Annotated in this window: 49 protein-coding genes (1 of these 49 cut by a window edge); 29 read left to right on the top strand and 20 right to left on the bottom strand. The window is 71.2% G+C overall.

Going from position 1 to position 57,145, the window contains the following annotated elements; all coding sequences use genetic code 11:
• A protein-coding gene (locus tag ACMXN5_RS12565; protein WP_439675330.1) for an enoyl-CoA hydratase/isomerase family protein crosses the window boundary here: on the bottom strand, positions 1 to 548 show its 5' portion. The gene continues 250 nt to the left of window position 1, outside the view; 548 of the gene's 798 nt are visible here — the first part of the coding sequence; the start codon lies at positions 546 to 548; its stop codon lies beyond the left edge, outside the window.
• A 282-nt stretch (positions 549 to 830) separates the two neighbouring features.
• On the opposite strand from ACMXN5_RS12565, the gene ACMXN5_RS12560 reads away from it, so the two are divergent.
• Entirely contained in the window at positions 831 to 998 is a 168-nt protein-coding gene (locus ACMXN5_RS12560; RefSeq protein WP_078976897.1) for a DUF3117 domain-containing protein, read from the top strand.
• A 125-nt stretch (positions 999 to 1,123) separates the two neighbouring features.
• Here ACMXN5_RS12560 and ACMXN5_RS12555 read toward each other — a convergent pair whose 3' ends face one another.
• The gene (locus tag ACMXN5_RS12555) at positions 1,124 to 1,810 is read right to left on the bottom strand and encodes an O-methyltransferase (protein ID WP_395794428.1); all 687 of its coding nucleotides are present in this window, start codon (positions 1,808 to 1,810) and stop codon (positions 1,124 to 1,126) included.
• A gap of 686 nt (positions 1,811 to 2,496) precedes the next feature.
• Between ACMXN5_RS12555 and sigE the strand changes: the two genes are divergently transcribed.
• From sigE to ACMXN5_RS12530, 5 genes are all read left to right on the top strand, one after another.
• Entirely contained in the window at positions 2,497 to 3,114 is a 618-nt protein-coding gene (sigE, locus tag ACMXN5_RS12550; protein WP_101897113.1) for an RNA polymerase sigma factor SigE, read from the top strand.
• Positions 3,115 to 3,218: 104 nt separating this feature from the next.
• Positions 3,219 to 3,839: an anti-sigma factor family protein gene (locus ACMXN5_RS12545; protein WP_439675329.1), complete on the top strand. Its 621-nt coding sequence runs from the start codon at positions 3,219 to 3,221 to the stop codon at positions 3,837 to 3,839.
• Positions 3,840 to 4,068: 229 nt separating this feature from the next.
• A complete protein-coding gene (locus ACMXN5_RS12540) occupies positions 4,069 to 6,000 on the top strand; it encodes a trypsin-like peptidase domain-containing protein (protein WP_439675328.1) in 1,932 nt (643 codons plus the stop codon).
• A gap of 237 nt (positions 6,001 to 6,237) precedes the next feature.
• A complete protein-coding gene (locus tag ACMXN5_RS12535; RefSeq protein WP_380000034.1) occupies positions 6,238 to 6,678 on the top strand; it encodes a Sec-independent protein translocase subunit TatB in 441 nt (146 codons plus the stop codon).
• Positions 6,679 to 6,938: 260 nt separating this feature from the next.
• On the top strand, positions 6,939 to 7,583 hold the full coding sequence (locus tag ACMXN5_RS12530) for a hypothetical protein (protein ID WP_439675327.1): 645 nt from the start codon (positions 6,939 to 6,941) through the stop codon (positions 7,581 to 7,583).
• 102 nt (positions 7,584 to 7,685) lie between these two features.
• Here the strand turns inward: ACMXN5_RS12530 and ACMXN5_RS12525 are convergent, their stop codons facing one another.
• Positions 7,686 to 8,834, bottom strand: a complete 1,149-nt coding sequence (locus tag ACMXN5_RS12525; protein ID WP_439675326.1) for an Mrp/NBP35 family ATP-binding protein — start codon at positions 8,832 to 8,834, stop codon at positions 7,686 to 7,688.
• A gap of 92 nt (positions 8,835 to 8,926) precedes the next feature.
• On the opposite strand from ACMXN5_RS12525, the gene ACMXN5_RS12520 reads away from it, so the two are divergent.
• From ACMXN5_RS12520 to ACMXN5_RS12510, 3 genes are all read left to right on the top strand, one after another.
• Positions 8,927 to 9,811 carry an amidohydrolase family protein gene (locus ACMXN5_RS12520; protein ID WP_439675325.1) on the top strand — a complete coding sequence of 295 codons (885 nt, stop codon included), beginning with the start codon at positions 8,927 to 8,929 and terminating at the stop codon, positions 9,809 to 9,811.
• A gap of 64 nt (positions 9,812 to 9,875) precedes the next feature.
• The gene (locus ACMXN5_RS12515; RefSeq protein WP_439675324.1) at positions 9,876 to 10,352 is read left to right on the top strand and encodes a macro domain-containing protein; all 477 of its coding nucleotides are present in this window, start codon (positions 9,876 to 9,878) and stop codon (positions 10,350 to 10,352) included.
• 24 nt (positions 10,353 to 10,376) lie between these two features.
• Positions 10,377 to 11,621, top strand: coding sequence for a benzoate/H(+) symporter BenE family transporter (locus ACMXN5_RS12510; RefSeq protein WP_439677995.1), 1,245 nt, complete (start codon positions 10,377 to 10,379; stop codon positions 11,619 to 11,621).
• Here the strand turns inward: ACMXN5_RS12510 and ACMXN5_RS12505 are convergent.
• The 3 genes from ACMXN5_RS12505 to ACMXN5_RS12495 all read right to left on the bottom strand — a co-directional run bounded on the left by ACMXN5_RS12505 (position 11,596) and on the right by ACMXN5_RS12495 (position 14,094).
• Complete coding sequence (locus ACMXN5_RS12505; protein WP_439675323.1) at positions 11,596 to 12,177, bottom strand: TetR/AcrR family transcriptional regulator; 582 nt, start codon at positions 12,175 to 12,177, stop codon at positions 11,596 to 11,598. The two genes, ACMXN5_RS12510 and ACMXN5_RS12505, sit on opposite strands and share 26 nt — an antisense overlap.
• Before the next feature lie 74 nt (positions 12,178 to 12,251).
• Complete coding sequence (locus ACMXN5_RS12500) at positions 12,252 to 12,830, bottom strand: DUF1003 domain-containing protein (RefSeq protein ID WP_395799952.1); 579 nt, start codon at positions 12,828 to 12,830, stop codon at positions 12,252 to 12,254.
• The gene (locus ACMXN5_RS12495) at positions 12,820 to 14,094 is read right to left on the bottom strand and encodes a magnesium transporter MgtE N-terminal domain-containing protein (protein WP_379999795.1); all 1,275 of its coding nucleotides are present in this window, start codon (positions 14,092 to 14,094) and stop codon (positions 12,820 to 12,822) included. The genes ACMXN5_RS12500 and ACMXN5_RS12495 overlap by 11 nt, the downstream gene beginning before the upstream one ends.
• A 153-nt stretch (positions 14,095 to 14,247) precedes the next feature.
• On the opposite strand from ACMXN5_RS12495, the gene ACMXN5_RS12490 reads away from it, so the two are divergent.
• Entirely contained in the window at positions 14,248 to 15,027 is a 780-nt protein-coding gene (locus ACMXN5_RS12490) for a hypothetical protein (RefSeq protein WP_439675322.1), read from the top strand.
• 123 nt (positions 15,028 to 15,150) lie between these two features.
• Positions 15,151 to 16,107 (top strand): hypothetical protein, encoded by a 957-nt coding sequence (locus tag ACMXN5_RS12485; RefSeq protein WP_439675321.1) that lies wholly within the window; start codon positions 15,151 to 15,153, stop codon positions 16,105 to 16,107.
• Between the two features lie 51 nt (positions 16,108 to 16,158).
• Here the strand turns inward: ACMXN5_RS12485 and ACMXN5_RS12480 are convergent, their stop codons facing one another.
• Complete coding sequence (locus ACMXN5_RS12480) at positions 16,159 to 16,734, bottom strand: hypothetical protein (protein ID WP_439675320.1); 576 nt, start codon at positions 16,732 to 16,734, stop codon at positions 16,159 to 16,161.
• A gap of 115 nt (positions 16,735 to 16,849) precedes the next feature.
• On the opposite strand from ACMXN5_RS12480, the gene ACMXN5_RS12475 reads away from it, so the two are divergent.
• The 4 genes from ACMXN5_RS12475 (at position 16,850) to gltX (ending at position 20,404) form a co-directional block, all read left to right on the top strand.
• Positions 16,850 to 17,818, top strand: coding sequence for an HpcH/HpaI aldolase/citrate lyase family protein (locus ACMXN5_RS12475; protein WP_380041104.1), 969 nt, complete (start codon positions 16,850 to 16,852; stop codon positions 17,816 to 17,818).
• Between the two features lie 213 nt (positions 17,819 to 18,031).
• A complete protein-coding gene (locus tag ACMXN5_RS12470; protein WP_395799944.1) occupies positions 18,032 to 18,373 on the top strand; it encodes an STAS domain-containing protein in 342 nt (113 codons plus the stop codon).
• A gap of 86 nt (positions 18,374 to 18,459) precedes the next feature.
• Positions 18,460 to 18,927, top strand: coding sequence for an ATP-binding protein (locus ACMXN5_RS12465; RefSeq protein ID WP_439675319.1), 468 nt, complete (start codon positions 18,460 to 18,462; stop codon positions 18,925 to 18,927).
• Positions 18,928 to 19,036: 109 nt separating this feature from the next.
• Positions 19,037 to 20,404 (top strand): glutamate--tRNA ligase, encoded by a 1,368-nt coding sequence (gene gltX, locus ACMXN5_RS12460; RefSeq protein ID WP_439677994.1) that lies wholly within the window; start codon positions 19,037 to 19,039, stop codon positions 20,402 to 20,404.
• Positions 20,405 to 20,481: 77 nt separating this feature from the next.
• On the opposite strand, the gene ACMXN5_RS12455 is transcribed toward gltX, so the two are convergent.
• The 3 genes from ACMXN5_RS12455 to ACMXN5_RS12445 form a co-directional block, all read right to left on the bottom strand.
• Positions 20,482 to 20,727 (bottom strand): hypothetical protein, encoded by a 246-nt coding sequence (locus ACMXN5_RS12455; protein WP_439675318.1) that lies wholly within the window; start codon positions 20,725 to 20,727, stop codon positions 20,482 to 20,484.
• A gap of 73 nt (positions 20,728 to 20,800) precedes the next feature.
• On the bottom strand, positions 20,801 to 22,399 hold the full coding sequence (locus tag ACMXN5_RS12450; RefSeq protein WP_439675317.1) for a hypothetical protein: 1,599 nt from the start codon (positions 22,397 to 22,399) through the stop codon (positions 20,801 to 20,803).
• A 375-nt stretch (positions 22,400 to 22,774) separates the two neighbouring features.
• Entirely contained in the window at positions 22,775 to 24,469 is a 1,695-nt protein-coding gene (locus ACMXN5_RS12445) for a hypothetical protein (RefSeq protein WP_439675316.1), read from the bottom strand.
• A 596-nt stretch (positions 24,470 to 25,065) separates the two neighbouring features.
• On the opposite strand from ACMXN5_RS12445, the gene ACMXN5_RS12440 reads away from it, so the two are divergent.
• The gene (locus ACMXN5_RS12440) at positions 25,066 to 25,614 is read left to right on the top strand and encodes a hypothetical protein (protein ID WP_439675315.1); all 549 of its coding nucleotides are present in this window, start codon (positions 25,066 to 25,068) and stop codon (positions 25,612 to 25,614) included.
• Positions 25,615 to 26,518: 904 nt separating this feature from the next.
• Positions 26,519 to 27,061, top strand: coding sequence for a hypothetical protein (locus tag ACMXN5_RS12435; RefSeq protein WP_439675314.1), 543 nt, complete (start codon positions 26,519 to 26,521; stop codon positions 27,059 to 27,061).
• Positions 27,062 to 27,272: 211 nt separating this feature from the next.
• On the opposite strand, the gene ACMXN5_RS12430 is transcribed toward ACMXN5_RS12435, so the two are convergent.
• The 4 genes from ACMXN5_RS12430 to ACMXN5_RS12415 all read right to left on the bottom strand — a co-directional run bounded on the left by ACMXN5_RS12430 (position 27,273) and on the right by ACMXN5_RS12415 (position 34,435).
• The gene (locus tag ACMXN5_RS12430; protein ID WP_439675313.1) at positions 27,273 to 28,400 is read right to left on the bottom strand and encodes a hypothetical protein; all 1,128 of its coding nucleotides are present in this window, start codon (positions 28,398 to 28,400) and stop codon (positions 27,273 to 27,275) included.
• Positions 28,401 to 28,741: 341 nt separating this feature from the next.
• Entirely contained in the window at positions 28,742 to 31,102 is a 2,361-nt protein-coding gene (locus ACMXN5_RS12425) for a hypothetical protein (RefSeq protein WP_439675312.1), read from the bottom strand.
• Positions 31,103 to 31,537: 435 nt separating this feature from the next.
• Entirely contained in the window at positions 31,538 to 32,860 is a 1,323-nt protein-coding gene (locus ACMXN5_RS12420; protein ID WP_439675311.1) for a WxL domain-containing protein, read from the bottom strand.
• A 306-nt stretch (positions 32,861 to 33,166) separates the two neighbouring features.
• Entirely contained in the window at positions 33,167 to 34,435 is a 1,269-nt protein-coding gene (locus ACMXN5_RS12415) for a hypothetical protein (RefSeq protein ID WP_439675310.1), read from the bottom strand.
• A 734-nt stretch (positions 34,436 to 35,169) separates the two neighbouring features.
• Here ACMXN5_RS12415 and ACMXN5_RS12410 point away from each other — a divergent pair.
• The 9 genes from ACMXN5_RS12410 (at position 35,170) to ACMXN5_RS12370 (ending at position 46,539) form a co-directional block, all read left to right on the top strand.
• Complete coding sequence (locus ACMXN5_RS12410; RefSeq protein WP_439675309.1) at positions 35,170 to 36,018, top strand: hypothetical protein; 849 nt, start codon at positions 35,170 to 35,172, stop codon at positions 36,016 to 36,018.
• Positions 36,019 to 36,355: 337 nt separating this feature from the next.
• The gene (locus tag ACMXN5_RS12405) at positions 36,356 to 37,954 is read left to right on the top strand and encodes a hypothetical protein (protein WP_439675308.1); all 1,599 of its coding nucleotides are present in this window, start codon (positions 36,356 to 36,358) and stop codon (positions 37,952 to 37,954) included.
• 281 nt (positions 37,955 to 38,235) lie between these two features.
• On the top strand, positions 38,236 to 39,972 hold the full coding sequence (locus tag ACMXN5_RS12400) for a WxL protein peptidoglycan domain-containing protein (protein WP_439675307.1): 1,737 nt from the start codon (positions 38,236 to 38,238) through the stop codon (positions 39,970 to 39,972).
• A gap of 23 nt (positions 39,973 to 39,995) precedes the next feature.
• Positions 39,996 to 41,183, top strand: a complete 1,188-nt coding sequence (locus tag ACMXN5_RS12395; RefSeq protein ID WP_439675306.1) for a hypothetical protein — start codon at positions 39,996 to 39,998, stop codon at positions 41,181 to 41,183.
• Entirely contained in the window at positions 41,180 to 41,974 is a 795-nt protein-coding gene (locus tag ACMXN5_RS12390) for a hypothetical protein (protein ID WP_439675305.1), read from the top strand. Before ACMXN5_RS12395 ends, ACMXN5_RS12390 begins: the two co-directional genes overlap by 4 nt.
• A gap of 47 nt (positions 41,975 to 42,021) precedes the next feature.
• A complete protein-coding gene (locus ACMXN5_RS12385; protein ID WP_439675304.1) occupies positions 42,022 to 43,398 on the top strand; it encodes a hypothetical protein in 1,377 nt (458 codons plus the stop codon).
• Between the two features lie 183 nt (positions 43,399 to 43,581).
• A complete protein-coding gene (locus ACMXN5_RS12380) occupies positions 43,582 to 44,412 on the top strand; it encodes a hypothetical protein (protein WP_439675303.1) in 831 nt (276 codons plus the stop codon).
• A 133-nt stretch (positions 44,413 to 44,545) separates the two neighbouring features.
• On the top strand, positions 44,546 to 45,217 hold the full coding sequence (locus tag ACMXN5_RS12375; RefSeq protein ID WP_020556678.1) for a response regulator transcription factor: 672 nt from the start codon (positions 44,546 to 44,548) through the stop codon (positions 45,215 to 45,217).
• Between the two features lie 56 nt (positions 45,218 to 45,273).
• Entirely contained in the window at positions 45,274 to 46,539 is a 1,266-nt protein-coding gene (locus tag ACMXN5_RS12370) for an ATP-binding protein (protein WP_395799913.1), read from the top strand.
• A gap of 52 nt (positions 46,540 to 46,591) precedes the next feature.
• Here the strand turns inward: ACMXN5_RS12370 and ACMXN5_RS12365 are convergent, their stop codons facing one another.
• Both ACMXN5_RS12365 and ACMXN5_RS12360 read right to left on the bottom strand, forming a co-directional pair.
• The gene (locus ACMXN5_RS12365; protein ID WP_439675302.1) at positions 46,592 to 47,170 is read right to left on the bottom strand and encodes a GtrA family protein; all 579 of its coding nucleotides are present in this window, start codon (positions 47,168 to 47,170) and stop codon (positions 46,592 to 46,594) included.
• Positions 47,167 to 47,664 carry a GtrA family protein gene (locus tag ACMXN5_RS12360; protein ID WP_439675301.1) on the bottom strand — a complete coding sequence of 166 codons (498 nt, stop codon included), beginning with the start codon at positions 47,662 to 47,664 and terminating at the stop codon, positions 47,167 to 47,169. Before ACMXN5_RS12360 ends, ACMXN5_RS12365 begins: the two co-directional genes overlap by 4 nt.
• Before the next feature lie 276 nt (positions 47,665 to 47,940).
• Here ACMXN5_RS12360 and ACMXN5_RS12355 point away from each other — a divergent pair, with 276 nt between their 5' ends.
• A complete protein-coding gene (locus tag ACMXN5_RS12355) occupies positions 47,941 to 49,080 on the top strand; it encodes a 5-(carboxyamino)imidazole ribonucleotide synthase (RefSeq protein WP_379999852.1) in 1,140 nt (379 codons plus the stop codon).
• Positions 49,077 to 49,580 carry a 5-(carboxyamino)imidazole ribonucleotide mutase gene (purE, locus tag ACMXN5_RS12350; RefSeq protein ID WP_439675300.1) on the top strand — a complete coding sequence of 168 codons (504 nt, stop codon included), beginning with the start codon at positions 49,077 to 49,079 and terminating at the stop codon, positions 49,578 to 49,580. Before ACMXN5_RS12355 ends, purE begins: the two co-directional genes overlap by 4 nt.
• 88 nt (positions 49,581 to 49,668) lie before the next feature.
• On the opposite strand, the gene ACMXN5_RS12345 is transcribed toward purE, so the two are convergent.
• Positions 49,669 to 50,136 carry a CoA-binding protein gene (locus ACMXN5_RS12345; RefSeq protein ID WP_439675299.1) on the bottom strand — a complete coding sequence of 156 codons (468 nt, stop codon included), beginning with the start codon at positions 50,134 to 50,136 and terminating at the stop codon, positions 49,669 to 49,671.
• Positions 50,137 to 50,241: 105 nt separating this feature from the next.
• On the bottom strand, positions 50,242 to 51,561 hold the full coding sequence (locus ACMXN5_RS12340; RefSeq protein WP_439675298.1) for a UDP-glucose dehydrogenase family protein: 1,320 nt from the start codon (positions 51,559 to 51,561) through the stop codon (positions 50,242 to 50,244).
• Between the two features lie 242 nt (positions 51,562 to 51,803).
• On the opposite strand from ACMXN5_RS12340, the gene ACMXN5_RS12335 reads away from it, so the two are divergent.
• Positions 51,804 to 52,964, top strand: a complete 1,161-nt coding sequence (locus ACMXN5_RS12335; RefSeq protein WP_439675297.1) for an acyl-CoA dehydrogenase — start codon at positions 51,804 to 51,806, stop codon at positions 52,962 to 52,964.
• 69 nt (positions 52,965 to 53,033) lie between these two features.
• Here the strand turns inward: ACMXN5_RS12335 and ACMXN5_RS12330 are convergent, their stop codons facing one another.
• Both ACMXN5_RS12330 and ACMXN5_RS12325 read right to left on the bottom strand, forming a co-directional pair.
• Positions 53,034 to 53,354 (bottom strand): hypothetical protein, encoded by a 321-nt coding sequence (locus tag ACMXN5_RS12330; RefSeq protein ID WP_439675296.1) that lies wholly within the window; start codon positions 53,352 to 53,354, stop codon positions 53,034 to 53,036.
• Positions 53,355 to 53,571: 217 nt separating this feature from the next.
• Positions 53,572 to 55,080: an MFS transporter gene (locus ACMXN5_RS12325; RefSeq protein WP_439675295.1), complete on the bottom strand. Its 1,509-nt coding sequence runs from the start codon at positions 55,078 to 55,080 to the stop codon at positions 53,572 to 53,574.
• Between the last annotated feature and the right edge of the window lie 2,065 nt (positions 55,081 to 57,145).

Raw genomic sequence — 57,145 nt, 5'->3', positions numbered from 1 at the left:
AGGCCCAGCTCCAGCGCCTCGGCGGCCTTGATCGTGCGGGGCAGCATCAGCAGCTCGATCGCCCGCGCCTGACCGACCAGGCGCGGCAGCGTCCAGGACGCGCCCGAGTCGGCGGTCAGCGCGACCCCCGCGAAGGCGGTGTTGAAGCCGGCCGTGTCCGCCATGATCCGGAAGTCGCAGGCCCAGGCGATCGCCGCGCCGGCCCCGGCGGCGACCCCGTTCACCGCCGCGATCACCGGCTTGGCCATCGTCGCCAGCGCCGTCACGAGCGGGTTGTAGTGCTCACGCACGGTCGCGAAGGTGGCGTCGGGGCCCGTCTCCAGCTGTCGGATGTGCGCCTTCAGGTCCTGGCCGGCGCAAAACGCCCGACCGCTTCCGGTCAGCAGCACCGCCCGGACGGCCGGATCCTCGGCGGCGCGCAGGACCGCGTCGCGCAACGCGATCTTGGTCGGCTCGTCGAGCGAGTTCATCGCCTCGGGCCGGTTCAGCGTGACGGTCGCGACTCCGTCGGCGAGGTCGTACCGCACAATCTCGGCCTTGTCGGTCATGACTTGCCTCCACATCACATACATCGCCGCAGGTGGGATGTGCACAGCATGCCGGAAGCCGGATCCGGCCCCCGTCCCGCCCCTGACGGACCGTCAGCCGCATTTCCGAGCCGGGACGGACCATCCCATTCCGCGCCGTACGGACGGGGTCGGAGAGGTCGACGGGACCCGATGTTGCTCACCCCACCGTTCGATGCGGGATAATGGTCCCTGATCAATGCTCTCGAAGACCGGTGGCCGGTTTGAGCACCGGTGCGTCGATATGCAGGAAGGGGAACGAGCATGGCGGCCATGAAGCCGCGGACGGGCGACGGCCCGCTCGAGGTGACCAAGGAAGGGCGGGGCATCGTCATGCGCGTTCCGCTTGAGGGCGGTGGACGGCTCGTTGTCGAGCTGTCGGCCGATGAGGCCGGCGCCCTGAGCGAGGCGCTGAAGAACGCCGTGGGCTGACCCCCTGGGGCGACGCCCTCGACGAAAGTCGTGATGCGACGGCCCCGGCACGGACATGGAGACTCATGTTCGTACCGGGGCCGTCGGCATGTGTCCGGCCGGGTCGCATGCCGGCCAGGCCGGGCTCAGCCCCGACGGGCCGCGCACAGCAGGCCGTCGCCGACCGGGAGCAGCGCCGGCACCAGCGACTCGTGCTCGCGGATCACCCGCAACACGTCGCGCACGGCGGCGGTCTCCGCGTCGCGGTGCGCCGGATCGGCCACCCGGTCGCGCAGCAGCGCGTTGTCGAAGCAGACCACGCCGCCGGGCCGCAACAACCGCAGCGCCTCGGCGAGGTAGTCCAGGTATTCGAGCTTGTCCCCGTCGCAGAACACCAGGTCGTAGCCGCCGTCGGCGAGCCGGGGCAGCACCTCCAGGGCCCGGCCCGGGATGAACCTGGCGCGCCCGCTTGGAAAGCCCGCCTCGGTGAAGGTCTCCTTGGCGAGCCGCTGGTTCTCGGGATCGGCGTCGACCGTGGTGAGCACCCCGTCGGAGCGCATGCCGCGCAGCAGGTAGAGGCCGGACACCCCGGTCCCGGTCCCGATCTCGGCGACCGCCTTGGCCTCGACTGCGGCGGCGAGGAAGCGCAGCGCGGCGCCGCCGCCGGGACCTATTGGGAGCACGCCGACTTCCCGGGCGCGGGCGCGGGCGCCCGCGAGGACGGCGTCCTCGCCGACGTACTCTTCCGCGAACGCCCAGCTCGCCTGGCGATTGCCGGAAATGGCTTCCTCCTCTGTCCCGGCCGCCCGTTCGCGCTCGGACGGGTCGGCCACCTGAGCGCAAGCGTATTACCGAGGCGTCCCCCCACCACCCGGGGAGCGCCGCACGACCGCCCGCCCCCACCCCGCCGGCGCCCCCACCCCGTGGCGCGTCAGCGCCCCCGACCCGGTCCGCCCGCGTGATCGACGCGCGAAGCGCGGAGAGCGGCGGAGCCGCGAGTTGCGGGTCGGGTGGCCCGGAGCGAAGCGGAGGGACACCCGACCCCGAGCGAGGGGCCGCTTTTTTCTCGGAGGAGCGAAGCGGGGGAGAGAAAAAAGCGGCCCCTCGCGAGCCGGCGCGAAGCGCCCAATAAAAGCAACGCCGCGACCGCGACTGCGTCCGCCGCGACTGCGTCCGCCGCGACTGCGTCCGCCGCGACTGCGTCCGCCGCGACTGCGTCCGCCGCGACTGCGTCCGCCGCGACTGCGTCCGCCGCGACTGCGTCCGCCGCGACTGCGTCCGCCGCGACTGCGTCCGCCGCGGGAACCCCCCGCGGATGTGGTTCGTTGGCTCCCTCGGAAGACAGGTGAACACGAGGCTCGTGGTCTCGCGGCACCGGAGGTTGGGTCGGACCGGGGCTCGGCGCCCTTATCCGGGCTTAACAGGCAGGACGCTTATGGTGGTTGCGCTACTCGGAAGAGGAGGTGTGGCAGTGGTCGACCGTCGCGGGGAACAATCCTGTACTCGCGAGTCGTCGCCGATGCCGGATCACGTGGCCGAAGCCGCAAACGCAACCAGCAGCCCCGCCCAGGCCGAATGGGTCCCGCCGACGTGGGAGGACATCGTCCGCACCCACTCCGCGCGGGTGTATCGGCTCGCCTACCGCCTCAGTGGCAACCCGCACGACGCGGACGACATCACCCAAGAGGTGTTCGTCCGAGTGTTCCGATCGTTGTCGAGCTACACGCCCGGCACGTTCGAGGGTTGGCTGCACCGCATCACCACGAACCTTTTCCTCGACATGGTCCGGCGCCGTCAGCGCATCCGCTTCGAGGGTCTGGGCGACGACGCGGGCGAACGCCTCGCCGGTCGTGAGCTCTCGCCCGCGCAGGCATACGACGACGCCCACCTGGACGCGGACGTCCAGCAGGCGCTGGACGCGCTCGCGCCGGAGTTCCGCGCCGCGGTCGTACTGTGTGACATCGAGGGCCTGTCGTACGAGGAGATCGCCACCACGCTCGGAGTGAAACTCGGGACCGTGCGCAGCCGCATCCACCGCGGCCGGTCCCAGCTCCGTGCGGCGCTGCGGCATCGTGCTCCCCGGAACAAGGCAGGCCAGGAGACGGCTGCGGAGGTCCGGACCACGGTGCGGAGATGAGGGACCGTGAGCAGTGAGCCCGGCGACCGCTTGGGCAGGGGGGTAGTGAGTGCCACACGGCTGGGGCGCGCCGCGACCCGATGTGGGGCATGCGAGGTGGGGACATGAGCCACCCCGAGGACAAGCTCGCCGCCTATGTGGACGGCGAACTGGGCCATGAGGCCCGCGAGAAGGTGCTGGCGCACCTCGCCGAATGCGCGGACTGTCGCGTGGAGGCCGAGGAGCAGCGCCAGGTGAAGCAGCTGCTCGGCATCGCGCGTCAACCCGGCCCCTCCGAGGACCTGATGGCGCGGTTGTTCGCGCTCGGGGAATCCGCCGAGGAGCCGCCCGCGCCGCCCGCGGGCGGCGATCGATTCATGTTCCCGGCCGCCGGGCGACCGACGGGCTCGACCCGCGCACGTGCGCGGTCGACCGGTCCGCGGGCGGGCCGGCCCGGCAACATGCCCGAGCGGGTGCGCCCGCCGGTGAGCCGGCGTCGGCTGACGTTCGCGGCGGCCGGCGCGTTCTCGATGATGGCCGTCGCGCTGAGCAGCGCCTTCGTGCCGGGCGGGACCAGCGGCGGCACCGAGGGCCGACCCGCGGCCCCGGCCGTCGAGCGCTACCTGGTGGAGCAGGCCGCGAGCACGAGCGCGCTGCCTGCGGGCAAGGCGGCCAAACGCTCCGAGCCGGTGCTCGCGGGGGCGTCCCTGACGGTGCCGGTCCACACGATCGAGGCCCGGCCCTAGACGCCGCCGCGCCGCAGGCCCGTACAACCCGGTCCCGCGCGCCGATGCGCCGGTCCGGAAGCGCCCGCGCGGATCCGCGCGGGCGCGGTGCTTTCGGGCGGGTTCGCGTGTGGGATGTGACGGGTATCCGCTGCCGCCGGGACGCCGGCGAGCGGCACGCGCAAGACTGTGGCCGGGCCGGAGAAGCAGCGGATGCCCCGGCACACCGGGAGCGGTAGGAAGGCACACGATGAGCGACGCATACGGCCGTGGGGGAGCGGAGCCGCCGCGAGGCGACGACGCGCCGGCCGGACCGGCACCCGAGCACGACCCCGGCGCGGAGCCGGCGGCCTTCCCGCCAGGCGGCCCGCGGGTGTCGACGGATCCCGGAGAGGACACCCCCGACGGCGCGACCACGGGCCCTGCGGCTTCCGGCCGGGCGACGGACGAGGAGCCGCCCACCGAGATCCGACCGGTGTCGGGGACGGAGGACTCCACCGGGGACGACTCACGGGCTTCGGACACGGGCGCCGAGTCGGGTCGCGGGAACGCGGCCGGCGATGCCGCCGAGCCGGGACACCGTGACGCGACCACCGAAGGCTTCGCCGCGCCGGGCGGCTCGCACGCGGCCGACGCCGAGCCCGCCGCGTTTCCCGCGCGGACGTCGTTGGCCAAGGAGCCGCCGCCGGCCGATCCCGCCGCCGAGCCCGACGCGTTCGGGGTGCCGAGGCCCGATGTCCGGGACGCGGTGACCGCCGAGGTGCCCGTGGTGCACGGCACCGCCGAGTTGCCGGCCGCGGACGACCCCGGCTACGACCCGTTCGCCCCGCCGCCCCAGCCGCCGCCCGTCGGGCCGCCCCCGCAGCAGCCGACGGGGCAGTGGCCGGGATATTCGGCGCAGCCCGGGCAGCCCGGTGCCTACGGTGCGCCGGCCGGCGGCGCGCATCCGGGCTACGGGCCCTACGGTCCGTACCCCTCGTATGCCCCGCAGACCGGCTACGCGCCCCAGCAGGCCGTGCCGTACGGCTATGCGGTCCCCGGGGACATGACCGGGGCGGGCGGGCCCACGGAGGACCTGGGTCGGCGCTACGGGCGGCGGCTGGTGGTGTGGGCCGCGGCGCTCGCGCTCGTGGCCGGGTTTATCGGCGGCGGCATCGGAGCCTGGGTCGCCGATCGGCACGACACCAAGATCCGCCTGGGCGACCCGCCGCAGAGCGGTCCGGCCCGGGGCAAGGACACCATCGCCGGCCTCGCGGACCGCACGCTGCCCGGCGTGGTGTACATCCACGCCAAGACCGGTCGCGGCGAGGCCACCGGCACCGGCTTCGTGCTGGACACCGCCGGCGACATCCTGACCAACAACCACGTCGTGGACTCGGCCGCGTCCGGCGGCACGATCACGGTGACGTTCAACGATGGGCAGCGCACGACCGCGACCCTGGTCGGCCGGGACACCGGCTACGACCTCGCGGTGATCCGGGTGTCCGGCGTCCAGGGGCTGCACCCGCTGCCGCTGGGCAACTCCGACGCCGTGCAGGTCGGCGACCCGGTGATCGCCATCGGTGCGCCGTTCAACCTGGAGGGCACCGTCACCTCCGGGATCATCAGCGCCAAGGACCGCGCGGTCAGTGCCGGCTCCTCCGGCAGCGACGTCTCCTACATCAGCGCGCTGCAGACCGACGCGCCGATCAACCCCGGCAACTCCGGCGGGCCGCTGATCGACGCGGCGGGTTCGGTGATCGGGATCAACTCGGCGATCCGCTCGGCCGGCGGTGGCGGCCAGGGCAATCCGTTCGGGGCGCAGCAGGAGGCGGGCAGTATCGGCCTCGGGTTCGCGATCCCGATCAACCAGGCGCGCCGGGTCGCGCAGCAGTTGATCGACACCGGCAAGGCCTCGCATCCGGTGATCGGCGTCTCGCTCGACGTCGCCTACACGGGCGACGGCGCCCGGATCGCGTCCGAGGACGTCAAGGGCACGCCGCCGGTGCGTCCGGGCGGACCCGCCGAGCAGGCCGGGCTCAAGCCGGGCGACGTGATCAAGGCGATCGACGGCCGCAGGGTGCACGACGCGAACGAGTTGATCGTGGCGATCCGGTCCAAGGCGCCGGGCGGCGTGGTCAAGCTCACCATCGAGCGCGACGGCGCGGAGCGCTCGGTCGACATGACCCTCCAGGCGGGCTGACCCGGGGCCGGCCGACCCCGACGGGCCGGCCGGCCACCAAGCAGGATGACTCGGACATGACGTACACATGGCCGGGTGATCACATCTTTTGCCAATAGGCGCCAAGCGACCGGTTCGGTGCCGCCCGCGGCCTTCCGCTCGGGGGGTCGGCGACTACTCTGAGGGGGTTCGGTCACCCGACCGAACCCCCTCGCGCAATCTCGTGGAGTCCAGGTGTTCGACGTCGGTGCACCCGAGATGGTCGCGCTCGTCATCCTCGCGATCGTCATCTTCGGTCCCGAGAAGCTGCCGAAGATGATCGGCGACGTGGCGCGCACCATTCGCAAGTTCCGCGAGTTCTCCTCCGGGGCCCGCGCGGACCTGAAGAAGGAACTGGGTCCGGAGTTCCAGGACATGCACCTGGAGGACCTGAACCCGAAGACCTTCGTCCGCAAGAACCTGATGGGCGACGGCGACGACGATCTGGGCATCCGGGAGTTGCGCGACTCGCTCGGCAAGGACTTCGACGACATCAAGGGTCTGGCGAGCGGCAACCTCTTCGAGCCGGACGTGCCCGACACCTCGCACCGCCCGTCGGCCGGACAGTCGTCCGCGCCGAAGACCTCGCTGCACAAGAACGGCGGCGCCGCCCGGGTCGAGCCCGGCGAGCGTCCGCCGTACGACGCCGACGCCACCTGAGGGTCGATCCGCTCGTCCCCGGCCGGGGATCCGCGGCCCGGATTCGGGGCCGACCGGCGCCGAGGACGGCGTCGGAGCACCCGCGCGTTCGGGCACTATGGAGCCCGAGTACACGGGCGGTGTGTGGTCGGTGACTCGGCGGATACATGTATCGCACGGCTCGTCCACCCGGATCGCCCGGGGGAGTGGCCGCCCGACATGGCAGACCGAGGCAGCCGGCCCGGCGCCGTCGCGCCGCGCGAGAGGACCTGAGGCGGAGCATGGACACAATCAGCCACGCGGGCGAGGCGTTGCCCGCCGACGGGGCCGGCAGGCCCGATCTGCTGGCGGAATACCTGGACGCGGACTTCCCCTGGTACGGCCTGGACGAGGGCTGGAACGGGCGGCGTTGGTTGTCCTCGGTGTGCCGGGGTCGGGGCACGATCGAGTACGGCACGCTGGGCCACGGCGACCTGCCCAGCCGCCGGCCCGGTGATCCCACGCCCCGCCGGTTCGTGTCCGTGGTCACCGTCCCGCAGCGGCCCAAGCGGCCGGCCGGCGACGGCACGGGACAGATGGAGGCCACGTCGAAGGCGAGCGCGGCGTCACTCGCAGGGGTGGCGTTGCTCGCGGACAGTTGGCCGTGGCAGTTGGACCGCGCGACCCGTGCGGAGTGGCTGGATCAGCAGACCAACATCGCGTGGGACCTGTCCGACAATCTGCCCGGACCGGGGTGGACGGATCTGGCGATCCCGGTCGACGGGGTGCCGTCGCGTTTTCGCTACCGGGAGTCGGCGTACGGCTGGGTACTCGCGGGGGAGAGCGCGGGGGTGTACCTGGGGGTGTACGGCCGGGGCGCGAGCGCGTACGGCCTGGGCCTGTCCCGCTTGGTGGACCTGCGAACGTACGCGATGCCGGACGCGTGAGCGCCCGGCGCCGGCCCCGGGGTCACGGCCGCGCCGCAACGGGCGGGCGTGCCCCCGGGATCGGCGCGCCTGGACCCCGACCGGTGCCGGGGCCCGCAAGACCTAGAAGTTGCGCAGCGGGGTCAGGCCGAGTTGGAGGCCGGAGAGGCCGCGCTCGCGGCCGCCGAGCTTCGCCGCGACCGCGCTGAGAGCGACGGCGGCGGGCGAGTCGGGCGCGTCGACGACGACCGGGCGGCCGGTGTCGCCGCCCTCGCGCAGCCGGGTGTCGATCGGGATCGAGCCGAGCAGCGGGACCTTCGTGCCGGTGGCCGCGGACAGGCCGTCGGCGACGCGCTGTCCGCCGCCGGAGCCGAACACGTCGACCATCTCGCCGCAGTGCGGGCAGGGCAGCCCGGCCATGTTCTCGATCACGCCGGCGATCGTCTGGCGGGTCTCGACCGCGATCGTGCCGGCCCGCTCGGCGACCTCGGCGGCGGCCTGCTGCGGCGTGGTCACCACCAGGATCTCCGCGTTGGGCACCAACTGGGCGACCGAGATGGCGATGTCGCCGGTGCCCGGCGGGAGGTCCAGGAGCAGGACGTCGAGGTCGCCCCAGTACACGTCGGCCAGGAACTGCTGGAGCGCGCGGTGCAACATCGGCCCGCGCCAGACCACCGGCGCGTTGCCGGGGGTGAACATGCCGATCGAGATGACCTTCACGCCCAGCGCCGACGGCGGCATGATCATGTTCTCGACCTGGGTGGGCTTGCCCTCGGCGCCGAGCATGCGCGGCACCGAGTGGCCGTAGATGTCCGCGTCCACCACGCCGACCTTCAGGCCCTGCCCGACCATCGCCGCGGCCAGGTTCACCGTGACCGAGGACTTGCCGACGCCGCCCTTGCCGGAGGCCACCGCGTAGACCCGGGTCAGCGAGCCGGGCTTGGCGAACGGCACCTCGCGCTCGGCCTGCCCGCCGCGCAGGTGGTTCGCCAGCTCCTTGCGCTGCGTGTCGCTCATCACGTCGAGTTCGACGCCGACCGAGGTCACCCCGGGCAGCGCGGCCACGGCGGTCTCCACCCGGCTGATGATCGTCTCGCGCATCGGACAGCCGCTGACCGTCAGATAGACCGCGACCTCGACCCGACCGTCGGCCAGGATGTCGACGGATTTGACCATGCCCAGTTCGGTGATGGGCCGGTGGATCTCGGGGTCCTGGACGGTCGCCAGGGCATCCTGGACGTCGTCCGCCGAGGGCAGGGTTGCAGAAGCCATACCGTGAGCTTACGACCCTCGCGCCGGAATCCTTTGCGAGCATCGGGATCCGGGTCCGGAGCGGGGGCTGCGAACCGACGGGGAGGTGCCGCGTGACGATATCGGCCGAGCGGACGCGAGTGGCGGAGTTCCGCCGGGCCCTGGGCCTGGCGACGCTGATCGACGTGCACACGCACTTCATGCCCAAGCAGGTGCTGGACAAGGTGTGGGCGTACTTCGACGCGGCCGGTCCGCTGATCGGCCGGCCGTGGCCGATCACCTACCGCCTGGACGAGGACGGGCGGGTCGCCACGCTGCGCGAGTTCGGCGTCTCGGCGTTCACCTCGATGTTGTATCCGCACAAGCCCGCGATGGCCGCGTGGCTGAACGCGTGGTCGCGCGAGTTCGCCGCGCGCACCCCCGACTGTCTGCATACGGCGACGTTCTTCGCCGAACCCGACGCGGCCAAGTACGTGCGCGAGGCGATCGACGCGGGCGCGGTGGTGTTCAAGGCGCACGTGCAGGTCGGCGGCTGGGATCCGACCGATCCGCTCCTGGACGACGTGTGGGGCACGCTCGCCGACGCCGGCGTGCCGGTGGTCGCGCACTGCGGGTCCGGGCCGGTGCCCGGGGCGCACACCGGGCCGGAGCCGATCGCCCGGGTGCTGGCCCGGCATCCGCGGCTGGCGCTGATCGTCGCGCACATGGGGATGCCGGAGTACGGCGCGTTCCTGGACCTGGCGGCGCGCTACCCGAGGGTGCACCTGGACACCACGATGGCGTTCACCGAATTCGTCGAGGAGGCCGCCCCGTTCCCGCCGGCCGACCGGCCCCGGCTGCTCGACGCGGCGGATCGCATCCTGTGGGGCAGCGACTTCCCGAACATCCCCTACGGCTACGCCGACGCGCTCGCCGCGCTCACCCGGGTCGACCTCGGCGACGACTGGCTGCGCGCGGTCTGCCACGACAACGCGGCGCGGCTGTTCGGGCTCACCTAGCGGCCCTTTCGTCCACCCGTAAACCGATACCTACGCGTCGGTGCGGCCGGCTACCGTGCCGGGGGTGGAGACGATCGGGTACGTCCGGGGAGATGCCACCACGCCGCTGGGCAAGGGCGTCAAGGTGATCGCGCACGTGTGCAACGACCGGGGCGGCTGGGGCAAGGGCTTCGTGCTCGCGCTGTCCAAGCGGTGGCCGGAGCCGGAGGCCGACTACCGGCGGTGGTACCGCGAGCGGGCGGACAACGACTTCGGGCTCGGCGCGGTGCGGCTGGTCCGGGTGGACACCTACCTGTGGGTGGCCAACCTGATCGGCCAGCACGGCACCCGTACCGGCAGCAAGGGCCCGCCCGTGCGCTACGACGCGATCGACCGGGCCCTGGGCACCCTCGGCGAGCGGGTGCTCGAACTCGGCGCGTCGGTCCACATGCCGCGAATTGGCTGTGGTCTGGCCGGGGGTACGTGGGGCAGGGTGGAGCCGCTCATCCTCGAACGGTTGAGCGGGCGCGGTGTCCCGGTCACCGTCTACGACCACGACTGACCACGAGGCGGGCGCGCGGTGACCATCCGAACCACGACGGACACCGACGCGGGCGCCGGGGCCGCGGCGCAGACGCGCCGGCCCCACCTGTGGCGCGACGCCTCGCTCTCGGCGGTGCTCGCCGGCCTGATCGCGGTGCTGGTCTCCTACTCGGGGCCGCTGGTGATCGTGCTGTCCGCCGCGGCCGGCGCGGGGCTGAGCCCGGCGCAGACCGGCTCGTGGGTGTGGGCGCTGTCCATCGGCAGCGGGCTGACCTGCCTGGGCCTGAGCCTGTACACCCGGATGCCGATCGTCACCGCGTGGTCCACCCCGGGGGCCGCGCTCCTGGTGACCAGCCTGGGCTCGTACGCGTACCCCGAGGCGATCGGCGCGTTCGTGGCCACCGGCGTGCTGATCACCGTGATCGGGGTGACCGGCGTGTTCGGCCGCCTGATGCGCAAGGTGCCGAGCGCGGTGGTGTCCGCGATGCTCGCCGGGGTCCTGTTCTCGTTCGGCACCGGGGTGTTCACCTCGGTGCGCGCCGCGCCGTGGATCGGCGGCGGGGTCCTGCTCGGCTACCTGGTGGCCAAACGCTTCGTGCCGCGCTACGCGGTGCTGGTCGCGCTCGTGGTCGGGGTGGGCTGCGCGGCGGCCGGTTCGCGGCTGCACGTGCACGTGGACTCGTTCGAGATCGCCCGGCCGGTGTGGACCACGCCGCACCTGTCCGTACCGGCGCTGATCGGGATCACCGTGCCGCTCCTGGTGGCCACGCTCGCCTCGCAGAACGCGCCCGGGATGGGAGTGCTGGCGGCCTCCGGCTACCGGCCCGACGACCGGGTGCTGATCGGCTCCACCGGCGCGGTGTCCACGCTGCTCGCGCCGTTCGGGTCGCACGCGATCAACCTGGCCGCGATCACCGCGGCGATCTGTACCGGGCCCGAGGCGCACCGCGACCCCCGCAGGCGTTATGTCGCGGGGGTCGCGTGTGGCGTGTTCTACCTGGTCGTCGGGATGTTCGGGTCGACCCTGGTCGCGGTGTTCGCGGGCCTGCCCAAGGAACTGGTCGCCGCGGTCGCGGGCGTCGCGCTGTTCGGCGCGCTGGCGAGCGGGCTGACCGGCGCGATGGCCGACGACGAGCACCGGGAGGCGGCGCTGATCACCTTCCTGGCCACCGCCTCGGGGGTGACCATTTGGGGCATCGGGTCCGCGTTCTGGGGCTTGATCGCGGGGGTCCTGGCCCACGTGGCGCTCTCGTCGCGGTGGTTCAGCCGGCCGGCCGCACGCCCATGAGCACGCGCATGCCCTCGGCGAGGTCGCGCCCGGTGGGGGCGTTGTCCGGGTCGAGCATCCACTGGCCGACCACACCCACGAGCAGCGCCTGACACAGCGCCCCGACCGTGCCGGTCAGGTGCTCGTTGCCCTCCTCGGGCAGGCCCAGGAAGATCGAGGCGAGGCCGGAGCGACCCTCGTCCTGCGCCGCGCCGAGCACCTTGCGGATCTCCGGCAACTCGTCGAGGTAGGCCAGGATCTCGAAGTTGGCCGCCCACATCATCCGGTGCGACTCCATCAGGTCGATCACCCGTGCCCAGATCGCCTCGAACCGCTCCGGCGCCGCGGTCTCGGTGCCGACCGCCTCGGCCAGCGCGCCGGACAACTCCTCGCCCCACCCCTCGATCGACTCCAGGAGCGCCTGCTGCATCAGCGCGTCCTTGGATCCGTAGTGGTAGCCGATCGAGCCCAGGTTGGTCCCCGACGCGGCGACGATGTCGCGCGCGGTGGTGCGCATGTAGCCCTTTTCGTACAGGCAGCGTTTGGCTCCGGCCAGCAGGTCTTCGCGATGTCCCATGACCCGATGGTAGCGCTGTTCTAGACGGATGTCTTATACGATTGACTCATACACTTGTATAAGTCGGCCGGAGGCTACTCGGACTCCGGCGGGCGGCCCGCCCGACCCAGGTGCGCGTCGGTGACCTCGCGGCCCATCAGCCAGCCGTCCGTCTCCCGACGCTCGTCCAACTCCTTGAGCATGGACTGCAGTTCCGAGCGCAGGAAGTCGCGCGTGGCCACCTCGCCGAGGGCGATCCGCAGGGCCGCGACCTCGCGAGTCAGATACTCGGTGTCGGCGATGTTGCGCTCGTTGCGGGCCCGGTCCTGCTCCAGGTTGACCCGGTCCCGGTCGTCCTGGCGATTTTGCGCGAGCAGGATCAGCGGCGCCGCGTACGACGCCTGGAGGGACAGCGCCAGGGTCAGGAAGATGAACGGATACTCGTCGAAGCGCAGCGCCGGCGGCACGAAGATGTTCCAGCCGATCCAGACGATCACCGTGGCGGTCATGTAGACCAGGAACCGGCCGGTGCCCAGGAAGCGGGCGATCCGCTCGGAGAACCGGCCGAAGGCCTCCGGGTCGTACGCGGGCAGCAGCGGACGCCGCCGCGGATGGCGCGGTTGATCCAGGCGCGGACGACGCCGCTTGTCGGCGCTCGTGCTCTCACGTGCCACGGCGGACACCCCCGTCTCCGTGTATCGCGCCCTCGCGCCAGTCCTCGGGCAGCAGGTGGTCGAGCACGTCGTCGACGGTGACCGCGCCGAGCAGGTGGTCGTCCTCGTCCACCACGGGCGCGGCGACCATGTTGTAGGCGGCCAGGAAGCTGGTCACCTCGGCGAGCGGGGTGTCCGGCCGCAGCGGCATCAGGTCGGTGTCCAGGACCGCGCCGACCAGGGTGAACGGCGGATCGCGCAGCAGCCGCTGGAAGTGCACCGTGCCCAGATACTTGCCGGTCGGCGTCTCGGTCGGCGGCCGGCACACGTAGACCTGACTGGCCAGCGCCGGCGACAGGTCGGCGTTGCGCACCTGCGCCAGCGCCTCGGCGATGGTGGCGCCCGGCTCCAGCACGATCGGCTCGGTGGTCATCATGCCGCCGGCGGTGTCCTCGACGTAGGTCAGCAGCCGGCGCACGTCCTCCGCCTCCTCCGGCTCCATCAGACCCAGCAGGCGCTCCGCGGTGTCCTCGGGCAGCTCGGAAATCAGGTCGGCCGCGTCGTCGGGGTCCATCGCCTCCAGCACGTCGGCCGCGCGCTCCTCCTGGAGCTGGCCCAGGATCTCCACCTGGTCGTCCTCGGGCAACTCCTCCAGCACATCGGCGAGCCGGTCGTCGTCCAGCGCCGCGGCCACCTCGGCACGGCGCTTGGCGGACAGGTTGTGCAGCACGTTGGCCAGGTCGGCGGGGCGCAACTGCTCGAACGTGGCGAGCAGGTTGGCCGCGCCCTGCTGGTCCTCGGGGCGTTCGAAGCCGACCACCGCGTTCCAGTCGACGGTGATCGTCTCGCCGCGCCTGCGGCGCAGCGCCGAGGTGCCGCCCTTTTGCACGAAGAGCTTGGAGATCAGCCAGTCGCGCCCGCGCCCGAGCGCCATCGCCACGTCGAGGACGGTGACCGACTCGTCGTTCTCGGCCAGCGTCACCCGCCGGTCCAGCATCTCGGCGAGCACCAGCGTCTCGCTCGGTCTCTGCTCGAAACGGCGCATGTTGACCAGCCCGGTGGTGATCACCTCACCGGTCTCCACGCTGGTCACCCGGGTCATCGGGACGAAGATCCGGCGCCTGGTGGCCACCTCGACGACCAGGCCGAGCACCCGCGGGGGCAGTTGGGCGGTGCGCAGCATGACGACGACGTCGCGCAGCCGGCCGACGTGGTCGCCGTTGGGATCGAACACGGCCACGCCCGCTAGGTGCGAGATGAACACCCGCCCGGATGACGCACCCATGCCGTGGTCCCTCCGTTGCCGATGTCCGCCGCCGATGTGCCGCGCCGCCGATGTGTGTGCCCGCTCGTGCCGGGGGCATCCCAGTCGGTCAGGCTACCGGTGAAGGTGGGCATGATCACGACACCTCGCGCCCGGCTCAGTACAGTGCCGCCCGTGCGCCTGCCTCAGACGAAGACCACGATCGCCCTCCTGACCGCCTGCGTCCTCGCCGGCACGGCGTGTTCGAAGGCGGAGACCGGGCTCGGTTCGGAGTCCGCGGACGCCATCACCGGCAAGGCCAAGGCGGCGGCGGCCGGGACCGGTGCGGTGCACGTGCAGGGGGTGTGGAAGATCCAGACCCAGCAGTTCAGGATCGACCTGCGACTCAAGCGCGACGGCGGGGTGGGCACCGTGGTCACCGCCGACAGCACCATCGAACTGCTGCGCGTCGGCCAGGATCTGTACGTCCGCGGCGACGCCCGGCTGTACCAGGGCCGGGACGGGCGCGGCGGGGCGGACGTCGAGCAGTCGGCGCAGGCGTTGCGGGACAAGTTCGTCAAGGTGCCCGCCTCCGACCCCAGTTACGCGCGACTGTCCGGCTTCACCCGGATGCAGGACATGATCACCGATCTGATCCGGCTCAACGGCAAACTCAAGAAGGACGGCCGGGAAAAGGTGCGGGGCGTCGAAACGCTCAAGGTGGTGGCCGACCGCGGGCGCGGCGGCGAGTTGCGGGTGGCGCTGACCGGGACGCCGTACCCGCTCAAGTACATTCCGTCGCCGAGCGGCGGAGCGCTCGAACTGTTCGAGTACGACCAGGACTTCCCGTTGGTGCTGCCCCATGCCGACGAGGTGCTGGACTACGGCACGCTGACCGACGGCAGGGACCCGTCGGGCAAGTCGACCGGCAAGCCCACGGAAAAGCCCGGCGGCCCGGTGCCGGGCACCGACTGAGCCCGGCCGCGCGGGCTCCGGGATACCGTTTCCGGGAGCACGACGCGGGAGCACGACGACGCGGGCGTGCGTCGAGGCGGTCGGCGAAACCTACGAGACATCGAACGACGAGGGAACCAGGCGATGGATCACGTGCGACGCGGCTTCGTGGTGGCGACGGCGGCGGTATCGGTCACGGTGCTGGTCGCCGGGTGCAGTCCGGGACGGCCCGCGCACCGCTCGTGGCAGGCGCCGGTGGACGAGCCGACGGCGGGCGCGCCGCTGGGCAACCAGGTGGACGGGCTCGACCCGGCGGCGATCCTGCAGCGGGCCCAGGCCGCGACGGCCGCCGCCAAGTCGGTACACGTGAAGGGGGAGTTGGCCGTCCCGGGCACGGCGGGCAAGCCGGCCAAGCCGTTCAGCGTGGACATGCTCTTCACCAGCACCGGCAGCGCGGGCCAGATCGTCGAGGACAACACGACCGCGTACATCACCCGGGTGCAGAACCAGGTCTGGTTCCGGGGCGACGCGAAGTTCTGGTCCAAGGTCGAGGGCGCCACCTCCGAGGTGGGCAACCACGACAAGTTCGTCCAGGTGCCCTCCGGCGACAAGAAGTACAGCGGCATCGTCGAGAACACCTACGTCGAGCGGCTGACCAACAAGCTCATGGGCAAGCCGGGCAAGCTGGAGAAGGGCGCGGTCAAGCAGGTCAACGGACATCGGGCGATCGCCCTGGAGAACCGCACGCCGGGCGCGGGCGGCGTCATCTGGGTGGCCACCGAGGGCGCTCCGTATCTGCTGCGCATGGAGTCCGCCGCCGACGCGCGCCAGGCCGGCGCGTTCGACTTCCTCGCCTACGGCGAGCGGGTCGACCTGCACGCGCCGGACCCCAAGGAAGTGGTGGACAAGGACCTGACCACGCCGGGGCGGTCGACGAGCGGCGGAAACGGCTCCACCGGCCCCGGCGGCTCCACCGGGCGTCCCTCGACCGGCGCGCCCGCCACGGGCTCGTCGGGCACCAGCCGCCGACCCGACATCGGGCGCACGCCCAAGCCGCCGGTGCCGACGGGGCTGAGGAGCGACCCGGTGCTGTTCCCTTGAGTCGCGCTCGACGCGTCTTTCCCGAGTGGCGCCCGACGCGTCGGCGCGGGCTCAGTCGCGCCGGCGGAGCCGGCCGATCGACCAGTTGAGCGGGGACGCGCCCCGGGTCACCGCGGGTGAGCCGATCGGCACCGCGCGGCCGGCGTCGTGGGGCAGCGCCCGGGCGGACCCGGTGGGGGTGAGCCGGACCAGGTCGCACTCCCGTGCCCAGCGCGCGGGCTGCTCCTCGCCGTCGGGCGCGTTCAACCGGGCGGCGTGCAGGGCGAGTACGGCCGGCTCGTAGCCCGGATCGCCGGGCGCGACCACCGCGACCCGCGCGGTCCAACCCGGCAGCCGGCCGCCCTTGTCCTTGCTGCGCACGTCCACCAGCACGGTCGCGGCGGTGGTCAGGCCGGGCACGAACTGCTCCACCGCGCCGGGCTCGCGGGCGGTCACCAGCCACGAGGCGCCGTCGAGCCACACGTGCCAGACGGGGCGGGCCGGGGCGGGGGCGACGGTGAGCCACAGCAGGCCGGACTTCTTCGCGGCTTCTTCGAGCAGCGCGGCTTCTTCGAGCAGCGCGGCCTCTTCCGGCAGTGCCGCTTCTTCGCGCGGGGCGCCTTCGGGCGTGCCGTCGGTGTCCGTCATGCGCCACAGCGTCCCACAACGCGCGGGCCCCGAACGTGCGCCACCTCATAGTCCCTTTCGGGTGACCCGTCGGTAACCTGACCGCACGATCCGCAGCACTGGGAGGACCAGAGACATGGCCGCCACATCGCGTAGCTTGCGTTCCCGCCGTTCCTGTATGGCCGTACCCGGCAGCAACCCGCGCTTCATCGAGAAGGCGCAGGGGCTCCCGGTCGACCAGGTGTTCCTCGACCTGGAGGACGCCTGCGCCCCGCTCGCGAAGGAGGGCGCGCGGCACACCATCGTCGACGCGCTGAACAACGGCGACTGGGGGGACCGGATCCGCGTCGTGCGGGTCAACGACTGGACCACCCACTGGACCTACCGCGACGTGGTCACCGTGGTCGAGGGCGCGGGAGCCAACCTCGACGCGATCATGCTGCCCAAGGTGCAGGACGCGGGCCAGGTCAAGGCGCTGGACCTGCTGCTCACCCAGATCGAGAAGACGGTCGGCCTCGAGGTCGGCCGGATCGGCATCGAGGCGCAGATCGAGAACGCCCGCGGCCTGGTCAACGTGGACGAGATCGCCGCCGCGTCGCCGCGCGTGGAGACGATCATCTTCGGCCCGGCCGACTTCATGGCGTCGATCAACATGAAGTCGCTGGTGGTCGGCGAGCAGCCGCCGGGCTACGACACGGGTGACGCGTACCACTACATCCTGATGCGCATTTTGATGGCCGCGCGGGCCAACGACCTCCAGGCGATCGACGGCCCCTACCTCCAGATCAAGGACGTCGAGGGCTTTCGTCGGGTGGCCGGCCGCTCGGCCGCGCTGGGCTTCGACGGCAAGTGGGTGCTGCACCCCGGCCAGATCGACGCCGCGAACGAGCTGTACCAGCCCACCCAGGCCGACTACGACCACGCCGAGATGATTCTCGACGCCTACGACTGGTGCACCTCCGCCGAGGGCGGGATGAAGGGCGCCGCGATGCTCGGCGACGAGATGATCGACGAGGCCTCGCGCAAGATGGCCCTGGTGATCTCGGCCAAGGGCCGCGCCGCCGGGATGCGGCGCACGCAAAAGTTCGAGCCGCCGAAGGGCTGACGCCGGATCGGTACAACGGCGAGGGGCGGGTTCCGGGCATCGGGATCCGTCCCTCGCCACACGCCCGGTGGCCCGGATCACACCCCCGGATCGGCTCCGGGTCGGGTCGGCGCGAGCGTGGATCGGCGTCCGGCCCCCACCGGGGCGGGGCGGTCGTCTATCGTGTGCCCGGGCCGGAGTACTTCGGCGGGCAAAGGGCAGCAGGAGGCTGGCATGCAGGGTGGCTTGACGGTGTCCGTGCACACCCAGGGCACCTCTTCGATCGTCACGGTCGCCGGTGAGATCGATGTGGACAGCGCCGCCGCGGTGCGGGACCGTCTGTTCGAGTGTGTCGATCAGGGCAGTGTGCGTCTGGTGATCGACTGCTCCGAGCTCGACTTTTGCGATTCGACCGGGTTGAACGCGTTCCTCGCCGCCCGACTGCGTGCGCAGGCCGCGGGCGGAGCGGTGCACCTCGTGGGCGTTCAACCGGCCGTTGCGCGGGTATTCGAGATCACCGGTGCGGTACAGGGGTTCACTTTCCACGAGACCCTGGCAGAGGCGGTCGGAGAGTAGCCCGTGACTTCTGGTGTCCTCCAGCGGGATGCGGGCAACTATCACCGCGTAGCAGCGTGAGCGAGGTGAGCCAATAGATGTGCGCCATGCGATCGCAGGCGCCCGGCGACGGGGAGGCCTGTTTCTCCACCCCACCGCTTCGTCAGGTGCGGAGACTGCCGTTCGAGGGTGCGGCGGGGGCGGTGGCGCGGTCTCGGACGTTCATCCGCAACACGCTCCACGCGTACGGATGGAGCGGCTCCGAGGACGAGCAGGTGCTGCTGACCTCCGACGACGTGCTGCTCGTCGCGGTCGAGTTGGTCACCAACGCGTGCCTGCACGCGGGTGGTCCGGTGGAGCTGCGGGTCGTGCGGACCAGCGAACTGCTGCGGATCGAGGTGGACGACCGCAGCGAGGAGCCGCCGCAGCCGAGGTCGCCGCACTCCGGAACGCGACCGGGGGGTCACGGGCTGCACATCATCCGCCGGCTGACGCTGGACTGGGGCGTGGTCGTGCACCGGGAGCAGGGCAAGACGGTCTGGGTGGACATGCCCGTGCCCGAGGCGATGCGCTGAGCCGACGGGCCGGGGGCGTACCGGGCCTAGGCCGGTCCGGGCGGCCGATACCCTGGAGCACATGTCTGCCTCTTCGGTTCGTGTTCGCTTCGCTCCCTCTCCCACCGGCATGTTCCACGTCGGTGGCGCTCGTTCCGCGCTGTACAACTGGGCCGTGGCGCACAAGGCCGGCGGCGTGTTCGTGTTGCGGATCGAGGACACCGACGAGGCGCGCAACCGGCCGGAGTGGACCGACGGCATCCTGAGCGCGCTCGCGGCGATCGGGATCAGCTCGGCCGACCCGGCCTTCGAGGGCCCCTACTTCCAGTCGCGGAACACGACGCTGCACCGCGAGTCGGCGGTCCGGCTGTTCGAGGCGGGCCGCGCGTACTACTGCGACTGCACCCGCGAGGACCTGGAGGCCCGGACCGGCTCCAAGCACCTGGGCTACGACGGCTTCTGCCGCGAGCGAGGCCTGGCGGCGGGCGACGGGCGCGCGCTGCGCTTTCGCACCCCGGACGAGGGCGTCACGGTGGTGGCCGACCTGGTGCGGGGCGTCACCGAGTTCCCGAACGCCTCGCTCGAGGACTTCGTGGTCGCCCGGGGCAACGGCTCGGCGGTGTTCCTGCTGGCGAACGTGGTCGACGACGTCGACCAGAAGATCACCATGGTGATCCGCGGCGAGGAGCACCTGTCCAACGCGGCCAAGCAGCAGCTCCTGTGGGAGGCGCTGGGCGCGACCCCGCCGCAGTGGGCGCACCTGCCGGTGATCGTGAACGAGAAGCGGCAGAAGTTGTCCAAGCGCCGGGACAAGGTGGCGCTCGAGTCCTACCTGGACGAGGGCTACCTGCCCGACGCGCTGGTGAACTACCTGTTCCTGCTCGGGTGGGGCCCCAAGGACGACATCGAGATCCGGCCGTACGCCGAGCTGGAGCAGCTGTTCGACCTGCGCGACGTGAACAAGTCGTCGGCCTTCTTCGACGTGAAGAAGTTGTCCTCGTTCAACGCGGACTACATCCGCGCGCTGGACGCGGACGCCTTCGTGCGCGCCTGCGAGCCGTGGCTGCTCGGGCCGAAGGCGCCGTGGGCGAAGGAGGCGTACGACCCGGCCGTGTTCGCCGAGGTGGCGCCGCTGGTGCAGACCCGGATCACGGTGCTGGACGAGGTGCCGATGTACGTCGACTTCCTGTTCCTGGCCGAGCCGGCCGACGACGAGGCGGCGTGGGCCAAGGCGATGAAGCCGGGCGCGGCCGACGTGCTCACGAGCGCCCGTGAGGAACTCTCCCGGGCCGAGTGGAACGTCGACGCGCTCAAGGCCGCGGTCGAGGCCGCCGGCGCCGCCCACGGCCTCAAGCTGTCCAAGTCCCAGGCCCCGGTCCGCGTCGCCGTCACCGGCCGCACCATCGGCCTGCCGCTGTTCGAATCCCTCCAGGTCCTCGGCCGCGACCGGGTCCTGGCCCGCGTCGACCGCGCCCTGAAGCGCCTGGCCGAGCAGTAGCGGCTCCGGCGATACGACGGCGGCCCGCACACCGGTCACCGGTGTGCGGGCCGCCGTCGTATCGGGGCGCGTGTGGGTCAGCCGATCGACAGGGCGGGCGCGGAGGCGAGCGTCGCTCCCCCGGCGATCCGGCCGCGGGAGCCCGGAGCGGCGGTGCTCGGGGAACCCGGCTCGGTGCGGACCGAGGGCGTCCAGGTGAATCGTTCGGCCGGAATGCGGCCACCGTCGGGCGAGGTGAAGTCCGAGACGTCGGCGGTCAGCGACCAGCCGAGCGTACCGGCGCGCACGTCGGTTACGGTGACGGGGTTCAAGGCGCCGTTCATCGTCTGCGGGTGACATGCGGACGGCCCCCGCGACCGAAGTCGTGGGGGCCGTCCGGGTGTTCGGGTGTGCGGGTCAGCTGATCGAGAGGGTCAGGGTGCTGGTGTAGGTGCCGATGGCCTGGTAGGCCGGGACGGCGAGGGACAGGTCGGCGTCGGCGGAGAAGGTGCCGCCCGTGCTCGCCCCGGCCGGGGCCGAGGCCAGGGTGGCGCCGGTGCCGATCGGGCCCGCGCTACCGGGCACCGCGGTGCTCGGCGAGCCGGTGCCGGTGGTCACCTTCGGGGTCCAGGTGAACTTGTCGGCGCCGATCTTGCCGCCGTTGCCGTTGCCGAAGTCGGACACCGAGCCGGTGAGGGTCCACCCGGTGTTGCCGCCGCGGAAGTCCTTCACGGTCACGGTGTTCAGCGCGCCGGTCATGTTCTGCGCCTGGCCGTTGAGCGTGATGTCCGACAGCTTGATGGCGCCGGCTTCCTGGGTGATGGTCAGACCGCCGGCGACGACGTTGCCGGTCACCGTCTGGCTCAGGTCGCGGCCGGGAACGGTGACGCGGAACGGCTTGATCACCGCGGTGTCGTCCGAGCCCTCGTTCACCTTGATCGCGGTGATGTTGTCCTTGCTCACCACGAGGTCGGTGATGTTGATGGTCCCGTCCGCGGCGGCCTCGGTGTACGCGCTGACGTCGTCGTCCTGGACGTCGCCGACCATGCCGTACGCCAGGACGTAGTTGCCCGGGGTCCAGCCGGAGCCGGTGATCACCACGGTGGTGCCGACCGGGCCGTGGTCCACGCTGAGCGAGATCTTGCGCTCGACCGCCTTGACCTTGACCACGCCGCTCAGCGCCTCGACGCCGCTGCCCTTGACCTTCACCTTGTAATCGCCGGCGGCAACGTTGTTGCCGACCGTCACGGTGCCGGCCAGCTTGTTGCCCGCGCCCACGGCGAGGGTGTTGCCGGAGATCTTGGCGGCGTCGCAGGCCGAGCCGTCGGCGGCGCACAGCTCCGGAGTCAGCGTGCCGGCGGGCCAGTTGTCACCGGCGATGGTGATCTGACCACCCGCGCTGACCTCGCCCGGCGTCGCGGTGACGGTCGGGTCCGCGGTGCTGGAGCCCTCGACGTTGATCGTGGTGCCGGGGGCGACGGGCGTCACCGGGGTGCACGCGGTGGCGACGTCGCTGCCGAGACCCGCGTCCACGAACGACGTGTAGTTGCCGGGGGCGAGGTTGAGCGCGCCGGGCTTGGTGAGCGTGATGCTCGTCGTCATGTCCGACAGCTTCAACTCCTCGCCGGGCGCGGCGTCGGGGTTGATGCGCGGACCCTCCACCGGCACGGAGGCGGTCTGCGCGCCGGTGAGCAGGACCTCGCCCTTGGGCAGCGCCTTGTTCTCGCCGACGTGGATGCCGAAGGGGGTATTGACCGGCACCACGCCGTACTTGAGCCACTTCCACGTTACGGTGACCTGGTCGCCGACCGCGTAGGTCGCCTTCGCGGGGGTGACCTGGATGTCCATCTTGAGGTCACCGTCGGCGATGTCGGCCAGGAACGGGTTGGTGCAGTGCGCGCGGTAGTCGACCGGGGCCGCCGAGGCGGACGGTGCGAGTGCGATCAGACCGGCGGTACCGGCCATCGCCAGCGTGCCGATCAGCGCGGTGCTTCTGCGTGGAGCGATTCTTCGCATTCGGGACACTATTCTCCTCGCCGGGATGGAATATGCCTACCGCCACTGTGGAGCAGAACTTCGACATCCGGGGAGAATGACCTGCGGCGTTTGTCGCCGCGAGGGCGAGGTCGGCCGGACCCTCGTCCGGAATGTGCGGGGTACGTGGCGGTGGTCGGCAATAGATGGTCCGACACCGTATTCATCCGGTAATCGCTGACAAAGTCAATAACTGTTCCGCGGGAATCCTGTTGGCACGTGTCACCAAGATCGACTTTCCGTGGAAGCGGGATGGGAATGGTGTATTCCGGTTCCGGAAACGCGGCGGAGGCCGCCGTCCGGGGTGGACGGCGGCCTCCGCGTGTGGTGCGTCGAGCGAGGTGTCTTCCGGTCGGGTCAGGTCACCTTGAACGGGGTCGTGGCCAGCCGGTCGGAGTGGAAGGTCTCCGAGGCGACGATCCCGGTCGTGTTCGACTTGGTGATCAGGATCCAGATGCTGAAGTCGCCGTTGGCGTTGGCCCACGCGCCGGCCCAGTCGCTGGTCTTGGAGTCACCCGCGAGACCGTTGACGTTGACCCACGCGAGCGAGCCGTAGCCGTGCCCGGTGACCAGGACGAACGTGCACGGGCTGCCCGAGGTCTTGTTCAGCTCCAACCAGCGGCGCTGCACGGTGATCGCGGTCAGCGCCGAATTGCCGCCGCCGTCGCTGAGCTTGAGCTTGTAGGTGCCCTCGCCCACGTTGCCCGCGATCGTCACGTTGCCGGCCAGCGCGCCGTCGGCGGCGATGGTGAGCGGACCCGAGCTGATCCGGGCGGTGCTGCACGCCGAACCGTCGGCCGCGCACAGCGACGCGGTGGCCGTGCCGTTCGGGGTCCAGTTGTTGCCGGACACTGCCACCGTGCCACCCGCGTGGGTGGACGCCGGCGACGCCGACAGGGTGGCCGGCAGGGCCGCGCCGATGGTGAACGGAGCGCTCACCAGGGTGGTTTCGTCGGTGCCCTCCATCAGGATGATCGAGGTGATCGAGTCCATGCTCGCGACGAAGTCCGGAATCACGATGGAGCCGTCGGCGGCCGACTGGCCGTAGACCAACGTGTCGTCGAGCAGGTTCCCGGCCGCGTCCCGGCCGTAGGCCAGGACGTAGATGTTCGGGTTGAAGTTCTTGCCGGTGATGGTGACGCCGGTGCCCACCGGACCGCGGTTCGGGCTCAGCGAGATGGTCCGGGCGACCGCGTTGATCTTGACCGGGGTGAGCGCCTCGCCGGCGCCGACCTTGACCTTCAGCTTGTAGTTGCCGGTCGGCACGGTCGCGACCGTGTTGATCTTGCCGGACAGCGCGCCGTTCGCCACCACCAGGCTGTTCGCCGCGATCTTGGTCGCGTCGCACGCCGCGCCGTTCGCGTCGCACAGCTCGACCGAGGGGGTGCCCGCGGCCCAGTTGGCGCCGGACAGCGCGACCTGCGAACCGGCGTTGAACTCACCGGGGTTCGCGCTCAGGGTGGGCGCGCCCGTCGAGGGGCCGTCCACGGAGAGGGTGCGCGAGACCGCAACGGGGTTGACCGGCGAGCACTTGGTCTCGACCTTCTGCCCGACCGCCGTGGTGAAGGTCGAGTAGATGTCGGGAGTGAGGCTGACCTGCCCGGCCTGGGTCAGGGTGAAGGAGCCGACCGGGTTGCTCAGGATCAGGTCCTGGCCGGGCAGCGCCTCGGGGTTGATCTGCGGCCCCTGGATGGCGAAGTTGCCGGTCTGCGCGCCCGTCAACTTCACCGTGCCGACCGGGTAGGTCGAGTCCTTCGGCACCTTCCCGACGACCGGGATCGACGGCGGTGCCTTCGGGTAGAGCTTCCACTGCCACTCGACCGAGACCACGTCGCCCACCTGGTACGTGCTCTTGGCGGGGGTGACGACCAGGTCGATCTTGACGTTGCCGTCCGGCGGGTTCGAGTACGGGTTGGTGCAGTGCGTCGCGTAGTCGACGGTGTCGGCCTGCGCCGAGGGGGCGATCGCGACGAGCGCGCCGGTGCCGGCGACCGCCGCGGCCGCCGCGATGGCGACCAGTCTGCGGGAAGCGATTCTTCGTATTCGGGACACGGTTCTCCTAGCCGGGTGGGGAAGTGCCGAGTGACGCGTGGTGCGGAGGTCCGGCTCGCCCCGGCGGTGCCCGATGGCTGCCGATTCGCCGATCACCGCCACGTTCGTCCGTCGGGTACGGACGTCGGAAGCGATGACCGAGAAGCGTGGAATGGGACGGGGAAGGCGAACTCCGACGTGGTGCTGGTGCCGAAGATCTAGCGAACAAAGCCCCAGGAAGCAATGCGCAAATGGTGATCATCTTGGTGTCACGTGTCACCATGATCAACTTTGATAAACCATCGAAGGAAACCCTTTCCAAAGTCGACCGGGTCAATGGGTCGGGCTCTTCGAATGCTGGTTCTTGCCCGGTTAATTCATCTACAAAACCGTATTGACTTCTTCCGCTTACGCAGTTTCACTCATGGCTGTGCCGGAGGGGCCCCGAAGCGTGGGGCGAAGCGCCCCGACCCGGATCCCGCTCACCTCGGCCGTCCCCTGTGGCGGTCGATGTCGGGATGCCCGCCGGCAGCTCCACCGTTTCCGCCTGCGGTGCAGGCCAGGGAGAACGTGCGCCACCACCAGGTCTCAGGAAATCGACGACAAGGAGCTCCACCATGTCCCGTTCCAAGATCACCACCACCGGTATCGCCTGCGTGACCGTCGCCTTCGCGGCGGCCGTGGCCCTGTCCGGTACGGCGCACGCGGTTCCCGATGCCCGGGGGGTGACGCTGACCTGCCAGGACAGCACTGGTAAGACCTGGGTCACCGGCGGCGCCGGCACCCTGACGTCGAGCGACCCGGGCGGCACCAACCCGCAGAAGATGAAGCTCGCGTCGCCGATGGTGGCGCCGATCGCCATCCCGGCGAACTCGCTGGCCACCGTCATCCGCACGGTCCAGACCGGCGCGGGCGCGGGCACCATCCGCGACTTCGTCGGCACGGTCAACCCGCCGATGAACGTCGGCAACCCGATCACCCTCGGGGCGATCCCGGCCACGGCGCGCCTGGCCGCGGGCACCACCGTGCGTCTGCAGGACACCTCGGCCGCGGCGCCCAGCGCCACCAACTGGTCGATGAAGATCAACACCACCATTTCCGGTTCGTCGGTCGACATCTACTGCGCCGGCAAGCAGGACGCGGCTTCGGGCGACTTCAGCTTCTAGTCGCCTCCCCGGTCGGGTGCTCCCGGCGAGTACCCGACCGGGCCGAGGGTGCGGGTGTGACGGTCTGCTGCTGCACAAAGCCTGCCCGGGTGGCGTTCGCGCCGCCTGGGCAGGTGTTTTTAGCTTCCCGGGTCCCGTCTCTTTCGGTGCGACAGGGCCGGGGCGGAAATAGTGTGACCGTTTGAATCCGGTGTCACGTGTCACCGGCGGAAAATTCGATAAACCGCGATTCGCATGCAAGGGGCGGGTCGCGTATTCGCCTTCTCCGGGGCAAGCCGGTTCGGGGTGGTGCGAGTACCCGATCGGCGCGAACGCGGCTCCTCGGGCCCGTGTGTGGCTCGGTGCGGCGCGAGGAATGGACCCGAGGCCCGGACGTCCGCGGCCGGGAGGGCGGGATTGCCGGGCCGGCCGCGAGCCGCCCCGCCGATGGCCTCGTCGGAGGCGCTCCGGAAGCCGCCGATTGCATGATCGGAAAGCGGCGGACCCGAGGGCCGAAGCCATCCGCGTGGCGCTCCCTTTTTGTTTTCGATGGGCATTCAAACGATTGGAATCACAGTAAGTAATCGAGCCTGTATAGTGACGCGTGTCACCATGATCAAAATTATGTAATTGATGATCATTGGCAATGGGCGACAGGTCTTGGTCAATATGGTTGGAAGGTAGTCGATGATCACTTGGCAATGCAAAGGTGGACAATAGGCATTGACTTCTTTTCGGCATCCCGCTTCACTCTCTCTTGCCGGGGAGCCGAACTCGAAGCAATGCGGATCCTTCTGCGGTAACAGCGGCATCGCTGCACCTGTCGATGTCGAGATACCGGCCGGCGGTACCAAAGCCCTGCCCACCGCGGGTGGTCGGGCGGGCGTGTCTTCGTTCGGAAAGCCGTGAAAGGAGCACTACCTTCATGTCACGTTCCAAGATCGCCTCGGTCGGCATCGCCTGTACGGCGGGTGCCTTCGCGGCCACGATGGCCCTCTCGGGTACCGCTTGGGCCCTACCGCCGGAAAGCCGCACCATCACCATGACGTGTGTGGACATCAACAGCGGCACCACCTGGGCGAGCGGCGGTGCGGGCACCCTCACGTCCAGTGACCCGGGTGCGCCCAACCCGCAGAAGATGAAGCTGACATCGACGATCCCGGCGCCCGTCACCATCGCGCCCAACACCCTCACCACCACCATCCGGTTCACCGGCGGGATCACCTTCACCGGAACGTTCAACCCGCCGATGAACGGGCCGCCCACGCCCAGCCCGATCACCCTCGGCCCGCTCCCCGCCACCTCCCGGATCGCGTCGGGCACCTCGGCGTCGTTGCTCCCCACGTCCGGCACGCCGAGCGCCACGAACTACTCGGTGCGCATCCAGGCGTCGTTCCCGGGTGTTCCCCCGGCCGACATCCGTTGCACGGGCAGCCAGAACACGGGTCAGACCGCCTTCACGTTCTGACCCGACCGGCTCTCGACCAGGGAGCCGGAGCCCTCGGCTCCGAACGCACCTCGCGCCCGTCGCGGCGGCCCTCGGGTCGCCGCGACGGGCGTTTCCCGTATCCGCGCCGCGGCCGACACGGCACCTCGCCGAGCCGCACAGCCCCCGCCACACATGCGTCGGCCCCGGTATCCGCATCGGATACCGGGGCCGAACGCGTTTGCCGTGTCGGCTACTTCACCGTGATGCCCGCCATGCCGAGCTTGTCGAACTTGAAGCTCGTGTCGATCTCGACCGCCGTGATGCCGGTGGTCTTCTTGCTGGTCACCAGGATCCACGAGCTGAACCTGCCGTTGCGGTCGGTCCAGGCCAGGCCGAAGTTGAAGGTCGGGTTCGCGCCCTCCACGCCGGCCAGCGCGATCAGCGTGTTCGGGGTGAAGTTCTCCCCGGACACCTTCACGAACGTCCACGGCCGCACCGTGCTCTTGCTCAGCGTCACCTTGCGCTGCGGGACCGGGACCTCGACCTTCTTCACGGTCAGCGGCGTGGAGGCGGTGCGACCGCCGTCGGTGACCTGGACGCTGTACGTGCCGTCCGCGGTGCCGGGGGCGACCGTCACGGTGCCGGAGAGCACGCCGTCGGCGCCGATCCGCAGGCTGTTGGCGGAGATGCCCGCCGGGTTGCACGCGGTGCCGTCCGCGGCGCACAGGGACGGCGTGGGGGTGCCGCCCTTGGTCCAGTTGGTACCGGCGAGCGTGGTCTCCTTGCCGGCCTCCACGGTGCCCGGGGACGCGCTCAGGGTGGCCGTCTCGGGCGTGCTCTGCACGGCGATGCTCTGCACCACGCCGGAGCCGCCGGTGACCGCGCACGGCGTGGTGAAGTTGCCGTACGGCGTCACCGTGGCGGTGGTGGTCTTGGTCGGCGTCAAGTCGACGGTGCCGGTCGCGGTGGCCGGGATCTGGAGCCGGACCGAGAACGGCGGGCTCTGGATCGGCGTGTTCGCCGGGATGTCGATCGTGGTCTCGGCGCCGGCGAGGGTGACCGAGCCGGTCGCGCCGCCGGACAGGGCGAAGTCGATCGACGGCGTCATCTTGATGCCGCTGAGCGCGGCGGGGCTGGTCGCCGGGCTCGGGCCGAGGGTGATCTTCAGGTCGACCGTCTCGCCGGGCTTGGCGGTGGTCGGACCGTCCACGGTCACCGACATCGGTCCGGTCTTGTCGCCCTGGCCGAGCGGCAGCGAGCACGTGACGGTCGGCGTCGCGGTGCCGGCGAAGGCGGCGGGGGCGGCGGCGAGGAATCCGGTGATCGCCAGTGTGCCGACGCCGAGTCCGGCGGTCAGGCGCTTGGTGCGCTGCTTCATGAGGTGCGGCTCCCTGTCCTGCGTTCCTTGCCGGCGGCGGGCGTTGGCGTCGCGTCGGCGGCATGGGGGCGGATACGCGCGTGGCTAAGTGGAACGTGTTCCAGAAGTGGGGCGGGTCACATTGATGCGCTTTCGCCTGTCGAAGTCAAGAGGCACGAAAGCCCCCGCCGGCTCTGCGGGAGGTCTTCGGCAGAGCCCTGACCTGCACTGACACGTGTCGTCCGGAAGCGGTGGAACAAGTTCCACTTTCCCCGGTCGCGAGGTGCCCCCGGTCCGGATACGCGAACGGGGCGCCCCCGCACCGAAGGTGCGAGAGCGCCCCGCGTGGGGCCGACGTGCCGTCAGGAGACGGTCAGCGTCAGGGTTCCCGTGTACGTCCCGGCCGCCTGGTACGCCGGGACGGCGAGCGACAGGCCCGCGTTCGCGCTGAACACGCCACCGGTCTTGTGCGCCGGATCCGTGGACGCCGCCGAGCTGCACAGCAGCCCGCCGTTGACCGTACCCGCCGAGCCGGTCACGACCTGGCTCGCCGAGTTCGGCTCGGCCGCACACCGGGGTGTCCAGGACAACGCCGAGGCGGGCAGCGAGTAGCCGCCGTCCGCCTTGAAGTCCGAGACGGAGCCGGTGAGTTGCCAGCCGAGCGTGCCCTTGCGGGCATCGGTGACGGTGACCGCGTTCAGCGAGCCCGTCATGGTCTGGTCCCGGTTCGCGAACGGCACGTCCGCGAGCAGGACGCCGGTTCCGGCCTGGGTCATCGACAACGTGCCCGGTTCCTCGCCGGGACCGCCGCCCTCGACGGTGAACGGGGCGAGTGCCATCTTGTTGCGGTCGTTCTTCTCCGCCGCCCGGATCTGGGTCGTCCCGGGTTTGGTCACCGTCAGATCGACGGCGAACGTCCCGTCGGGACCCGCGGCGACCTCGGTGCTGTCACCGGTGAGACCCAGGTTCGTGTCCAGGGTCTCCAGCACGACGGCCGCGCCGGGGGTGAAGTTGTGCCCCGTCACGTGCGCCTTCGTGCCCGAGGGGCCACGATCCGGGGTCGCGGTGATCGCCCGTGGCAGGACGACCGCCGAGGTCACCGTGACCGGTTGGGACACCGAGGCGATCCCGACGGTGACCTTCACCAGGTAATTCCCCGGCGGCACCTGCGTACCGAGCGTCGCCTGGGCGGTGAGCGCACCACCCTTGGCCACCGAACCGGTGCCCGCGGTGAACGCGGAACCGACGCAACCCGAACCGTCCTCCTGGCACAGCTGCACCTGCGGATTGCCCTGGCCGGTCGGCCAGTTCTCCCCGGACAGGTTCACCGGGTCACCCGGCTTGAGCAGGGTCTGCGCGACCACCAGGCTCGGCTGGGCCGGCGCGCCCACCATGATCGACTGCGAGACGGCCGGCGTGCCGACGGGCGCGCCGCTCGACGCGATGGTGATCACCTTGAGGCCGTATCCGCCGGGCGTCAGGTCGATCCGACCCGCCTTGGTGACCTTGAAGGTGCCCTTCATGTCGTTGACCTTGAGCACGTCGCCGCCCGGGGTGGCCGGGTTGCCCTTGTCGCCGGTGACCTGTACGTCGCCGGTCTGCGCGCCGGAGAGCTTCACGGTGCCGCTGGGCGTCACCGTGTCCTTCAGCGCGACGACCCAGCTCGACGGGTTGCGCGGATAGCCGATCCACTTCCAGCCGACGGTGACCTCGTCGCCGATCTCGTACCACGTCTTGGCCGGGCTCACCGAGAGTGCGACCTCCGGTGACCAGTCGAACGCCGGGCCGTTGCCCCACGCCGGGGTGTAGCGCACGGTGTACTTGACCGGCTCGGAGTGCCGCATCGCGTCCTTGGCGACCGAGACCGGTACCAGGATCGACGTGGCGCCCGAGGCGATCCGCATCTGTCGCACGCCGTCCGACAGACCGGCGGCGACCCGGACCTGGCCCGACAACTTTCCGGAGGCGTCGACGGTGAGGGTGGAGCCCGACGCCCCTTCCGCCGCACAGGCGTTGCCGTTCAGGTCGCACAACTCGACACCGACCGGACCGACGGGCCAGTTCTCCCCGGTCACATCGATGCCCGCGCCCGGCCGGACCACGTTCCAGCCGAACGTCACGGTCGGCGCCTTGACCGCGCCGTCCACCGCGAGCGTCGCGCCCACGCCCGGCGTGCCGTTGGGCGTGCACGGCGTGTCCCAGCTGCCGAACATGTTCGCGGTACTGGTGTAGCCGCCGGGGGAGAGCTTCAGCTCGCCCGGCTTGGTGATCTTGAGCGTGCCCGTCATGTTCGACAGCCACAACTTCTCGCCGCCGGGGGTCTGCGCGTTCTTCTGCGGACCCTCCATGGCGATCTCGCCGCCCTGCGCGCCGGAGACGAGGACCTTGCCGCGCGGCTTGACCGCGTCGGCGTTCACGGTCACCGAGGACGGGTTCTTGGCCGCGTCCTTCCACGTCCAGGTGACGGTGACCTCGTCGCCGACGTTGTACTTCGCCTTGACCGGGGCGACCGCGAGGTCGACCTGGGCGTCGAAGTCGAACGGACCGCCACCGATGCTCGGCGGTACACAGTGCACGTTGTACGTCACCGGAGCCGCGTTCGCGGACTGCGCCCCCGCGCCAACGCCCAGGGCGCCGGCCACGAGGGCGGTGCCCAGTACGCCGGCGACGCGCTTGTTGCGGGATCCGGACCCAGTGCTTTCCCTGGTTCTTGGTCTGAGCATGTGGTGCTGTCCCTCCTCGGGATGCCTGCCTGGCCCGCCGGGGGAGCGAGCAGTCGAACACCACACCGGGACCGGTCCGTCGCCGTCGGTGACCCGCGCGGCGCGGGACGGTCGATTCGGTGCCGTGCGCCGATTTTCGACGTCGGCGGGGTGACACCCGACCCCGCCGCTGTCACCCGGTCTTTCCCTGCGATGAAACCTGTTCCAGAAAACGGCGCCTCCCATTGAGCCCGTGGGCGTTTGCGAAGTCAACAGCGGAACGCGTTCCGACGGCAACGATTTGTGTGCGCCGTCGGCCGGTGTCGTACACGCGGGCCCGATGGGCGAAAAGCGTTGGCGCGTACGGGAAATGGGCGACGGGACGCCCACCGCGCAGTGAGGGATTGCGGTGGGCGCCCCGTGCTGATCAGCCGTGCCGGCCAACCGTGACCGTGATCAGGAAATCGACAGGGTCAGCGTCGCGCTGTAGTCGCCGGCGCCCTGGTAGGCCGGAACCTTCAGGTCGATGTCGGCGTCGGCGGAGAAGGTGCCGCCGGTGTTGGTCGAGCCCTGCGGGACCGAGGCCAGGGTCGCGCCCGAGCCGATGGTGCCCGCGCTGCCCGCGACCGGGGTGCCCTTGGACTTCTCGTCGGCCTTGGCGGCCTTCGGCTTCCAGGAGAAGTGGTCGGCGGGAATGCTCTCGCCGGCCGCGTTCTCGAAGTCGGTGACCGAACCGGTCAGCGTCCACCCGGCGTTGCCGCCGCGCAGGTCGGACACGGTGACCGTGTTGAGCTTGCCGGTCATGGTCTGGTCCTGGGCGCTCACCGAGACGTCGGACATGCGGATGCCGCCCGCCTGCTGGGTGATCGCCAGGGAGCCGGCGGTGATCGTGCCGTCCAGCTTCTGGGTCAGGTCGCCCGGCTGGGTCGGGTCGACCTTCTTGCGGACCAGCAGCTGCGCCTGGCCGCTGTTGCCCTCGGAGTCGGCCACCGCGAGGGTGTGCGCGCCGTTGGCGACGTTGTCGGCGAGCTTGACGTTGCCGGTCAGGTTGCCGGACGCGTCCACCGTGAGGGTGGAGGACGCGATCCCGGCAGCCGCGCCGTCCAGCGTCGCGGTCACCGCGCCGGGGGCGAACTTGCTTCCGGTCAGGGCCACTTCGCTACCCGGCTCGACCGCGGTCGAGGGCGCGTTCAGTACCGGCTTGTCGGCCGCGCCGACCTTGAGCGTGGCCGAGGGGGCGACCGTGTTCACCGGGTTGCACTTGGTCTCGGCGTCCAGGCCGAACGCCTTGGTGAAGGTCGAGTACAGGCCCGGGGTCAGCGTCACGTCGCCGGCCTGGGTCAGCTTGACCTTGCCGGTCATGTTGGTGAGCACCAGCTCCTGGCCCGGCAGGGTCTCCGGGTTGATCCGCTGCCCCTCGACCGCGACCGCTCCGGTCGCCGCGCCGCCCAGGGTGACGCTGCCCTTGGGCAGGGTGGAGTCCTTGTCCACCTTGCCGACCACGGGGATCTCCGGCGGCGCCTTCGGGTACGACTTCCAGGTCCAGGTGACGGTGACCTCCTCGCCGACGTCGTAGCGTGCCTTGGCGGGCGCCACCGACAGGTCGATCTTGAGGTCGCCGTCCGGGATCACCAGGTTCGGCACGATCTGGTTGACGCAGTGCGAGGTGTAGGTCACGTCGGCGGCGTTCGCGCCGGGCGCGAGGGCCACCATGCCGACGGTGCCGGCGATCGTCACCACGCCGAGCGAGGCGGCGAGTTGCCTGTTTGCCTTGAACATAGGGTGCGTTCCTTTTCTCGGATACCGCTCTGCCGGCGCCGGGGTGGGCGGGGCAGCCGAAACACCACGTCGCAGGACCGGGCGCGGGGGGCGGGACGCACACGCCCGCGCGGCCTCGACGGCGCATGCGCGTCCGGACGGGTGCCGTCGCGAAGTGCGGCCCCGCCGGTCGGTGGAACGTGTTGCAGAAATGATGCTTGATCATTCCGCTCCACCCGGTGTGCAAAGTCAAGGGATACGGCCGGAAAACCGGAAGGACGCCCTCCTCGTTCGAGCGAGGAGGGCGTCCCGGTGTCCGAGGGTGACTCAGCTCAGACTGAGCGTCAGATTTCCCGTGTAGGCCTCGGAGCGGGTTCCGCCCGGAAGGGACAGGCTCAGCAGGGCGTTGGCCTCGAACGCGCCGCCCGTGACGGCGCCGGTGCTCGGGTTCTGCCGACACAGCACCTCGGCGTCGCCGCCGACCGTGCCGGGCACGCCGGTGCCGACGGCGGCGGGCGGGCCCTCGACGGTGGTGCAGGCCGGGATCCAGGTGAGTCGTCGGGCCGGTACGACCTCACCGCCCTGGCCGATGAAGTCGCTGCTCTGCGCGGTCAGCGTCCAGCCGAGGGTGCTGCCGCGCCGGTCCTGGATGGTGACCGGGTTGAGCCGACCCTCCAACTCCTGTGTCGTGTCGCCGGGTCGGAACTCCGGCATGGTCACACCCGCCGAGTTCTGCCGCATGAACAGCGGCCCGGCGACGGCGTCGGCGGGGGTCTGCGGTACCTGTCCGGCGGGCGGGAGCGGGGGCACTCCGGGCGGGGGCGTGGTGCCCGCGCCCGGGATGCCCGCGCCCGGCGTGGCGCCGGTGCCGCCGAGGGTCGGGTCGCCGATCGCCCCGGCGGTGGGGCCGGTGGGCACGCCGCTCGGGAGCGGGGCGGACGGGGTGCCGCCGGAGCCGGCCGATCCGCCGGCGGACGGGTTGCCGGATCCGCCGGCGCCGCCCGGACCGCCGGTGCCGGGGCCCGAGGTCGGGGGCGTGCCGACCTGGATGCTCGTCGAGACGGGCAGTCGGTCGGGGTGTACGGGGGTGCAGGGCGAGTCCTGGATCAGGAACTGCTGGAGTACGTACGCCCCGGGGGCCAGGTCGATCCGGCCCTCGGTCGCGAGGGTGAACTTCCCGGTCAGGTCCGCGACCGGCAGGGGTTGCGCGGCGCCGACGCCCGGGTGTCGGGCGGGGCCGGTGAGTTCGATGTCGCCGACCTGGGCGTTGGAGAGCCTGACGGTGGCCTTGGGGGTCTCGACGTCGGGGAGGACCCCGGCCCACGCCCACGGGTTGCGCGGCGGCGCGGCCCAGTGCCAGGTGACGGTGACCTCCTCGCCCACCTTGTAGGTGCCCTGCTTCGGCGGCGACACGGAGAGCTCGACCTTCGGCTTCCAGGTGAAGACGGGTCCGCCGGCGAGTGGTGGTCGGCAGCTCACCTCGTGCTCCACGGGTGCCGCCTGTGCCGCGGGTGCGACCGCCGTGAGACCCGCCGCGCCGGCGACGAGGACGACCGCCGCCGGTATCGCGAGCAGCCTCCTGCGGGGTGGAACCATGTGCGGGACGCTCCTTTCCGGGCCGACCCCGGGCTCGATCGAACGTGGTCGTCGATGCCCGGGCCGGCTTGAAACGTGTTCCATATATGGGCCAAATGCCCATTGATTCGGCATGCCTGACGTGGTGTCAAGGGATCCGGGCGGGCTGTGTCGCGTTCGGGACGTGCCGGCTCACGGCCCTGGGCGGCGGCGGACCGAGGCGCCGAGGGCGGGGTCGGGGTCGGCCCGGCGCAGGGCGGGAAGTCGGCGGGTTCGTAAGGGTTTGGCAAGGCGTGTGTACGCGACACGTGTCGAATATGTGAGGTCATGTCAACCGTCTTGTCGACAGAGTGATTTCGCAGGTCGCGCGATATGGAACCGTGTCCGACGGATGCAGATTTTCTGCTTTTCGCTGTTGTCCGCTCATGCCACTTGTCGTACCGTCACCCGAAGATCTGACGTGACATCAAGTACTGGAACAGTCTCGATGTCTCCCGGATGCGCCGAGAAAGCCCCGCTCAGGGAACGCAAGGCGTGTCCCCACCGGTGCTTGCGCGGTCCGGTTTTCCCGCCCGGTCCGCGCCTCGAAAGGGGGAAGTCGGGTGTGGCGACCGCGTGTACCCGATGAGTCGGGGCGCGTGCCGGGCCGGTGCAGGCCGACCCGCCGAAACGGCCCTGCCGATCGCGTGTCGCTCCGGCCGTTTCGATCAGGACTTCTCGACGAGCAAGAGATCCCCCGAAGGGAGAACCACCGTATGGGCAGGCCCATTAAGCGAACAGCGGGTGGCTTGGCGGCGCTCGCCGTCATGGCGGGCGCCATGATGACTCTCGCGCCGCAGGCCGGCGCCGGGACATCGAACACGACGCTCAAGTGCGACTTCAGCGACCCGACGGTCAAGGCCGCCATGGGCGGCAAGGACTCGGTCACCGGCCCGCAGGCGTTCACCGTCACCGGTCCGGCAGAGGGCACCGCCGGCGCCCAGATCAAACTGAACATCGACCCGGGGGTCAGCCCGGCTTCCTCGCCGCTCGGCACCACGGTCAAGATCACCCCGACGGTGACCTTCACCGCCAAGTACGACGGCGGATCCGCCGTGCTCACCGCCGTGGGCGCGACGTTGGACCTGCCGCTCAAGGCCAACGCCGGGATCGACGTGCCCTCGTTCGCGGCCAACGTCGCGTTGCCCACGAAGGCCGCCGGCAAGGTGGACCTGCTGCCGAAGACCTTCGCGCTGAAGATCGACGTCGCCGATCCGAAGCTGACGCTGAACGTCCCGTGCGCGGTCACCGATGCCAGCCCCCAGCCCGCCTTCTCGGTCACCCTTCCGGCCGCGAGCACCACCGGGGGCAGCACCAGTTCGGGTTCGACCAGCTCCGGTTCGACCAGTTCCGGCTCCACCAGCTCCGGCTCGTCCTCGTCGAGTTCCACCAGCTCCACGGGAACCAGCACCTCGGGCACCACCGCCGGCAACGACTCGCTGGCCAAGACCGGTCCGATGGACGACGCGCTCTCGATGGGTCTGCTCGGCGGGACCGTCGGTCTGCTCGGCATCGGCGGCGTGCTGCTCGCGACCCGTCGGGTGCGCTCCTCGCGCAACGCCTGACCCGGACGCGGACGGTCGGCCTCCCGGCTCGGGAGGCCGACCGCGGCGCTTGCCGACGCTATTGACTCCGCGAGGCGATCGCGGGTGAATGGCTCGCCTGAATCTGTAACACGTTTCAGTTCACTGTGTGGGGTCCGTGTCCCGCAGGGGAATCGACGGACAGCGGGACGGCCGCCTCGGCCGTGTGCCACCGATCTCGAGCGAGGCGACCGCCCAGGTACGGCACCGGAGCGCCGGGCTCGTGGCAGTGCAGTGCTCCTCGGCACCCGCTCCGGTGTGGTGTTCGACCGCCCCGCCCCCGGTGGCGGTGGCAACCCCCAGAAGGGAGCAGCACCACATGTTCAAACCCAGCAGGAAGGTCACCGCGTCGTTCGGCGTCGCGATGATCGCGGGTACCGCGGGACTGGTCGCGGGTGCGCCGGCGGCGTCGGCCGCGTCGGTCAACCCGGACCTGACCTGCACCGAGCCGATCCTGCACTGGAACAAGTCCGGCAAGCAGACGTTCGACGTCACGCTCACGCCGGACACCGGCTCGGCACCGGGGACGGTGCAGGCCAAGATCGACGCGGGCGAGAACCCGTTGCGGACGGACACCCCGTTCAACGGCATCGGCTTCGTCGGCCAGTACACCTTCACCCTGAGCACCGGTGGCGAAGTAACCCTGACCGCACCGCAGTTCACCGCCGACATCAGTCCCACGAAGGGCATCGACCCGCCCGAGTTCACCGCCGACCTGGCCATTCCGCAGGCGGCGCCGGGGACCCGGATCGATCTGACGCTCAAGACCTTCGCGGTGGACGTCTACCTGCCCGGCAGCGCGAACAAGATCACCACCGCCACCTGCGCGGTGACCGGGAACAACGGCGTCGTCGCCTCGTACAAAGTCGCCGACGCCCCGCTCGACCCGACCCTGACCACCACCCCGGGACAGGTCAAGCCCGGCGACTCCCTCACCGTCGCCGGCGCGAACTGGCCCGCGGGTACGCCCACGGTCGCCCTGTGCGACGCCGGCGGCAACGCCTGTGACCCGGCCAAGGTCACCGGCGCGCTCACCGTCACGGACGGAGCGCTGGCCGGTACCGCGACCATCGGCGCGACGGTCGCGGACGGCTCGTACCAGCTCAAGGTCACCGTGGGCGACAAGTCCAAGACCTCGAACGTCACGGTCAAGGCGGACGTCCCGAGCAACCCGCGCAAGCTCACCCTGAACCCGACCCACGGGCCGGTCGGCACCAAGGTCACCGTCAACGGCGAGGGCTACACGCCCAACGCCGCCGTGTACGTGGTCCCGACCAACGCCGCCCACCAGCCGGACGTGCCCGGCATGGTGACGGCGACGGCGGGCGCGGACGGGAAGTTCACCGCCGAGGTCACGGTCACCAAGGCCGACACCACGCTGATCGCGGGGTCGGAGGACACCGCCGGCACGCTGTCCGCCGGCGCGCCGTTCACGGTCGACGGGGGCAACCCCCCGGCCGGCACGCTGAAGCAGGACCTCACCGGCTCGATCGCCGGCGGCGGCCTGACGATCTCCCAGGAGAACGGCGGGATCAAACTTTCCGACGTGACCCTCAACGGCACCCAGCAGAACATGACCGGCGCGCTGAACACGGTGACGGTCAAGGACTACCGCGGCGGCGCCACGGGTTGGACGCTGACCGGCGCGGTCACCGACTTCACCAACGGCTCCGGCGGCACCATCGCGGCGGACAAGTTCTCCTGGACACCGAAGATCACCCCGGGCGAGGGCTCGCCCAGCCAGGCCGTGGCCGGCAGCGCGGGTCCGATCGGCACGACCGGCGCCACCCTGGCCTCCGCACCCAACGCGGCGGTCACCGGCGGCACCTTCGCGGCCGACGCGGGTCTGAGCCTGGCGGTTCCGGCCTACCAGGCGCCCGGCAACTACAGCGCGACGCTCACCCTCTCCATCTCCTGACCGACATCTCCCGCCGGACACCATCGGCGGGAGACCCAGAACGGCCCGGAAACCGGGGGCCCTTGGGGTACGGACACCATCCGTGACCCACGGGCCGCCGGCGGCGGGCCGCTGCGGATCGACGCAGAGCGGAGGGTGGGGCGGGCAGCCGGCCCGTCCCGCCCACACCGCACTCGGACGATCCGCGCACGCGACACCCAGGCACACAGCGCGGGCCCTTCGGATCCGCTCCCGAAGCCGGCCCATTCGATCCGCGGCACACAGACCAGCTGGAGACACCGATGACGGGCACCCCGGCCCCACCGATCCGCCGACAAGGCGGACGTACCCGAACCCTGGCCACCCTGTTCGCGGTGCTGGCCACGCTGTTCGCGTCCCTGACACTGGTCGCCTCGGCGCCCGCGTCGGCGGCGGGCAACGGCGAGTGGTCGGTCGACCCGTACGTGCCGGACGGCACCAGCCAAAACGCCCGTCGCTACTTCTTCCTCGAAGGCGCCGCCGGCACCACCGTCCCCGACGTGGTGACCCTGCACAACACGAGCCAGGCGCCGCTGACGCTGAAGCTGTTCGGCGCGGACGCGTACAACACCGCGCGCGACGGCGGCTTCGCGCTGCGCACGGTCACCGACAAGCAGAAGGACGTCGGCACCTGGATCCAGGTGGCGCCGGAGAACCAGACGCTGACCCTGCAACCGGGGGAGAAGCGCCAGGTCCCGTTCAACATCGTCATCCCGCCGAACGCCACGCCCGGTGACCACCCCGGCGCCGTGGTCGCACTGAACACCGCGATCGAGGGCACCCAGCAGCAGGGGCAGATCAAGGTCAACATCCAGCGCCAGATCGGCGCCCGGGTGTACCTGCGCGTACAGGGCGACGCGCTGCCCGCGATGGACGTGCAAAAGGTCGAGGTCAAGCGCGACTCCGGCTTCCACGAGTTCTTCGGGTCGAGCAAGGCGACGATCACCTACCGGATCGTCAACCGGGGCAATGTGATCCTGCGGCCCAAATTCGACCTGAAGGTCGAGGGGCTGTTCGGCCGCAAGCTGATGGGCAAGACCGAGGAGGGCATCGAGATCCTGCCCGGCTCGACGGTGGAGAAGGTCGTCGAGTGGAAGGACGCGCCGCGCCTGGACCACGTCACGGTCAAGGTCGGCGCGGTGGCTCCGGACCAGAAGCTCGACGACTCGGCGAGCACCTCGTACACCGCCGCGCCGTGGCCGAGCCTGCTCACGCTGGCCGCGATCCTGATCCTCGCCGGTCTCGGCTGGGGCCTGTGGCGCAACGGACGCAAGGGCAAGGGCGGGGACCCGGCTGAGCCGAACGGGCCGGCGGGCCCGAACGACGATACGACGGTGCTGCCGCCGATTCCGGCCGCGCCCATGGCGTCCGCCGCACCGGGTGTGGCCGGGGCGTCGGAGCCGGTCGAACTCGCGAAGGCGGGGGCTTCGGACGCGGCGGAGGGTGCTGCGGGCGAAGGGGCAGCGAACGAGGCCGTCGCGGGCGCGACCGGGGCGAGTGCGGTCGAGGCCGCGCAGGCGGACGGTGCTGTGGCTGCTGCTGCGGACAAGCGGGACGAGGACGGGTCGGGCGACGAGAGCAAGGCCGTTGCGGCCGAATCGGCGTCGGTCGAGTCGGAGTCGGCCGAAGCGGGTTCGGACCCGGCGGTGGACGCGAAGGCGGCCGAGGGCACACCGGCCGATGGCGAGGCGGCTGCGGCCGATTCCTCCGATGACGCGCCGATCGCGGCCGAGGCGGCGACCCCCGTCGCGAAGCAGCCCGCCCAGGAGGCGGACAACGAGGCCGAACCCGACGGCGGCACAACAGCGGCCCGGGAGACCGAGGTCGCGGCCGGCGCGGAACCTGCCGGCTCCGAGGCGGCCCCCGAGACCGGGGCCGAGCCCGCGAAGCAGCCGGCCGCGTCCGGCTCCGCGACCGCCGCCGCGTCCGTACCCGTCGGGGACCGCGCGGACGCGTCGGTCGCCGAGGGCTCCGCCGACTCCGCGGGGGTCGGCCGTTGATCCTGGCCAACCGGGTCCGTCACGTGGTTCGAGTCGTCCGCCCCCGCGGGGCCGCGCTCGCGCTGATCGCCGTGTTGCTCATGGGCTGCGTAGCCCTGGGCGGCACGGCGCCCGCGCGTGCCGCCGACCCCCCGCCGCCGGGAGCGGGACCGAGCGCGTCGATCGACCCGGGCAAGGTCGCGGCCGGGGACAAGGTGTCGGTCGTCGGTGGCGACTGGACCCCCGGATCCCTGGTCCAGGCAAGCATCTGCGGCGAGAACGGCCTGCGCGGCACCGTCAACTGCGCCGCCGCCAGTGCCGCGAGCGGAACGGCCGACCCCGGCGGCAACATCTCGATCACGCTGACCGCCGCCGTCCCGCCGTCCCCCTGTCCGTGCGTGGTCCGGATCGCGGTGATCATGAACGGCCCGCCGAAGGACGCGAGCGTGCCGCTGGAGATCGACGGCGCGCCCTACGCCCCGCTGCCGGTGACGGTCAAGACGCCCGGCCGGCTGGTCTTCATCGACAGCGCCATGGTCGGCGAGGACTCGATCTTCACCTGGTTCGGCTCACCGGTGCAGCGCCGGTTCCGGATCGAGGTCGGCAACATGGGCCAGACCGCGATCATCAACCCGACCTTCCGAATCGGCTTCTACGAAGGCGTGTACGCCCCGACCTGGGAGAACTACGAGTCGCACGTCACCATCGCGCCCGGACAGCGCACCACCATCTCGCTCCCGGTGGAGCTGAACCCCCGCCAACACGGCACGTTCAGCTGGCGGGTGACCTACGACAACCAGATCGTGGACGAACAGGCCCTGGAGGTCGGCCGCCCCTGGGGCGTGTACATCTTCGGCGCGCTCCTGGTGATCGTGGTCCCGGTGGCGGCCTGGCGGCTGTTCGTGCGCGTCGTCGAACTGGTCGGCGAGCAGCGGGCCCGGCGCACCGGTGAGCGCGAGCGCGAAGTGGGCCTGCCCGAATCCTCGTTGCGCGCGACCAGGGCCGACAAGAACCGCACGTCGGACGGGGACGCGGCGGATGACGGCGCGTCGGATTCCCGTACGGCGAACCGACGCCCGGCCGGGACCGACGTCGAGCCGGTCGACCTGAGCAAGCGCCCGATGCGCTCGATGGTCGAGACGATGGCGATCGGCGGTCCGCTGTACGCGGATTCCGAGCCCGGCGGCGACGATCACCCCCGTGCCGGCGAGTCCGGGGGAGGGGATCGATGACCCCGCGACCCGGCAAGGGCGTCGGCGCCCTCGTCGCGATCACGGTCGTGGCGGGCACCGTGCTGGTGTTCCACTACGGCCCCGGCGGCGAGTTCGGGGCGTCGCGTACCGATGTCAGCGACCAGGCCGGACCGGGCGGCGGCGGTACGTTCCGCCCCGTGCCGACCGCCGGCACGGACACGAACTCCGTCCCGCCGAGCACCGGTTCGACCGGGACGGACCCGTCCGGCTCCGGCCCCGCCGGTAACGGCACGAGCGGCGGCGGAGGCGGCGCGACCGGCGGCACCGGTACAGGAGACCTCGACTGGGACACCAGGATCGAGCAACCCCGTACCCCCGACCGGGTGGACGGCAACGTCAACCCGGGCCCGCTGGCGGTCAGCACCCCGAACGCCGGGCAGAGCCGGCTCGTCGTGGACCGCAGCACCGGCACCGCCAAGGGCGCGCTGAACCCGATGCTCGTCCAGGACTTCCGCGGTTCGCGCAACGGGTGGACCCTCACCGGCGCGATGTCCGACTTCCGCGCGGAGGACGGTTCCCGGATCGAGGCGCACAACCTCGTCTGGGAGCCGTACTGCACGCCACACCCGGGGCGCGGCCCGTATCCCAGCTCGGCGAAGCCCGGAAACCGGACCCAGTCGAGCCGTACCGCGACCCTCTGCTCCACCTCGTCCTCACCGGGTGTCACAGGGGGTGAATTCGATGTCGGCGCGGATCTGACCCTGCGTCTGCCCGACCGCAACACGTCGGCCGAGAGCTATTCGGCGACTTTGACGCTCACGCTCAGCTGACCGAAACGACGGGGTGGGTCCCGCCCCGACGAAGGGAGCACAACCTGATGAGCAAGGCCAAGACAAGACTCGCCACCGCCGCCGTCGGCGGCATGTTGGTGGCGGGGGGCACGGGCATGATCGTGTTGGCACCCGCGGCACAGGCCGCTCCGGTCAAGGTCAACATGACCTGCAAGATCCCCTATCCGCCGAACTCGCCGGACGTCACCGACGACTTCAACATCTCGTTGGAGATGCCGACCGCCAAGACCGCGCCGGGCGGCGAGGCCACGGTCAAGGTGAGCATGGGCGCCACTCCGGTCAACGGGCCGGAGACCCTTCCCCAGCCGGTGTCCTTCGCCGCGACGTTCGACGCGAAGGCGTCGGGAGGTTCGACCCAGGACCTCAAGATCGTCGGGGAGGAGGGCAAGATCCAGGTCACCAAGGGTCAGCCGATCACGCTTCCCGACTTCAACGCGAAGATCAAGGTGCCGTCCGACGCCAAGGGCGACATCGACATCACGCCGACCAAGCTGGTGCTGAACGCCGCCGGCATCATCAACGTGCCCTGCACGGTGAACGGCACGCCGAAGCTCGGCACCCTCCCGGTGGACGGCGGCGCCATCCCCTCGACCTCGGCCTCGCCGTCGACCTCCGCTTCGCCGTCGACGTCCGCGTCTCCGTCGACCTCGACGTCCCCCTCGAACGAGCCGCCCGGTCCGCCGAACGGCAAGGAAGTGAACGTCGACTACACCTGCAAGACGGTGGTCGAGGACTTCCCGGTCGAGATCCCGGACACGACGGCGACCTACGGGGTGACCGTCACCGTGCCCGGCACCGCCTCGAAGGGCGCCAAGCTGGACATCTCGGCCTCGTTCAAGGACAACCTGGTCGGCAAGGCGCCGTCGAGCCTGCCCGGCAGCGACATCGACCTCAAGTTCGTGCCCACGATCACCATCGACGTGGCGCAGGGCTCGACCAAGGCACCGCTGGAGCTGGTCGGCCCGGAGAAGGCGGTCAAGGTCAACGGGGGCGACCCGCTGAAGGTGGACGGGCCGATCACCGGCAAGTTCGACGTGTGGGGCGGCGGCGACTACACCTTCACGCCGGGCCAGTTGAAGATCGCGACCAAGGCGTCGCTGGGCTCCATCAACGCCAAGTCCACCACCACCTGCACGGTCACCCACACCGACGTCTCGGCCACCCTCAAGGCCAAGGGTGACGCCGGCACCCCGCCGCCCACGCTGACCCAGTCCCCCTCGGGCAACGTCGGCACCAACGGCGGCAGCAGCTCCACCGGCGGCAGCACCGGCGACCTCGCGCACACCGGTGCCTCCGGCGGCGGCATGACCGCGTTCGCGATGGCGGCCGGCACCGCCGTGCTCGCGGCGATCGCGCTGATGTTGTTCGTGCCCTACCGTCGTCGGATCCGCAACCAGGTCTGACGGCCGGTCGGTTCCGGGCACCACGACCGAATCCGGCCCGAACCGAAACCGCATGCGAAGGGTCCCCTTGCCGGTCCTCACCCGGCCGGGGGACCCTTCGGCCATATCCCGCCCCGACTTCCGCTCCGCCCCGACTCCCGCCCGACTCCCGTTCGTCGCCCACGAGAAGGAACGCGACCCCCGATGGCTCTCTCGGCTTCACGCCCGGCCGGCGCCGCCCTCGCCCTGGCCTGCGCGGTCGGCCCGGTGCTCGCGCTCGCCGCGCCCGCCGCGGCGGAACCGCTGACCGTGCCGGTGCACTGCGTCATCCCGCTGGACCAGCCCGCCGTGGACGGTCCGCAGCAGATCTCCCTCGACGGCCCGACCGATCCGATCCGCCCGGGCGAGAAGGCGCGGATCAAGGTCACCCTCGGCGGCAGCCCCGCCACCAGCCCGCTGCCGTTCCCCGGCACCCCGCTGACCCCGTCGATCCAGCTCGTCCTCTCCGGCGGCGCGAGCGGCGAACTCACCCTCCAGGGCCCGAAGATGCGCGTGGACATCCCCGGTACGCCCGCGCTGATCGTGGTGCCGCCGTACGAGGGCGAGATCACCGTGCCGCTCGACGCCAAGGGTGACGTCCGGATCGCCCCCGGCAAGATGGTCACCACCACCGCGATCTTCGGCGACCAGATCACCACGTGCTTCCCGACCGCGCCCGCGCCGCCCGCGATGACGCTGCGGGTCGACCTCCAGGGAGCGGCCCCCGACGGCCCCTCCGGCGCCCCGGGCGACCCGACGGCCGGAGCACCCCCGGCATCGGGCCAGGCGCCGGCCCAGACCCCGTCGGGGGGTACGCAGGACCCGACCGCGAGCGCGGCGCGCAGCCCCGACGCGATGGTCGAGAGCCGGGGCGGCGACGACGGCGAGATCTCCGGCGGAGCGATCATCTGGATCGTCGCCGGCGGGCTGATCCTGCTGATGGCCGCGTCCACGATGGTCTTCTCCTGGCGTCGCCACAAAGACGACGAATGGTGAGGTGAACGCCGCCTTCCGGGCACTGGTCCGCCGACCTCCGGTCGGCGAAAAATGCCCGCCGATCCCGGGCTCCTCCGGTCCGCTCGTACGGAGCTCGTCAACGTGGCGCCCCCGCGTCAGTAACATCAAGGTCATGACCCGCGTACTGCTCGCCGAGGACGACGCATCCATCTCCGAACCACTCGCGCGTGCGTTGCGCCGAGAGGGCTACGAGGTCGAGGTGCGCGAGGACGGCCCAAGCGCTCTCGAATGCGCCGCGCAGAGTGGGGTGGACCTGCTCGTCCTCGACCTCGGTCTGCCCGGCATGGACGGCCTGGAGGTGTGCCGGCGGCTGCGCGCCGAGGGGCACGGCTTCCCGGTGCTCGTCCTGACCGCGCGCGCCGACGAAGTGGACACCGTGGTCGGCCTCGACGCCGGTGCCGACGACTACGTCACCAAGCCCTTCCGGCTCGCCGAACTGCTCGCGCGCGTGCGCGCGCTGCTGCGGCGCGGCGCGGCCGACGTCGGCCAGGGTGTGCACGGCGTGCGGATCGACGTCGACTCGCACCGCGCCTGGATCGGCGAGGAGGAGCTCCAGCTCACCGCCAAGGAGTTCGACCTGCTGCGCGTGCTCGTGCGCGACGCGGGCCGGGTGGTCACCCGCGACCAGCTGATGCGCGAGGTCTGGGACACCACCTGGTGGAGCTCCACCAAGACGCTCGACATGCACATCTCCTGGTTGCGCAAGAAGCTCGGCGACGACGCGGGCAACCCCCGCTACATCACCACCGTGCGCGGCGTGGGCTTCCGCTTCGAGAAGAGCTGAGCCGGAGCCGGGCCGACCTCGCGCGAGCCGACCTCGAAAAGCTGACGGGATCCACCTTGCGTCGCAGGCTCATCAACACCACGCTCGGCGTGGTCCTGGTCGTCGTGGCCGTACTCGGCGTGCCGTTGGCGTTCGTCGAGACGCACGCGATCGAGAACACCGCGGGCGACAGCCTCAAGGCCGAGGCCGCCCGCATCCTGGAGGTCGTCGAACTGCGGATGGCCTCCGGCGAGCACTCCGACGCCGCGCTGCTGCGCCGCCAGGTCGAGCCGCATCGCTACGCGATCGTGCGGCTGCCGGGCGATCCTCCGCTGGTGATCGGCGACAAGCCGAGCGGCCGGGTCTTCGAGAAGACCATGCCCGGCGAGATGGGCGACTCGGTCACCGTCGGCGAGCCGCGCGAGCGGGTGACCACCAAGATCCGCGAATCGCTGCTGCTGATCCTGGGCGTGGCGCTGCTCGCGGTCGCGGCCGCCGCCGCCCTCGCGGTCTGGCAGGCCCGCCGCCTGGCCCGCCCGCTGACCGACCTGGCCGAGACCGCCGAGCGCTTGGGCTCGGGCGACCCCAGGCCCCGACACCGCCGCTACGGCGTGCCGGAGCTGGACCGGGTCGCCGAGGTGCTGGACCAGAGCGCCGAGCGGATCGCCAGGATGCTCACCGCCGAGCGCCGGCTGGCCGCCGACGCCTCGCATCAGCTGCGCACCCCGCTGACCGCGCTGTCCATGCGCCTCGAGGAGATCATCGCCACCGAGGACCCGGAGATCGTCAAGGAAGAGGCGGCGATCGCGCTCTCCCAGGTCGAGCGGCTGACCGACGTGGTGCAGCGGCTGCTGACCAGCAGTCGGCGCGGCACCGGCGGGCGCGACCCGCGCAACATGTCCGCGGTCACCGTCCGGGTGGACGACGTGATCCAGCAGCAGATCGACGAGTGGCGGCCCAACTTCCGCGAGGCCCGCCGCAGCATCCGGGTCGAGGGCGAGCGCGGGCTGACCGCGGTGGCCACGCCGGGCGCGTTGTCCCAGGTGCTGGCCACGCTGGTGGAGAACACGCTGATGCACGGCGCGGGCGCGGTGAACATCCGGACCCGGATCACCGGGACGTCCGTGGTGGTCGAGGTGGAGGACGAGGGCACGGGCGTGCCCGACGAGCTGGGTGCGCGGGTGTTCGAGCGGGCGGTCAGCGGCCACAACTCGACCGGCCTGGGGCTCGCGGTGGCCCGGGATCTGGCCGAGGCCGACGGGGGGCGGTTGGAGCTGCTCCAGCAGCGGCCGCCGGTGTTCGCGGTGTTCCTGGCGGCCCACCCGGAGGAAGGGCACGGCTGACGGTTCGTCGCGTCGTGGTCGGAGGCGGTGAGCGGGGGAGGTGCGGGCCGGTTCAGGCCCGGGAGGTCTTGCTCTCGTCCTCGACCAGCCGCGCGGCCTCGGTGTCCAGTCGGGTGCCGGCGGGTCCCGCCGGCCGATCGTCCGCGTCCTCGTCGCCCGGCGGCGCGACCACCCGGACCGGCTTGCGGTCGATCTCGTGGGTGCCGGTGAACACCCACGTGCGATACGACCAGAACCGGAACAGGGTGCCGAGCGGCAGGCCGACCGCGTACTTCGCGATGTTGTCCGCGAGCAGCGAGGTGTGGCCGAGCCAGTAGTGCGAGATCGCCACGGTGCCGGCCTCGATCGCCATGCCGACCCCGCTGAACACCATGAACAGCACGAACTCGCGCCGACTGTCGTCGGAGGTGCGGTGCCGGAAGGCCCAGTAGCGGTTGCCGAGATAGTTCACCACGATCGCGACGGCCGTCGAGATCACCGACGAGCGCACCGAGGCCAGGCCCAGGTGGTCACGACACAGGTTGAACACGATCACGTTCACGACCACGCCGAACCCGCCGACGGCGCCGAACTTCAGCGTTTCGCGCAGCAGGTGTCCGACCCGGTCGTACCAATTCCGGAGCGCCTTCACGACATGCCACCTTCGGCGACCGGTACGGGGTCCGGCCGTTTGTGCTTGAACACCCACGTGCGGAATGCCCAGAAGCGAAACAGCGTGCCGAGAGCCATACCGACGATGTTCGCCGAGATGTTGTCGGCGAGCTTGCTCTCGTAGCCCATCAGGGTGTGCGACACGAACACGCTCGACGCCTGGATGCCCGCGGCGATCGCGCTGAACACGAAGAAGAGCGTGTACTCGCGCCCGACGCCGGTGCGATCCCGATGCCGATAGGTCCAGTATCGGTTACCGACGTACGCGACGATCGTCGCCGGGATCGAGGACGTGATCTTCGCGCCGACCCCGCCCATCCCCAGGGACAGGCACAGGTTGAACACGAGGACGTCCACCGCGTAGGCCAGGCCGCCCGCCACGAGGAACTGGGTGACCTCGGAGCGCACCCGGGCGATCCGGCTCGCCGGCGGCCCGGCGGCTCCCTCGGACAGGGCGTCGACGGGCGAAGGCACGGACGCTCCTCTGGCACCACGGGTGCTACCGACTCGACGACTCACTCGACGAGGGTAGCCGTCGCGGCCGTTCGACATCGGCGCCCGGTCTCCCTCCCGTCGCACACTCTTTACCGGAACATCCCGCGTCACCTGTGGCGCGGGTCCCCCTGGAGCGTTCCGGAGCACCGACGAACACCGGGGCGGCGGCGCGCGTGGCGCGGCGTCGTGCCGCCGCGACCGGCTTCGCGCCGCCCGGCGCCGCGAGCGTCGGCGGCGGGTCGGTACCCTTCCCCCGTGACGTTCCCAGTCGTCGGCATGGTCGGCGGCGGCCAGCTCGCCCGCATGACGCACCAGGCCGCAATCCCGCTCGGCGCCCGCTTTCGCGTACTCGCCGCATCCCCGTCCGAATCCGCGGCCCAGGTGGTCGGCGACGTCGTGCTCGGCAGCGAGGACGATCTCGCCGACCTGCGCCGCTTCGCGCAGGACTGCGCCGTGGTCACCTTCGACCACGAGCAGGTACCCACCGCGCTCCTGGAGGCCCTGGAGGCCGACGGGGTCGCCGTGCGGCCGAGTTCGCGCGCGCTCGTGCACGCCCAGGACAAGGGCGTGATGCGGGCCAGGCTGGCCGAGATCGGCGTACCGTGCCCGCGCAACCGGATCGTGGCCGACCCGGCGGAGGTCGCGGCGTTCGCGGCCGAGGTGGGCGGCTGGCCGGTGGTGCTCAAGACCACGCGCGGCGGCTACGACGGCAAGGGCGTGTGGATCGTCCGGGACGAGGACGAGGCCGCCGTGCCGTTCGCGGCCGGGGTGCCGGTGCTGGCCGAGGAGAAGGTGGACTTCACCCGCGAGCTGGCGGCCTGCGTGGTGCGCTCGCCGCACGGCCAGGCGGTGGCCTACCCCGTGGTCGAGTCGATCCAGGTGGACGGGGTCTGCCGCGAGGTGATCGCGCCCGCGCCCGACCTGAGCGAGGAGCGGGCGGTCGAGGCCCAGCGGATCGCGCTGTCCATCGCGGGCGAGCTGGACGTCACCGGGCACCTGGCGGTCGAGCTGTTCGAGACCGCCGACGGCCGGATCCTGGTCAACGAGCTGGCCATGCGTCCGCACAACAGCGGCCACTGGAGCATCGACGGCGCGGTCACCTCGCAGTTCGAGAACCACCTGCGCGCGGTGCTCGACCTGCCGCTGGGCGACCCGCGCGCCCGGGCGCCGTGGACGGTGATGGTCAACGTGCTCGGCGGCGACTACCCCGACATGTACCGCCCGTACCTGCACGTGATGGCCCGCGATCCCGGGGTCAAGGTGCACATGTACGGCAAGGACGTGAAGCCCGGCCGCAAGGTCGGACACGTCACCGTGTGCGGCGACGACCTGGCCGACGTGCGCGAGCGCGCCCGGCACGCCGCCGACTACCTCCGAGGGGACATCACCGAATGAGCACGCAGCCCGACGTCGGCATCGTCATGGGGTCCGACTCGGACTGGCCGGTGATGGAACTCGCCGCGCAGGTCATGGACGAGTTCGGGATCGGCTACGAGGCCGACGTGGTCTCCGCGCACCGAATGCCGCAGGAGATGATCGCGTACGGCACCGAGGCCGCCGGGCGCGGCCTGAAGGTGATCATCGCCGGCGCGGGCGGCGCCGCGCACCTGCCCGGGATGCTGGCCTCGGTCACCCCGCTGCCGGTGATCGGCGTACCGGTGCCGCTGAAGTACCTGGACGGCATGGACTCGCTGCTGTCCATCGTGCAGATGCCGGCCGGTGTGCCGGTGGCGACCGTCTCGATCGGCGGAGCGCGCAACGCGGGGTTGCTGGCGGTGCGGATCCTGGCCGCGCACGATCCGGCGCTGCTGGCCCGGATGGGCGAGTTCCAGGCGGAGCTGAAGGCGCAGGCGACCGAGAAGGGGCGCAAGCTGCGGGAGCGGGTCGGGTCGTAGGGGGCGTTGGCCGGCTGTAGTCGGTCCCGGCCGGGTCGTGGCCGTCCACCGGGGCCGAGCGGGTGCTCGGGCCCCGGTGGCGTGCGGCTCAGGCCGGGCTCGGGCCCGTACCCGTGCTTGCGCTTGTGCTTGTGCTTGTGCTTGTGCTCGTCATGGTGATGCGCTGGAGCTCCACCGCCGAGCAGCGGTCCATCACCATGTCCAGGCCCGCGTCGCGGACCCGCTGGTAGGCACGCTCGTCGATCACGTCCAACTGGAACCAGACGGCCTTCGCGCCGATCTTGACGGCCTGGTCGGCGATCTCGCCGGCCTGTTCCGAGTTCACGAACACGTCGACCACGTCGACCGGGAACGGGATCTCGGCGAGCGTGGCGTAGCCCGGCTCGCCGTGCACCGTCTCCGCCTTGGGATGCACGGGCACAACGCGCTTTCCCCACTGACGGAGGAACGCGGCTACTCCGTATGCGGCGCGGTGGGAGTTGGTGCTGAGCCCCACCACCGCCCAGGTGTGCGTGTCGAGGATCCGTCGGATCGTGGCCTCGTCGCCGTAAGGCATGCTGATGACCTCGCAGTCTTGTCTCGCTGCTCGCGGTGCCCCCCGACAGACGGACGGCGCGGCGCCGTCGGCCCGGTGAGTGTGCCCCCGGGGCGGGCCGGCTACTCAGGGGCGACCGAGAGCCCGGTACGTCCATCCTGCGCCGCGCCAGCGCACCGGGTCGAGGGCATTGCGCCCGTCGAGTACACGACGTTCGGCGACGATCTCGCCCAGCTCGGCCGGATCCATCTCGCGGAACTCCGCCCACTCGGTCAGATGCAGCACCACGTGGGCGCCGCGGGCCGCGTCGAAGGCGGTCTCCGCGAAGGTCAGGCCCGGATACATCTTGCGGGCGTTGTCCATCGCCTTGGGGTCGTACACGGTCACCTCACCGCCCTGGAGCTGCACCTGGGCGGCGACGTTGAGCGCGGGTGAGTCGCGGATGTCGTCGGAGTTCGGCTTGAAGGCCGCCCCGAACACGGCGACCCGACGGCCCAGGAAGCTGCCGTCGCACTGCTCCCGGGCGAGGTCGACCATCCGGAAGCGGCGGCGCATGTTGATCGCGTCCACCTCGCGCAGGAAGGTGAGCGCCTGGTCGGCGCCCAGCTCGCCGGCCCGGGCCATGAAGGCGCGGATGTCCTTGGGCAGGCAACCGCCGCCGAAGCCGAGCCCGGCCTTGAGGAAACGGCCGTTGATCCGGGGGTCGAAGGCGAGCGCCTCGGACAACTGCTCGACGTCGGCGCCGGCCGCCTCGCAGACCTCGGCCATCGCGTTGATGAAGGAGATCTTGGTGGCCAGGAACGAGTTGGCGGCGGTCTTGACCAGCTCAGAGGTGGCGAAGTCGGTCACCACGAGCGGCACACCCTCGTCGAGCAGGGTCGCGTACACCTCGCGCAGCCGGTCCTCGGCCGCCTGCGAGCGCACGCCGATCACGAGCCGGTCCGGGTGCAGGGTGTCCCGGACGGCGAAGCCCTCGCGCAGGAACTCGGGGTTCCAGGCAAGCTCGGCCGCGGCGCCCGCGGGGGCCAGCTCTGCGATCCGGCTCGCCAGCCGATCGGCGGTGCCGACCGGGACGGTGGACTTGCCGACCACCAGGCAGGGCCGCTCCAGGAGCGGGGCGAGCGCGGTCACGGCGGCGTCGACGTAGGACACGTCGGCGGCGAACTCGCCCTTGCGCTGCGGCGTGTTCACGCAGACGAAGTGCACGTCGCCGAACGCGGCCAGCTCGGCGATGTCGGTGGTGAAGCGCAGCCGGCCGGAGGCGACGTGCGGGGCCATCAGCTCCTCCAGGTCCGGCTCCCAGAAGGGGATCCGGCCGCTCGCGAGGGTGGCCACCTTGTCCGGGTCCACATCCATCCCCAGGACCTCGAAGCCGAGTTCGGCCATGCACGCGGCGTGCGTGGCGCCCAGGTAGCCGGTACCGATGACCGTGATGCGGGGTGCCACGTACGTCACCTGACTTCTTCGTCGGAGGAATGGGTGGGATCCGGATCGAATCTGGATCGTATCGGCCGGGCCCGGGGCACCGTCGCCGAACCGTGGCCGTCCCGATGCGAGGGTCGGCGGGGTGCGGCTGAATAATTGTGGACGTCCATGTTGTTTACTGAGCGGTAATAAAACAGGTACCCCCCGCAGCCCGTAGCCCTTCAGTCCCAGAGGGCACCTTCAGTCCCGAGAGGTAGGCACCCGTGGCCGGACGTAAAGACTTCGACCTGTTCCGCGTCTCCGAGGAGCACGACATGCTCCGCGAGTCGGTCCGCGCGCTCGCCGAGGCGAAGATCGCCCCGTTCGCGGCAGAGGTCGACGAGCGGTCGCGCTTTCCCCAGGAAGCGCTCGACGCGCTCACCGCGAACGATCTCCATGCGGTCCACGTCCCCGAGGAGTACGGCGGCGCGGGCGCCGACGCGCTCGCCACCGTGATCGTGATCGAGGAGGTCGCCCGGGTGTGCGCGTCCTCGTCGCTGATCCCGGCGGTGAACAAGCTGGGCAGCATGCCGGTGATGTTGTCCGGGTCCGAGGACCTGAAGCGGCGCTACCTCGGCGCCGTCGCGCGCGGCGACGGCATGTTCTCCTACTGCCTGTCCGAGCCGGAGGCCGGTTCGGACGCGGCGGCCATGAAGACCCGCGCGGTGCGCGACGGCGACTCGTGGGTGCTCAACGGGGTCAAGCGCTGGATCACCAACGCGGGCGTGTCCGAGTTCTACACGGTGATGGCCGTGACCGACCCGGAAAAGCGCTCCAAGGGCATCTCGGCGTTCGTGGTGGAGAAGTCGGACGAGGGTGTCTCGTTCGGCGCTCCGGAGAAGAAGCTCGGGATCAAGGGCTCGCCGACGCGCGAGGTCTACCTCGACAACGTACGCATCCCGGCCGACCGGATCATCGGCGAGGAGGGCACGGGCTTCGCCACCGCGATGAAGACGCTCGACCACACGCGCGTGACGATCGCGGCGCAGGCGCTGGGCATCGCGCAGGGCGCGCTGGACTACGCCAAGGGGTACGTGCAGGAGCGGAAGCAGTTCGGCAAGCCGATCGCCGACTTCCAGGGCATCCAGTTCATGCTCGCGGACATGGCGATGAAGCTGGAGGCGGCCCGGCAGCTCACCTACGCGGCGGCGGCCAAGTCGGAGCGCGGCGACGCGGACCTGACCTTCCACGGCGCCGCGGCCAAGTGCTTCGCGTCGGACGCGGCGATGGAGATCACGGTCGACGCGGTGCAGTTGCTCGGTGGATACGGCTACACACGTGACTACCCGCTGGAGCGCATGATGCGTGACGCGAAGATCACGCAGATTTATGAGGGCACGAATCAGGTGCAGCGGATCGTGATGGCGAGGAACCTGCCGAAGTAGGCGGCCCGTTCGACGCGTCGTGGGGTATCGCGCTCCCCGCCGAGGGGTCTCGGCGGGGAGCGCGGCGGTTCAGCCCCCGGACGTCGCGAGTCGGCGACACCCCTGGCCGCTGATCCACAACGAGCCCTCGACCCAGCCCTGCTCGCAGCGCCAGGCATTGCGAGCCTGGTCGGTCACGACGAAGTCGGAGACAGGGCCCCAGCGGTCGGTGTTGCACGAGTTGGCGAAGAGGTTGGGCAGGTCGGGGGATACCGACGCGCACTGGAAGACCTCGCCGGCCCGGGCGGGGGCGGCCGAAGCGGCGGTGGTGGTGATGCCGGCGAGCAGGGCGACGAGCACTCCGGCGCCGCGGATGCCGAGCCGACGCGGGGTGATTCCGGGCTGGGCCATGTCTTCTCCTTCGTGGGACTCCGGCGCACGTACGTGGCGCCGGACGACCGACCGGAGCGCGGGCACGCGCCGGGATATCGGCCATGCCAATACCATCCGGATGGTTTCCCGATGGAGGCGGATTGCGGCCGAATCCTCCGAAGGAGTGAACGGGCACACGACACGGCCCCCGCCGGGATGTCTCGGCGGGGGCCGTGTCGTTCGGGGCGGGGGGCTGTCAGCCGACGTGGACGGCCGGGGCCGTCGCGGCCCGGTCGGTCTCCGGGGCGGCGGTGTTGCCGGCGACGACGGTCGTGGGCGGAGTGCGGATCACCAGCATGGCGATGATCGCCGAGGCCGCGAGCAGGACCGTCCCCACCGTGAATGCCAGGTGGAAGCCGCCGGTCAGGGCCTCGGCGGCGGACTTGCCCTGCCCCGCGAGGGTGTCGGTGCGGGAGGTGGAGAGGGTGTTCAGGAGCGCTACGCCGAGGGCCCCGCCGATCTGCTGGGTCGTGTTGAACAGGCCGGAGACGACGCCCGCCTCCTCGGGCCGGGCACCGGACATCGCCAGCGTGGCGAGTGCGGGCAGGACCAGGCCGCCGCCACCGATCAGGACGAACACCGGGAGCAGGTCGATCAGGTACGAGCCGTCGACCGGGACGCGCGCCAGGTAGGCCATGCCGGCGGTGAGCATGAGCAGGCCGGCGACCAGCACGTTCCGGGCGCCGAAGCGGCCGATGACGCGGGCGGAGACGCCGAGGGAGACGACGCCGATGGCGAGCGCGGTCGGGAACATCGCCCAGCCGGTCTTGGCCGCCCCGAAGCCGAGGACGTGCTGCATGTACAGGACGACCAGCACCTGGAAGCCGAACATGGCCGCGATCGTGAGCACTTGGAGGACGTTCGCGCCGCTCACGTTGCGGGAGCGGAAGGTGCGCAGCGGCAGCAGCGGCGCCGCGACCCGGGCCTGGCGGAGCGTGAACAGCGCCAGCAGCCCGAACGAACCGGCCAGCAGCGCCCAGGTCTTGGCCGAGTCCCACCCGTACGCCTCGGCCTTCACCACGGCGTACACCAGCAACATCAGCCCGCCGGTGACCAGGACGGCCCCGACGATGTCGGCCCTGCCACGAGCGCCGGAGGCGGGGGTGTCGGCATCCAGGACGCGTGTCGCCAGGACCAGCGTGACGACGCCGATCGGGAGGTTGACCAGGAAGATCCAGTGCCAGTTCGCCGCCTCGGTGAGCACACCGCCGAGCACCAGGCCCAGGGACGCGCCCGCAGCGCCGATGAAGCTGAACGCGCCGATGGCCTTGCCCTGTTCGGCGGGTTCGGGATAGAGCGTGACGATCATCCCGAGGCTGACGGCGGACGCCATCGCGCCGCCGGCGCCCTGCAGGAACCGCGCCGCGAGCAGCATCTCGGGGCCGGTGGCCACGCCGCACAGCAGCGACGCGACGGTGAAGACGGCGAGCCCGGCGAGGAACATGCGCTTGCGCCCGAAGAGGTCGCCGAGCCGTCCGGCGAGGAGCAGCAGGCCGCCGAAGGCGATCATGTAGATGTTCATGACCCAGGCGAGATCGGCCGACGAGAACCCGAGGTCCGCGCCGATCGAGGTGAGCGCGACGGTCACGATCGTGCCGTCCAGGATCACCATCAGCATGCCCGCGCACAGCAGCGTGAGAGCGAGGCCGCGCGGATACGTGCGCGGTTCGCGCGGTGGCGTCTTTGCGGTGACCGGCAGTGCCATGGCTCTGTCTCTCCTCGTATGGTCCGGCGGCCCGGGCGGCTCGGCCCGGCTCTGCGCCGGGTGTTCGTCCGGCGGCAGGAGAGACGTTAGCAGATAGTTTTGTTATAGACGATATGCATCGGACTTATTTCGAACGGGACGATGGGTGGGTCGGGTCGGGTCGGGTCCGGTCGGGTCGGGTCGGCAGCGGGCGCGCCGGCCGCCGACTTGATGCCTGGCTCCGATGACCGGAACTCCGCGTGGGCCGGCGCGTTTCCGGCGCCGTTGGCGTGGGGGGCTCCGAGATTGAGGGTTCCCGGCGAGACGCGCGCTTTGCTTGGCGGAAGAGCGGCCGGCAGCGGTAGCGGGGAGGGAGGGCGGCGCGGTTGAGCCGGCCGGTGAGTCTTCCCGAGTGGGTCGGGTGCTTTCGGCGGGCGTTGCGTCTTGGTCGGGCGGTGCCGGTGTGGGGGCGGTCAGAGTCGCCGGGCGGGCCGCCGCCGGCGTGCGGGGCTCCGAGGCCCGGGGCTCCCGGTGAGATGCGCGCTTTGCTCGGCGGAAAACCGGCCGGCAGCAGCGGGCAGGGAGGCGGTGCGGTTGCGTTCGCCGGTGAGTCTTCCCGAGTGGGTCGGGCGTGTGCGGCGAGAATTGCGCCTCGGCTGGGTGGTGCCGGTGCGGGGCCGGTCAGAGTCGCCGGGCCGGCCGCCGCCGGCGTGCGGGGCCCCGAGGCCTGAGGCTCCCGACGAGGCGCGGGCGTTGCTCGGCAGAAAAACCGGCCGGCAGCGGCGGGCAGGAGGGGCTCTGGTCGATTTTGCCGAGGTGCCTTTTCGGGTGGGTCGGGTGTTTGCGGCGGGCGTTGCGTCTTGGTCGGGTGGTGCCGGTGCGGGGCCGGTCAGAGTCGGTGGTGGGCCGCCGCCAGCGTGCGGGGCTTCGAGGCCCGGGGCTCGCGGCGAGATGCGCGCTTCACTCGGCGGAAAACCAGCCGGCAGCAGCGGTAGGAGGGGGCTCGGGTCGAGTCTGCCGAGGTGCTTTCCCGAGTGGGTCGGGTGCTTTCGGCGGGGCTTGCGCCTTGGTTGCCAAGGGTCGGGGCCGGTCAGAGTCGCCGAGCAGGCCGCCGCCAGCGTGCGGGGCTCCGAGACTGGGGGCTCCCGCCGGCACGCGCGCTTTGCTCGGTGGAAAACCGGCCGGCAGCGGCGGGGAGGGAGAGGGGTCGGGTCGGGTTTGCCAGGGGCCTTTGCGAGTGGATTTGGAGTGCTTCGGGAGGGGCTGGGGTTCGAAACCGGATCGCGATGGGTGGTTCGAAGCCTTGAGCTTCGGTGACCTGCGGTTTTGCGTGGTCGGGGCGGAGAATCGGGTGTCGAGTGCCGGTTTCGTGCGCCTGGGGCTCCTCGACGGCGTAGGAGAGACCGAAACTGCCCGGTCGAGTCGGTTTCGCGCGCTTCGCCCTCACGCAGACCGGCGAGGACGACCGAAACTGCCCAGTGGGGACCCGTGGGGGCCGAAACCGGATCCCGAGGCACCCGAAACGGCTCTCCTTCTGCTCCGACCTGCGATTTTCTCTCGCTTCGGCGCCGCGACACCCAACGCCGTCCGGTTTCGTGAGCCATCGTCACTCACATGCCCACCGCACACCGAAACGCCCCGACCCACTCGGAAAGGCCCCCGGCAAACCCGACCCGACCCCTCTCCCTCCCCGCCGCTGCCAGCCGGTTTTCCACCGAGCAAAGCGCAGCTCTCGTCGGGAGCCCTCAGTCTCGGAGCCCCGCACGCTGGCGGCGGCCGACCCGGCGACTCTGACCGGCCCCGACCCTCGGCAACCAAGGCGCAAGCCCCGCCGAAAGCACCCGACCCACTCGGGAAAGCACCTCGGCAGACTCGACCCGAGCCCCCTCCTGCCCGCTGCTGCCGGCTGGTTTTCCGCCGAGCAAAAGCCCACGCCTCGCCGCGAACCCCGGTCTTGGAGCCCCGCACGCCGGCGGCGGCCGGCTCGGCGACTCTGACCGGCCCCGACCCTTGGCAACCAAGGCGCAAGCCCCGCCGAAAGCACCCGACCCACTCGGGAAGGCTCACCGGCCGGCTCAACCGCACC

It is taken from the genome of Embleya australiensis, from assembly GCF_051903075.1.
GTDB lineage: Bacteria > Actinomycetota > Actinomycetes > Streptomycetales > Streptomycetaceae > Embleya.
The sequence above is the reverse complement of the archived record's forward strand: the minus strand, read 5'-3'. Positions and strand labels throughout refer to the sequence as shown.

What these genes read in the sequence shown, in the direction of transcription:
- ACMXN5_RS12560 (WP_078976897.1), top strand. Translation starts at nt 831, where the DNA reads ATGGCGGCCATGAAGCCGCGGACGGGCGACGGCCCGCTCGAGGTGACC.
- sigE (WP_101897113.1), top strand. Translation starts at nt 2,497, where the DNA reads ATGCCGGATCACGTGGCCGAAGCCGCAAACGCAACCAGCAGCCCCGCC.
- ACMXN5_RS12545 (WP_439675329.1), top strand. Translation starts at nt 3,219, where the DNA reads ATGAGCCACCCCGAGGACAAGCTCGCCGCCTATGTGGACGGCGAACTG.
- ACMXN5_RS12540 (WP_439675328.1), top strand. Translation starts at nt 4,069, where the DNA reads ATGAGCGACGCATACGGCCGTGGGGGAGCGGAGCCGCCGCGAGGCGAC.
- ACMXN5_RS12535 (WP_380000034.1), top strand. Translation starts at nt 6,238, where the DNA reads ATGGTCGCGCTCGTCATCCTCGCGATCGTCATCTTCGGTCCCGAGAAG.
- ACMXN5_RS12530 (WP_439675327.1), top strand. Translation starts at nt 6,939, where the DNA reads ATGGACACAATCAGCCACGCGGGCGAGGCGTTGCCCGCCGACGGGGCC.
- ACMXN5_RS12525 (WP_439675326.1), bottom strand. Translation starts at nt 8,834, where the DNA reads ATGGCTTCTGCAACCCTGCCCTCGGCGGACGACGTCCAGGATGCCCTG.
- ACMXN5_RS12505 (WP_439675323.1), bottom strand. Translation starts at nt 12,177, where the DNA reads ATGGGACATCGCGAAGACCTGCTGGCCGGAGCCAAACGCTGCCTGTAC.
- ACMXN5_RS12495 (WP_379999795.1), bottom strand. Translation starts at nt 14,094, where the DNA reads ATGGGTGCGTCATCCGGGCGGGTGTTCATCTCGCACCTAGCGGGCGTG.
- ACMXN5_RS12485 (WP_439675321.1), top strand. Translation starts at nt 15,151, where the DNA reads ATGGATCACGTGCGACGCGGCTTCGTGGTGGCGACGGCGGCGGTATCG.
- ACMXN5_RS12480 (WP_439675320.1), bottom strand. Translation starts at nt 16,734, where the DNA reads ATGACGGACACCGACGGCACGCCCGAAGGCGCCCCGCGCGAAGAAGCG.
- ACMXN5_RS12475 (WP_380041104.1), top strand. Translation starts at nt 16,850, where the DNA reads ATGGCCGCCACATCGCGTAGCTTGCGTTCCCGCCGTTCCTGTATGGCC.
- ACMXN5_RS12470 (WP_395799944.1), top strand. Translation starts at nt 18,032, where the DNA reads ATGCAGGGTGGCTTGACGGTGTCCGTGCACACCCAGGGCACCTCTTCG.
- ACMXN5_RS12465 (WP_439675319.1), top strand. Translation starts at nt 18,460, where the DNA reads ATGCGATCGCAGGCGCCCGGCGACGGGGAGGCCTGTTTCTCCACCCCA.
- gltX (WP_439677994.1), top strand. Translation starts at nt 19,037, where the DNA reads ATGTTCCACGTCGGTGGCGCTCGTTCCGCGCTGTACAACTGGGCCGTG.
- ACMXN5_RS12455 (WP_439675318.1), bottom strand. Translation starts at nt 20,727, where the DNA reads ATGAACGGCGCCTTGAACCCCGTCACCGTAACCGACGTGCGCGCCGGT.
- ACMXN5_RS12450 (WP_439675317.1), bottom strand. Translation starts at nt 22,399, where the DNA reads ATGCGAAGAATCGCTCCACGCAGAAGCACCGCGCTGATCGGCACGCTG.
- ACMXN5_RS12440 (WP_439675315.1), top strand. Translation starts at nt 25,066, where the DNA reads ATGTCCCGTTCCAAGATCACCACCACCGGTATCGCCTGCGTGACCGTC.
- ACMXN5_RS12435 (WP_439675314.1), top strand. Translation starts at nt 26,519, where the DNA reads ATGTCACGTTCCAAGATCGCCTCGGTCGGCATCGCCTGTACGGCGGGT.
- ACMXN5_RS12430 (WP_439675313.1), bottom strand. Translation starts at nt 28,400, where the DNA reads ATGAAGCAGCGCACCAAGCGCCTGACCGCCGGACTCGGCGTCGGCACA.
- ACMXN5_RS12425 (WP_439675312.1), bottom strand. Translation starts at nt 31,102, where the DNA reads ATGCTCAGACCAAGAACCAGGGAAAGCACTGGGTCCGGATCCCGCAAC.
- ACMXN5_RS12420 (WP_439675311.1), bottom strand. Translation starts at nt 32,860, where the DNA reads ATGTTCAAGGCAAACAGGCAACTCGCCGCCTCGCTCGGCGTGGTGACG.
- ACMXN5_RS12415 (WP_439675310.1), bottom strand. Translation starts at nt 34,435, where the DNA reads ATGGTTCCACCCCGCAGGAGGCTGCTCGCGATACCGGCGGCGGTCGTC.
- ACMXN5_RS12410 (WP_439675309.1), top strand. Translation starts at nt 35,170, where the DNA reads ATGGGCAGGCCCATTAAGCGAACAGCGGGTGGCTTGGCGGCGCTCGCC.
- ACMXN5_RS12405 (WP_439675308.1), top strand. Translation starts at nt 36,356, where the DNA reads ATGTTCAAACCCAGCAGGAAGGTCACCGCGTCGTTCGGCGTCGCGATG.
- ACMXN5_RS12400 (WP_439675307.1), top strand. Translation starts at nt 38,236, where the DNA reads ATGACGGGCACCCCGGCCCCACCGATCCGCCGACAAGGCGGACGTACC.
- ACMXN5_RS12390 (WP_439675305.1), top strand. Translation starts at nt 41,180, where the DNA reads ATGACCCCGCGACCCGGCAAGGGCGTCGGCGCCCTCGTCGCGATCACG.
- ACMXN5_RS12385 (WP_439675304.1), top strand. Translation starts at nt 42,022, where the DNA reads ATGAGCAAGGCCAAGACAAGACTCGCCACCGCCGCCGTCGGCGGCATG.
- ACMXN5_RS12380 (WP_439675303.1), top strand. Translation starts at nt 43,582, where the DNA reads ATGGCTCTCTCGGCTTCACGCCCGGCCGGCGCCGCCCTCGCCCTGGCC.
- ACMXN5_RS12375 (WP_020556678.1), top strand. Translation starts at nt 44,546, where the DNA reads ATGACCCGCGTACTGCTCGCCGAGGACGACGCATCCATCTCCGAACCA.
- purE (WP_439675300.1), top strand. Translation starts at nt 49,077, where the DNA reads ATGAGCACGCAGCCCGACGTCGGCATCGTCATGGGGTCCGACTCGGAC.
- ACMXN5_RS12345 (WP_439675299.1), bottom strand. Translation starts at nt 50,136, where the DNA reads ATGCCTTACGGCGACGAGGCCACGATCCGACGGATCCTCGACACGCAC.
- ACMXN5_RS12330 (WP_439675296.1), bottom strand. Translation starts at nt 53,354, where the DNA reads ATGGCCCAGCCCGGAATCACCCCGCGTCGGCTCGGCATCCGCGGCGCC.
- ACMXN5_RS12325 (WP_439675295.1), bottom strand. Translation starts at nt 55,080, where the DNA reads ATGGCACTGCCGGTCACCGCAAAGACGCCACCGCGCGAACCGCGCACG.